Below are 53,509 nucleotides of genomic sequence, written 5' to 3' on the forward strand. Positions count from 1 at the left end.
ATGCCCTCAAGGCTGCCTAAGTAAATAAAGTGTCTAACTTTTTGGGTTCACTTCAACAGGGCTGTCCTTTCTGATTTACTATTGGAAATAAAGCAAAGCAGGGTATAGAAATAGTTACCTCTCGTGATTCTTCCACGTTTTCAATTGTAATTCTTAGATATTATTATCATAGCTGGTGCTGCAATCGTACCTATTACATAATCGCTAAAAGTTAAAACAAAGTTGATTGGTACGGAAGGTACGAGACTCCTGCGGGAAAAGCGCGTCCAGGGGAGCCCGTGGAAAGCGAGTGCCTGGAACGGAAATCAACGTTCCATTTTACAAACACTCAAAAAAACAGTAGACGATATTTTTCCTCTAGTTTGTCTACAGTGTGAGACCGCCACTGGCAGCACCCCTTTTACAACTTCAGACATATCTCTTGCGCTTTCTTTTCCCCATCAGCAATACAGTCCGGTATTCCGACACCATTGTATGAACAGCCCGCAAGTAAAACATTGGGGTAATTCTCGGAGATTTTCGCCTCCAGCGATTGAACGATTTGTGGATGTTTAATATGGTAGTTCGGCATATTTTCATGCCATTTCGTCACTTCATTCGTTACTGGATCCGCGGAAATGCTTAGACTGTTTTTAATGTCGCGTAAAGCCACCTGGATCAATTCCTGGTTTGTAAGGGACCGTAAGCGTTCATAGTCCGGACTAGAGCTTTTATAAAAAAGCCTTACCAAAAGCTGACTGTTTTCAGAAGTATGCTCCCATTTTCGGCTAGTCCATGTACATGCATTGCAAATCAAATCACTATTATCACCTGCAATGAAACCTGTCCCGTCTTTAGGAAGCTTGCTGTCCGGGATATCGAATCCAAGATAAACGCTAATCATCGAACTATTGATCAAGCCGTCGAAGTCCTCATCCAACTCCCGATCACCCAATAATTTCTGGGCAACTGTATGCGGTGTACTCAATACGATGAAGTCCGTTTCCAGCGTTTCACCGTTTGCCAATGAAATGATATATCCTTCATCTCCTCTTCCGACTTTTTCCACGCTGACCCCTTTTGAAATTTCCACCAGATCGAGGCTTTCCTCAATTCGGTCAACCAATGTTGATAAGCCATTTTTAAACGAAAGGAACTTCTTATTTCCCTTGCTTTGGTATTTCTGCTTATTTTCCGATAGACCGCGTATTATACTGCCATATTCATTTTTATAATCCAGCATCTCTGGCAGTGTTTTGGCAATGGTCAATTCATTTAATTTTCCTGAGTAAACACCCGATAGGACAGGCGATATCTGCTTTTGCACCAATTCCTTACCTAAGAAGCTTTCAAGAAATGAACCAATTGAGTCATTCTTCGTAAACGTCTCATTTTTTGTATAGAAATCCTTTAAGGCGTCAACCTTCCCTTGGGCAGAAACCAGATCGCTTTTCGCCAGCGACTCCAGGCTCATTGGTATTCCGAATAGGGCATCCTCTGGAATTCCCTTCAGCATCCCATCTGTATGGATGAAGGACTTTCCCGTCGCATTATAAACAACTTGATCCTCTAGGTTCAATTCCTTAATAAATGGTTTTACATTTTGTTTCCTGGCGACAATCGAATCGGCACCCGCTTCGATTTTAAATGGACCATTGTGCACAGTCCTTATTTTACCGCCTAGTTCCTCATTTCCTTCTATTAATATCAATCGTACAGAGAGACTCCTCGCTTTAACTGTTCTTTGTAAATAATACATCGTTGATAAACCGGTAATGCCTCCACCTACGACTACGACTGTTTTCATTAGGACTACACCTCGATTAACGAATTTTGCATTAAGTAAAGTGTACCATAAGGCAGCGGCATTATTAAAAGCGGCCCTTCTAATTCATTGGTTTTGTAATGACACCTGTAACAAATTCGACAAAAAAAGACCTCTCCTCTTGGAAAAGTCGAGATCAAACAATATTAGCTATTCGCTTCTTCCTTGTTCATTGTATCTAATCGATACTCCATTATCTCCATCAACCCGCTTCTGCCTACTTTTTGAATCCCTGTATCCTGATACCCCGACTTCGCATATAGCGATTTTGCAATCACGTTCATGACATTCACTGTCAGAATGATCGAATCCTTGTTAGGAAAAATCATTTTTGCGAATTCCGGAAGGATTTGCAAGGCTTTCTTCGCAACCCCTTTACCTTGATGCTTTTGATCAACAAGAAATCCACGGAGTAATATCGCTTTTTCATCATTGGTGAACGGGGTGATGTTCTCGCCAATGTGTAAAACGAAAAAACCAACTGGGATACCTTCAGCCAATATTACGATAGGATGCCTGTCGCAATCTTCCCGGCAATATTTCAGTGACTCTTCGGGCAGGGCTGAAAAAGGGGTTTGTGTATCCGGTAAATAAAACTGGGAAAGCTGGTGAAGATGTTCCGGTAAATAAGGCGTTAAGATGATGGTCTCGTTTTCCTTGTCCTGTTTCATTGAACACACCCTCTATCATCAATTTTTGGATACATTAATGATTCGATGACCCGCCCGATATTCCCTTCGCAAACCAGAAGGAGCACTGCCGAATATACCGGCAGTGCTCTCCTTAAGTTAATCAATGTGCATTTTCATTGATTGTCAGTGCTTCCCGTAAATTGATTTGCTGGCGTAGTATGTTGGCAACATCACGGGAAATTACTCGTTTTTCAAACATATCCTGCACGTCGTCACGTTCTGCCTGGATCCCTTTATAGAACAGCTCTCTTTCATAATCGGCCATTTTACTCGGGGTCCGGCCTCTATTTTCACGTTTGCATTTTAAAATCAGCACTTTATACTCTTCTATGATCATCGAGGATGTCTTATGATTATCGGCTGTAATTCCGGCCTGTATCTCTTGGATCGCAGCTTTATACATCCTGATTTTAAGATCCCTGACCTTTTCCAATCTCTTAAGATTGATTTTTCTTATTTCACTTTTATTAGGGAAAAATAATTTTAAAACCCTCAGCATACTTCTTCTGAAAAGCGTTACCGACCTGAAAAAACGGAACTTCAGTCGATTTGTTACGGCACTTTCCATTCGCTGGATGTATTCCTTGCATATATACGCCGTCTCCCGGTCCACTTTTTCATCCTTGATGAGCTTATCCAGGAATCTTTGCTCTGCTTCAAGGGCCTTGAAGCGAAGTTCTTTCTCTTCTTCCCTTAATGCAGCCGGTTCTTTCTCCTGTTCTACATAGGATAACTCATTGATCTTGGTAAAGTACCTCGAAATGATCGATAAAGCCGCTTCCCGGTTTTCATCTGTCATTTGTGACTCAATCACCCGAATTGCCGCTTGATGTGAGTGAATGGCAGCAGTTTTCGTTTTGTCAGCCTGCTTGTCCACCACTTCCTCTTCTTCGGACCTTGCCACGATTGGCAGAAATACACTCGCAACAATCAAGGTCAGCAAAATGACTCCTGCTGCTATGAAAATGATTAACGAACGCTCAGGAAAAGGACTTCCATCCGCCAACACATACGGAATCGAAAACGAACCCGCTAACGTTACGGCTCCGCGAACACCGGAAATGGTAATGATTCCGGCCGCTTTGAAGTCCGGTTTTTGGGCGCCTGTTTTTTTCATCATCCAGCCAATCGACCAGGCAGCCGTAAGCCAAATGAATCGTAAAGCGAAGAGGAAAAGTGTAATGACCACGATATAAAGGATCACTTGTCCATTATTGAAGGCCGGATCTTGAAAGATAATTTTCGCAACGCTTGGGATTTGCAAGCCAAGCAAGACGAATACAAGGCCATTTAATATATATAAAATGACGGACCATGTACTTCTTGAAACGACCTGAAGTTCCACGGTTGGTGATATTTCCCGATCTCGTTCAACGGCATGGACAATTCCCCCCGCCACGACTGCCAAAATCCCTGAAAGGTGGAAATGTTCCACAGCGAGGAAAATAATAAAAGGAGTTAGGATTTGGATCAGCATATGCATCGTGACGTCTTCCATCCCTAAACGGCGAAGAACTACACGAAGCCTGATAATGATGAAAGCAATTATTGCCCCACCTACAAACCCACCAATTGAAATCCATATGAAACTGAAGGTTGCATCGACTAAGGAGAAAACACCAGTGACTGTAGCCGCAACGGCAAACTTAAAGGCAACTAGACCTGAGGCATCATTCATTAGTCCTTCTCCTTCGAGAAGGTGCATGATGCTCTTCGGTAACTTGACCCGACTCGCCAAAGCGCTCACTGCCACAACATCTGTAGGTGACAAAATGGCCGCCAAAGCGAAAGCTGCCGGCAATGGAATCGAAGGGATCATCCAATTAATCAAATACCCGCCTGCCCAAACCGTTATGAATACAAGGCCCAGTGCAAGCATAAGAATGGGCGCTCTCAACTTCCATAGTGCTGTTCGGGGTACATTTTTGCCATCATTGAACAATAGGGGCGCAATGAATAACAGTAAAAACAATTCCGTCTCCATCTCAACATGCATTCCCAAGGGTAAAAGTGCCAATATGACACCCAGTGTTATCTGTATTAATGGTACAGGTATAAAGGGTATAAAATGGTTAATTACATTAGACATTCCAATCAATATAAGAAGGGCTAATATAACAAGAAAAAACTCCATACAAACATCAAACTTCCTCTCTCATCTATTCTCATAACTATAAGCGTAACATATTTATACCCATTCATTCATGCATTAACTATTCTAACCTAGAATCCTCCTGAATAATGATACCTGTTAGAATATCATGAAGATCGAGGTGATTGGATGTTTCAAAATCAACTCTATCAACAAACTTGGGTACGCATAAAACAGAAAAAAGCTGATTGGCTAACCATAATCAGCTTTTCCCGCATGATGGATGAAAATGGTCTTTGTGAAAGGCTCTTTTCGTAAAGATTGTTGTTTTTAAAACAAAACGCTTTAAGGTTGATTGGAGCGGAAGTGCGAGACTCCTGCGGGAGCAGCGGGACAGGTGAGCATCTGGAGGGGAAATCAACCACACCGCTTTACTTGGTAAATAGCAACAAAGTATGCGAAAACAGCCTTGTGAAAAGACATTACATAAGCTTTGACTAAAAAACTTATTTAGTTCCCGGGACAAAGAGGCGAAGATGTTTGTGCAGTACGTTTGCCTGGAAGGGAAGAAGGATGCCTTCATCGCCATCGATATTGACTGCCAGTTCCTCTGACGTGGCTAAATGGAGCTTGGATGTTTTAATATATTCAACTTCGTCATGCCCCTTGATCTCCCCCTTAATTAAACTGGGAATGATCTTGACGATGAGAGGAAGAGATAAATCCTTAATGATGAATGTGTGCAGCTTTCCATCATTCACTTCCGCCTCTGGTGCAAGTTGTTCGAAACCGCCGACAGAGTTAGTCATTGTTGCAATTAGTAAATGGGCCTCGCCTATCCATTTTCCCTGATCATGTTCAACCGTTAAAGGAAACGGAGTCTTTTTAATGATCGCTTTTGCTCCTTCAATGAAATATGCAAAAGACCCTAGACGGGTTTTTTGTTCAACGGTAACATTATAGGTGGCCTCGGCGATCGCCCCTACTGCCAACACATTCATGAAGTAACGGTCATTGATCTTCCCTATGTCCGATTCCTTAATATGCCTATCCTTTAATATCTCAATGGCTGCATTCGGACTCAAAGGTATTCCCAAAGATCTCGCGAAATCATTAATGGTTCCTAGTGGAATGATTCCGAAAATAGGCCGATGATGCTGCTCGCCCAAGCCATTCACTATCTCATTCACCGTTCCATCCCCACCCATTGAAATGACCGCATCGAACCTTTCTGCACAAGCCTCCTTAGCAAAATCGGTAGCATCCCCCTCTCCTTCCGTTTTACAAACGCTTATCTCATCATAAATTTCACCAAGGGCCTTTTCCGCTTTCGGCAAAATCTTCCCTGCCTTTTCCTTACCTGAAGATGGATTGATGATAATCATCGCTTTCGACATATGCTACCTCCCATGATTGTACTTCTATTAGCAAGTTACCTCTTTACTGATGTACTAAAACCACACGAACATTTTTTCTGATTGTTAAATAAGCATTCCCCCCAGTAATTTACAAATAATCGCTGCCACTTGAATTTTGCATCATTTTAAAACAAGCTCTGATTTGTTACATAGCTGTGAAACAGGCATTCACTGATCACTGAACTTTCCTGTTCCACATCTGTTACATTATATCTATCACAACCAATTGAAAATTGTCTGTCCCTTTCGCTTCTCTCTTTGTTTTTTCCTTTCATAAAAAGCATTATTTCTTCCATTCCCTACTTGCCATAAAGAAAAATACAAAAATAAATGGATGTTAAATCGCTTTCCTATAAGGTTTCCACACTAATCGCGAAAAAAATTTCAAATTTTCTGTAAAATACCTATACAATTTCCAAATTCGGGTATATACTGTATTATAACAACAAACAAACAACGAAAACTGTACTATAAAGAGGAGGAGCGAGACATGCAAGCAAATCAATCAGATTTATTCATAATCGATTCATTTAAACATTGCCCGGAGTGTGGTGAAACACATGTGGACCACTCAGATTCCTATCTGATGGAATGCGATCGCTGCCTTTCCAAACGTGAAGAATAAAGCAATCGGAAAATATATCTACCATTAAAAAGGAGGAAATATCATGCAAATGAAAAAATCCATTGAGTTTTTTAACAATATCCCTGCTAAACATTGCCCCGAGTGCGGTGACCATATTATTGAGCACGCTGAGTCCTACTTAATGGAATGTGACCGCTGCCTTTCCAAACGTGAAGACTAATTAAACCAAATCAAAAAGGAGGAGCCATCATGCAAACTATAAATCCACTGGAATTCTTCAGGACGCTGCCGCCTAAACAATGTTCGGAGTGCGGGACCCATATCACTGAACAAGCTGAATCCTACTTAATGGAATGTGACCACTGCCTTTCCAAACGCGAAGACTGATTAAACCAAATCAAAAAGGAGGAATCATCATGCAAACTAAAAACCCATTGGAATTCTTCAGGACGCTGCCGCCTAAACAATGTTCGGAGTGCGGGACACATATCACTGAACAAGCCGAATCCTACTTAATGGAATGTGACCGCTGCCTTTCGAAACACGAAGAATAAATTAAACCAAATCATAAGGAGGAATCATCATGCAAACTAAAAACCCATTGGAATTCTTCAGGACTCTGCCACCTAAACAATGTTCGGAATGCGGGACCCATATCACTGAACAAGCTGAATCCTACCTCTTGGAATGTGACCGCTGCCTTTCCAAAAAAGATGAATATTAATAAAAGATGCTGACATCAAGAAGCTATTTAGGCCATTTTGATGTCAGCATTAATCCTTTATTGGCTTTCCTTTCCTTGCATTAAAAAAGGATGTCCCCGGGACACCCTTCGGCCGTTCTTATTTTTTTATCTCCCAATATATTTGTCTACATATTTCCCACTTACCTGCCTGCTGCTGTATTGTAAGAAGTCCAATGCAAAAATCATGAATTCAAGGCCTAGACGCTTATCTGAACGCATAAAATCTGAACCTAGCAGTTTCTCCAATTTTTCAAGCCTATGATATAGTGTTTGCCGGACAATGAATAGTTGTTTCGATGTTTCCTGTTTGGAACCGTTACAAGCAAGATAGGTCTTCAAGGTAGGCATTAACTCACCATTGTTTTGCTTGTCATACTCAATGACCGGACCTAAATATTCGTACACCGTTTCCTCCAGATTACCATGTTTATTTATGAGCGAAATCATGCGATGCATATGTAAGTCCTGATAAAAGAAGCTCCTGCTATCCTCTGGTAGTGTATCCTGAAGCAGCAAAGTCTCACGGGCCGTTTCATAACTTTTATAAATCTCACTTAACCTTTGAACATGCTTTCCAAACCCAATGGAAAGCAGACCCATGCGATTACGCCCGCTTACATCCATTTTCATGATTCGATCCACCGCGCTTGTAACCCTTGATTTCCAATCTTCAGATGAACGATTATCACCTAAAATAAAAACAAGATGCTGATGTATTTCCATGGAAAATATCTGGAATCCGTACTGTTCAAAAACTGTTCTAAACATTATCTTAAAATAGGTTCCATCTAATTTTGTGGAACTTTTATTATATTTTGGGTGTGGTTTGCAAATGCAAACAATTCCGCCATCCAACTGCATTTTCGGATCAAGATAGGAAAGCCTCTCCCGGATTGCTTCGTCACTATATTCACCTTCAATCCAATTTGTAAGCCATTTACTTTCTTCCGACATTTTCTTTTCTTCTATATATAACTCCCTTAATAGATGCTGTGCCAATGCGGTAGCCGTTCGATCCAAGATCAGAGAATCAAAATCAGTCAACTCTCTGTCATTGCTGCAAATGAGCAGTTCCGCATAATTTTCACCGAGCACTTGAATCGGCTGTCCAAGAACGGTTTTATTTAATTTCCGCTTCTCTTCGTATATGTCCGCTACCATTTGAAAAGTTATTTTTTTCTTGGTTTTTGGAATGACTGCTATTTCATTTTCATTAAAGATAAGAATAACCTGTACATTTAAATAGCTGTGGAGAAATTTTAGAATTGGTTCATAATGGTCAATTTCGAGGAGATTTTTATTTAACTGCTGGGAGTAGTTTTCTAAGTTGGAGATCATCTCATATTGTTTATTGATGATAAGGGAATGAATATCCTGTGTGATTTCTACGAAAGGGACTTCTTCATGAAATAGGATGATAGGGAATTGCCGTTCATTTGCGAGATCAATGGCACATTGCGGCACGGCCATGGTGTCGGCGCCAACCTCTATACAGAGTCCGGCTGCATCGCATTCAATCAACTGTCTTAAGTAGGATAGAAATGTGTCATCGCAATCCTTCCACCCTAAACCTGTGGTCAAAATCAGTTCATTTCCATTTAACAAATGGCTGATTTGGGTGACTTCCATACAGTGTACCCACTTCACTTGACGCTTTATCCCACCGCTACCTGCAATTATATCCGTCAGATTAAAATGCTTGCGTGTTAGAATTTCCTCGACTGTAATCGATGTATTCATCCGTCCACATCCTTTTATAAAACTGCTTTAAAATCTATTATAAACGGACAACCCTTAAACCTCCAGACACTTGTTAGAAAAACTAACGTCAAAATTCTACAAAAAGCTCGGGCAGGTACAAGAAAAAGGACCCATTCGTGAGGAATAGGCCCGGTCCATAACCATTTCAATGCAATTTTTTGACAAGCAATGTAGAGAAGTATTTCCTTCCTTCCGGGGTCTTGATGTTCAATTGCTTCCATTCCTGTTTCGTTCCTTCAATCAGTTCAAAATCGAGAAAAGCTCCACTTAAACTTTCGGAAACCCGGGTAATTCGATATCCTCTTTCAAGTAAAAAATCGATTTGTTCCCTTTCTAAGAGATACTCTTGATATTCGGACATTTCCATTCCCCCCTTTTCATACGTTCTCCTTGCCCGTTGTAGCCGGAAAAACCATCTCTTCCTCAAGTTCTGTACCTCTTTCAATTTTCCAATCCCTGCCAACGGAAATCCCTAAATATTTCTCATCGCTGGGATCCATGATTTCAGCTTGTTCATATCGCTTGAACCACCAATACTTAGCTAATATATAATAACTTGCACCGCCGAGAAGTAAGCCAATAATAAACGAATAATTTGAAAAAATCGTCGCACCTATTCCTCCAATCACCCAAGAAATGATTCCTGCCCAATTCACTCCATTCAAGTATTTATACTGGCCTTCACTCTCATAAAGTTCTTGTACATTCACTCTCCGTTTACGGAGGAAATAGTAATCCGCTACAAGGATGCCGACAATGGATGCCAGGATTCCACCTATTATTAATAAAACTTCTATTATGATGCCGAAAAGGCTCCATGGCTGAACTACTATCCCAATAACTCCCGCCACAACGACTCCCGCCCAGAATGGCATTTTAGGACCCATGACATTGGAGAAAATGGTAGCCGCGGGAATGACATTGGCCGTAGTATTCGTCGACCATTGAGCGAATACGATCATGATTAAAAGGACGCCGAGAGCAATTCCACTTGCTGATCCCTGTACGGCAACTACAGGATCATAATTGGAAACAGCCATATAAGAAACCGCTCCGATAATCACCATGAATGTCTGCGTGAGGGGATAGGTGATAATATTCCCAATTATTTGCCCCTTATTGCGCTTGAACCAATTTTTTTCATTTTTTGGTGCCTTAATATAGCGGGAAAGCGTGGGCATATCTGCAGTCAATGTGCCCCAAAACCCCATATTTGCCATGATGACGACCACGAAGGCCGTGGCGGCAGCCCCGCCAGTGACCGGACTTTCAATCCAGGACCATACATCTCTCCCTTTGGCCACAGCCTGATCGGATAGGGTGAAATACATCCAGCCAGAAATTAAAATGATAACGGGCGCCGCCAAGTCGGCGAATCGTTCTATCGACTTTATTCCCATTGCCGTGTTGACCAATTGTAAAACGGCAAAAATGAGAAAGCATATAAACCAATTATCAAAGTCAAAAAGGGTTGTGAAGATAGCGTTCATTGCAGTGGCTCCAAAGTAAGTATTGAGGCCGAACCAGCATGACGCTACAAAACCCCGTACAACCGAAGGGATGTGGGTGCCAATCGTACCGAACGGCGCCCTCATATAGACCGGGAATGATATTCCATGTTCAACACCAATATCCCCTGTCATTGTCATCAAAAAGCCAAGAACCACACAGGCAATGACCGTTGCAAGAACGACCCAGCCTAAGGATAAACTTTGAACACCATTCCCACCGATTGCGAAGGCGGCCAATACTACGGCCATGCCCACCCAAATGAAACCAAATCCGGCTGCACTTATATTTTTCTCACTATGAGGTATAGGCAGCAAATCGGGAGACTTTAAATAATCCTTCTTCTCACTCATAGAAAATCCCCCTAGATTAATTTGCAAGTTTCCTTACCGAAGTTAGACTGGAAGCTTTTTCCCGGTATCCGGCTTCAGCGCCGCATTATATTTTGCCCGTTTCAGGAATTGCCCTTTTCCAGCTTCACCTACAAATTGTTTGTCTTTAATGACGAATTGACCTCTCGATAAAACGGAAACCGGTTCACCTGTAATTTCCATACCTTCGAACGCATTATAATCCACAGCCATATGATGGGTATCAGCAGAAATGGCCCTTTCAACTTTAGGGTCAAAAATGACAATATCAGCATCCGAACCTACTGCAATCGTCCCTTTCTGAGGGAATAATCCAAATAGTTTGGCAGCACGCGTGGAGGTCATGTCGACGAATTGATTCAAGGTAATACGCTCTTTCATGACCCCTTCAGAGAAGAGGATGCTCATGCGGTCCTCAATCGTTGGGCCACCGTTCGGTATTTTCGTGAAATCTTCACGCCCAAGTTCCTTCTGTCCCTTAAAATCAAAAGAGCATTGATCGGAGCCAATGGTTTGCAGCTGTCCCGTTTTCAAAGCATTCCATAGCACTTCCTGGTTTTTCTTCTCCCTTAACGGCGGGGACCATACATACTTAGATCCTTCGAAATGGGGCTTTTCAAGATAAGACTTGTCAAGAACCAAATATTGCGGACAAGTCTCCCCCCAAATATCCACCCCTTTATTTCTTGCCTCAGTGATCTTTTCAACCGCATCTTCACAGGTGACATGAACCACATAGAGCTGACCATTTGCCATTTCCGTCAGCTTAGCTGCACGTCCAGTTGCTTCCCCTTCAAGTTCCGGCGGCCTTGTCAATGCATGGTAAATTGGATCGGTGTTACCTTCAGCAAGCGCCTGCTTTGTAAGATAATCGATGACATCACCATTTTCAGCGTGAACCATGACAAGTGCGCCAAGTTCCTTTGCTTGCAACAAAGTGCGGTATAGCGTGGCATCATCAGCTTGAAAAACATTCTTGTAAGCCATGAACACTTTAAAGGAAGAAATCCCTTCATTATCTATGATACTTGGCAGCTCAGCCAATACATCATCATTAATCTCACTGATCATTAAATGAAATCCATAATCTATGGCCGCTTTTTCATTGGCCTTTTCATGCCATGTTTCAATTGCTTTCTTTAACGGCACCCCTTTTTCGGTCAGACAAAAGTCGATGATCGTTGTCGTGCCTCCATATGCAGCAGCTATCGTCCCCGTTTCATAATCATCCTTCGTCGTTGTCCCTCCGAACGGCATATCGAGATGGGTATGCGGATCAATGCCCCCCGGAAAAATATATGCCCCTCTTGCATCAATGATTTCAGCCCCTTCAGCAGGCAGGTCCTTGCCAATCATTGAAATCTTCTCATTTTCAATCAATATATCCGCCTGATACGTATCTGCAGCGGTTGCAATCGTTCCATTTTTAATGATTTTCTTCATCTTCAATCCCTCCATCATTTTACGAAATCAACACTTTCACTGCTTATGCCCCCAAGGAAAGACTGGCGTTCATTCCATGTCATTGGCGGTAATTCATTTGTCAATTCGATCATATCGATCGCCCCATCGACCGGACAGACGATCGAGCAAAGGTTACAGCCTACACAATCCTCTTCGCGCACTCTCAAGAAGGAGCCGCCTGACGTGTCCTTTAACATATCTATACATTGATGAGATGTATCTTCACACGCAATATGGCATTTATTGCAGTTGATGCACACATCATTATTAATGCGCGCAACAACCTTGTAATTGAGATCTAAATTCCCCCAGTCGGAATAACGCGGTACGGACTTACCGACAATATCCATCACGGAAGAAATCCCTTTTTCATCAAGGTAATTGGACAGGCCATCAATCAAGTCTTCTACTATTCTAAAACCGTGATGCATGGCAGCCGTACAAATTTGAACTCCAGTCGAACCCATCAATAAAAATTCCACCGTATCCTGCCAATTTGAAATGCCGCCTATTCCGGAAATGGGAACATTGATCATTTTATTCCTTGCACACTCAGCCACCATATTCAAGGCAATCGGCTTCACGGCCGGACCGCAATACCCTCCGTGAGCTCCCTTGCCGCCTACATGAGGAATCGTATTCCATGAATGGATGTCCACTCCCGCCAAGCTGTTGATCGTATTGATCATGCTTATTGCATCCGCACCGCCGCGCACCGCCGCTTCAGCCGTAACCGTAATGTCAGTTATATTGGGTGTAAGCTTGACGATGACGGGTTTGGATGCAGCTTCCTTCGCCCAGTAAGTTTGCTTTTCCACAAGTTCGGGAACCTGTCCCGAAGCAGCTCCCATCCCACGCTCTGCCATACCGTGCGGGCAACCAAAGTTCAACTCGTAACCATCGACCCCTACATCTTCTATACGTTTGATGATTTCATGCCACTTTTCCTGTTGTGGCTCCACCATCACCGATGCAATGATTGCATGATCAGGGAATCTCTTCTTCGTTTCATATATTTCTTTCAGATTCACTTCAAGAGGTCGATCCGTAATCAATTCTATATTGTTGAACCCGGCAACTCTCTGTCCATTAAAGCTGACCGCTGCAAAACGCGATGAAACATTCAGGATGGGATCACCCAACGTCTTCCAAACAGCTCCGCCCCAGCCAGCTTCAAATGCTCGCTGGACTTGATAACCCGAATTAGTAGGTGGTGCTGAAGCAAGCCAAAAAGGATTGGGAGATTTAATACCTGCAAGATCAATTGATAAATCAGCCATGATAAGCCTCCTAATTTTTATAGTTATAAAGCAATGTCCACCGCTTCGCCCATCAAAATCGAATCAATTTCATAGGCTGTCTTCTTCCCTTGCTGGGCAGCTGAAACAACCATTGCCTCACCTTGTCCTTTTCCGAAGATCACGTCACCGCACGCAAAGATCTTTTCATTGGATGTCCTGTAGGAATCACCCTCCAATGTTACGACCCCATCATCATGTTGAATGCCAAACTGTTCAATCAATCCTACATACCTGGATTGGCCTATGGCACGAATGACCCCATCGACCGGTATGACGAACTCTGATCCGGTAATTTGGACTGGACGGCGCCGGCCATCTTCCCCCGCCTCGCTAAGCACCATCTTCACGCACTCGATGCCCGTAACCTGACCGCTTTCATCCGAGAGTATCCTGGAGGGGGCAGTCAGCCAGTGGAATCCGATACCTTCTTGTTTGGCAAACTCATATTCAAAATCATAGGCTGTCATTTCCTTTTGGGTACGACGATAAATAATGCTCACCTGTTCGGCGCCCAGGCGTACAGAACAGGTTGCGGCATCGATCGCCGTGTTTCCAGCCCCTATTACCGCCATCTTCTTCCCAATGAATTTATCAGTGATTGCCCCTGTTTTCGTTGCTTTTACGAAATCGATTGCATCATAAACGTCAGCCAAGTCCTCCCCTTCAATTCCAAGCTTAGGAACATCGGACATGCCGATCGCTAAAATGACCGCATCAAAGTCGGCAGTCAGTTGATTTGCGGAAACATCCACCCCGACCCGAGTATTCGTTTTAATATCAACATCCAAACTCTTTACTTGTTCAACTTCCCAATAAGAAATGCTCTGAGGTAAACGGAACGATACAATTCCGTAAGTATTTAATCCGCCTGAATTCTTTTCAGCTTCGAAAATGGTTACGCTGTAGCCAAGCAAGGCTAGCTCCCTTGCTGCAGACAAACCCGCCGGACCGCTTCCAACAATGGCAACTTTTTTGCCATTCTTCTTTCCGGCCTTGAATAAGGCTTGTTTATTTTGGATGGCCCAATCTGTGGAATAACGCTGGAGATTGCCAATCATGATTGGCTTTGTAGAATGGTTCAGGACACATGCCCCCTCACATAGCTCCTCAGTCGGACATACCCGCGCACAGCTGGCACCAACAGGATTGGCTGTCATGATGGTCTTAGCCGCTCCTTTAAAATTACCTGAAGCTATCTTCTTAATAAAACCTGGAATATCTATTCCAGTCGGACAGGCTTGGATGCATGGGGCATCATAGCAGTATAAACATCGATTCGATTCTTCCAAAGCTTCCCTTGGGGATAACCCCCTCTCCGCTTCCTGAAAGTTAATCTCCAGATCACCTTTTAACGGGCTCGTCATACTCATTCACTATTTCTCCTTCCAAACATTTATTTTGAAAAATAAAAAGGGAGGAATTGCATGCGTTTCTCTCTACTGTCCTAATATTCAAACGATTGAAAGCATGCCAACATGGTTTTCATCATTATTCAACTAACAGTCATGGCGATTTCCCAGCCAAATTCTCTCGTTTTGTTTAATATTTTCTATCATTCTTTCACTGGTCACGCCTCGGTCCCTGCTTCCTTCTAACACAAAAGGCCCCCCTACTAATCTTAAAAACTCAAATCCTGATGATAACTCAGAGAATTGAGTATTCTTTATTTTATAATGTTAAAAAGTAAGTTACATTATACAAAGTGTAAAGCATTTCCATGTGCTAGCTATGCAATATGTAATAATCATGTTATATTTCCTAACAATAAACGATAAACATCGTCATTTTTCTACATTCAAACATACTTTTCATCATACTTATTGATATTCTTCGGAAGGTTTGTACTGAAGACCTAATTATCAACACTTTGTCCACATAAAAAAAAGCCCGGAAACTAAAATCTTGGTTTCCGGGGTCTTTTCACCTTTATCCACAACTTATTCACATATTATGTGGTGTTATTCTCTTTGTTTGTGCAGAACGGAGGCATTCCACCAAAAGTTATCCACATTAAAGAATCGACTTTTCCACTTATCAACAAACCGTTAACAATTTATCAACAGGCAGGTTCATTCCGGATGAATAACGTACCGTTTATATTTCTCATAATCCGTTTTCTTGCACTCAAGCTTTATTCGATATCCGGTTGCCTCATATTCTGTTTCGGTTATGTGACCATTTTCATTGAAATAAGAAACCAGCTGTCCTTGATCAAATGGAATCAGCATTTCACAGTGAGTATAGTCGACAAAAATATGCTTGCGAATTTGATCTATCAATTCCTCGATGCCAACTTTGTTTTTTGCTGACATATACACAGAGCCACGATTCACCTGAGGGATATCCAAATCGGTAAGGTCGGCTTTATTATAAGCAAAAATCGTTGGAATCCCTTTAATGCCTATCTCATTTAAAGTCTTATCCGTTATCTCAATTTGATGCTCATGATCAGGATTAGAAAAATCGACAACATGGATCAACAGGTCCGCTTCTACCACTTCTTCCAATGTGGAGCGGAATGCTTTCACGAGATGATGGGGCAATTTGGACACAAACCCCACCGTATCCGTCAATAAAAATTCCTTTTTATCCGGAAGCGGGATGTTTCGGACGGATGTCTCAAGCGTTGCGAACAGCATATCCTTCTCAAACACCTGCTTCTCGGCTGTTGGATGGAACATCTCAATCAGGGCATTCATGATCGAAGATTTACCTGCATTGGTATAACCGACTAAGGATACGACAGGGATGGCATTCTTTTTCCGCTGTTTCCTCTGTGTTTGCCGGTGTGCAACAAGGGCTTCCAGTTCTTTATTCAATACACTTATATTTTCCTCGATTCTCCTGCGGTCAAGCTCTAACTGCTTTTCACCTGCACCTTTGTTTGTACCGACCCCGCCACTCTGACGCCCTAATGACTCCCTCAGACCAACGAGACGCGGGAGCATATACTGAAGCTTCGCCACTTCTACCTGAAGCTGTGCTTCCTTCGTTTTCGCCCGATGCGCGAAGATGTCCAGAATCAAGATTGTTCGGTCAATCACCTTGCAATCCATATCCCTCTCCAGATTACGAAGTTGCGAAGGGGAGAGCTGATCATTAAAAATGACGACATTCGCTTCTTTATGCTCAACGAGATTTTTCACTTCCTCGATCTTCCCGGTACCGATAAAATGTGACGAGTTCACCCGATGCAAATTTTGTGTGATGGTCGCTGCAACCTCTACCTCACATGCTTCCGTTAAATTGGCCAATTCCTCCATTGAATACTCAAAATCCTTTTGACCGTTGAGATTAACTCCAACCAAGATTGCCCTCTGCTGTAATTCCATCATTTCAAATCCCTTCCGTACATACCTTACTCCCTATATTGCTTAAACAAACCTATCCTACTGCCTAAAAGCCAGCCACATTGTAGCACACCAGACATTACTTGCATAACGTTCGCTGCACAAGTTTATCGGACTTCCTTTTACTATAAAAGAAAATTCACCAAAAAAATAACCGGACCGATCACTTTTTTCAAGTTTCACATGAAACAATTGGAAAGCCCCTAAATAAAAGCTCCCTGGTTCACCTTAAGATGCACCAGGGAGCCCATATTACTCTATTCCTTTATTCTCAATAACCTAAGACTATTCAATGTAACTAATAACGTCGCACCCATGTCGGCAAAAACCGCCATCCAAAGTGTTAACCAGCCCGGCGCTATCAATAATAAGGCCAGGATTTTAATCACCAATGAAAACGTGATGTTCTGCTTAATGATTTTTAATGTTTTACGGCTTAAGCTGATTGTATAAGGCAGCTTCGATAAGTCATCACCCATTAAGGCAATATCGGCCGTTTCAAGGGCCGTATCTGTACCCGCCCCGCCCATTGCGATTCCTACCGTGGAAGCTGCCAAGGCCGGAGCATCATTAACGCCATCGCCTACCATGGCCACTCGATCATATTTTTGTTTCCATCGTTTGATGATGGTCAATTTATCTTGTGGCAATAGCTCCGCCTCAATCTCATGAACGCCAGCTGCCGCCCCGATAGCTTTAGCTGTTCCGATATTATCCCCGGTCAGCATGATCGTTTTTTCAATGCCCAATGCATGCAGTTTCCGAATTGCTTCCTTACTGCTTTCCCTTATTTCATCAGACACCGCGATGAGCGCCAAGATCTTCACTTGATCGCCGAGCACCATCACCGTTTTCCCTGTATTTTGAAAGCCGCTGATTAATTTAAGCACATCATCAGAGAAGCCTAAACCTGCCTCTTCTTCAAAAAGGTGGGGTTTACCAATGTAATAGATTCCTTGATTGATTTTCCCCTTTATACCTTTACCGGTAATTGCAGTAAAATCCTCTACCAATAAAGAATGATAGTCCACATCGTGGTCTTCCGCCTTTTGGAGAATGGCCGTGGCAAGCGGGTGCTGTGATCTGCTTTCTAAAGCAGCAGCGATAGCCAGCACATCCTGTTCATTCAACTCAGCAGATAACACTGTGAAATCAGTCACTTCAGGTATGCCCTTTGTTAAAGTACCCGTTTTGTCAAACGCAATCGCCTTTAAGGCTCCCGCTTCCTCCAAATGGACCCCGCCTTTAATCAGCACACCATGTTTCGCAGCATTTCCGATAGCTGTCACAATGGCGATGGGCGTAGAAATGACCAAAGCACACGGACAACCGACAACAAGTACAGCTAGCCCCCGGTAAATCCATTCACTCCAATCCCCGCTCATCACAATCGGGGGCAACACGGCAATGGCCAAGGCAATGAGCATTATGGCCGGCGTATAGAATTTTGCGAATTTATCCACGAAGGCTTGGGAAGGTGCCTTTTCAGCCTGTGCTTCTTCAACCAGGTGGATGATTTTTGCAATCGTCGTATCCTCGACTCGCTTCGTGACCTCCACTTCGAGCAACCCTTCACCATTTAAGGTTCCGGCAAACACTTCACCCTCAACCGTTTTAAAAACCGGCTCAGATTCCCCAGTAATGGCTGCTTGATTAAGTGTCGAGGCACCTTTCATGATCCTGCCATCCATGGCAAGCTTTTGACCCGGCTTAACGATCATGATGTCGCCCACTTCAATCTCATCAACAGCAACCATCATTTCGTGATGCCCCCTACGGATCAAGGCTTCTTTAGGTGCGATGTTCATTAATGATTCTATCGAATTACGGGCTTTATCCATCGAATATTTTTCCAGTGCTTCACTTATCGCAAAGAGGATGACGACAGTCGCCCCTTCGCCCCATTCACCAAGCACGGCCGCCCCGATGATGGCAACCGTCATAAGGGTGTGCATATCAAAGCGAAGCCTGACAAGATTCTTCAATCCATTGATAAATAATGAATATCCCCCAACTATGATTGCAGCCGCATAACCGATTACCGGCACGATGCTTCCATCAGCATATCGATTATCCAAAATCCAGCTGATCAGCAAAAGGATAACCGAGAACACCACTTTTATATTTTCTTTTTGCTTCCAAAATGGTTCCTTTTGTTTCACCTGTTCCTGTTCACCGCGGATTCTCAGGTTATCAAAAGAACCCGCCTTTTCAATCTCTTCGAGAGTCGCACTGCCCTGTACAGAAATCTTCGAGGCACCAAAGTTGATTTTGGCATCCTCCACACCTTCTAGTTCACGGACATTGTTCTCAAATTTAGCTGCACAATTCGTGCAAGATAGACCTTGGATACGATATGTTTTTAATGTGGACTCAGCCATCGACCCTTACCTCCTGCTGATGTTCTAATGCAATGAGAATTAACTGCCTTATATGATGATCATCCAAAGAATAAAAAGCCAACTTTCCTTCTTTTCGGTATTTTACGATTGCGTGTTTATAAAGCGTACGAAGATGATGGGACGTAGTCGCCATCGAAGCACCAATGATATTGGCCAGATCGCACACACACAATTCCTCGTCCTTACAGAGCGCATAAGCTATCTTTGCCCTATTCTCATCGCCTATAACCTTAAACAGCTTCGACATGCTGGATAAATCCACCTGGTTCATTTCCTCTTGAATGCGATTAACCTTCACTTCATCATGCAGGTGGACATCACATATATCTTTCAGTTCCGTCATCTTCTCACACCTCTCATTCAAATCTGCGTTTGATTATAATATAACATAATTACCTGAACATTCAAATCTATATTTGATTGTTCAAGAGCCTTTTCTCCTTCCTCAAAAGCGGCTTAGTGAAAGCACCTATATGTCTTTATATGTGAGCCATCGTTTTTTGTTTCACTTCTCAACCGCTCCCCTGGAATTTTGCTGAACACAAAGTGCAGGCTGTCCTCTTTTCAGGGTCTCCATGAATCTCCTGAACCGAAACCTCTATTCTTCAGGCGAAAAAAAAGAAGGGACATAAATCCCTTCGCGTCCCTTCAATCCAATGATTTTAATAATTTCCTATTGATGCCTTGATAAGTATAATATATTTAATTTAGTATTTTTTAGAAAAACTATGATATACTTAGTCAAACCTTTTTAAGCGTTTTACTTTACTTGTACCATTTACCCTGCTCATCGTTGAGCAGGGTTTTTTGTCATGTATTTTCACAAAACAAAAAAAGACAGACCCTATAACAAGGATCTGTCTTTTTTTGTTATTGAAATTATGCTTTTTGAACGTTAGAAGCTTGAGGTCCGCGTTGACCTTGTTCTACTTCAAAAGTAACTTCTTGACCTTCGTCTAAAGATTTGAAACCTTCGCTTTGGATAGCTGAGAAATGTACGAATACGTCGTCTCCGTTTTCGCGTTCGATGAATCCAAAACCTTTTTCTGCGTTAAACCATTTTACTTTACCTTGTTCCATTGTTGTTGCCTCCTAGTGCATCTAAGCACAATGTATTACTATCCTTGCTCTAAGTCATCATCGAAAACGAAAAGTAGTACTTTTAGTATCCTTAGTACCGAACAAAAATAATTAAGACTAAGCATAACATTAAATGGTAGCGATTGCAAATAGTTTGGGGAAACTTTTTTCCAGAATTTTTAATACTCTTTAAATTCATTTATAATCAAGCATTAACCAATGGGCTCTATCTATTCAGGTAATGGCTTCATGACCTGCCACACGCATTCGTCCAAACAAAAACCTCTCGTTTACAAAGTTAAAGAGGTTTCAAACTGTAGACAAACTTGATGTTATTTATCATTGCCTACATTTTTTTGAGGAGGTGTAAAGCGGAACGTTGATTTACCTTCCAGGTACTAGCTTTCCGCGGGCGGTCCGGAAGCCTCCTCGGGTCTCTTAGCGCCTGTGGGTTCTTCCTTGGACCTGCTTTTCCCGAAGGAGTCTCGTACACCCGCTCCAATCAATTATGTTTAAAAGTTAAGAGAGGTTTTTGTAAATGTTCACATCGAATATTATTTTTCGGTAATGAACTTTTCTACCATTTCTTCTAAAATGGCCGATTCTTTTGCTAAATCTTCATTTTGTTCCTTCAATCCAGTCATTATGGTGTTTTGTTGAATGGCAGCTGCCGAGATTTGCTCCGTCGTTGCGACTCCTTCTTCAGAAATCGCTGCAATTTCCTGAATGGATGCCAGGCTTTCATCCGAAGACTCATTGATTTTTTTCGAATGGACAGCTAATCGTTCCGTGCCTTTCAGCAATTTCTCTACGGATTCAAATATCTTATTGAAAATCTCGCCATTGTTTTCCACTAAGGAAACACCATTTACTATATCCTGAAAACTTTCATCATTATTTTGGATGACTTTGGCTGTTTGTTCATTAATCCGAATGATGGATTCTGAAATGATATCGATGGATTCATCTGTTTGCACAGCCAATTTTTGCACCTCTTGAGCCACTACGGCAAAACCTCTGCCGGCATCACCCGCCCGTGCCGCTTCAATGGAAGCATTCAGGGATAGCAGGTTCGTTTGAGAAGCAATCACCCTTATTAAGCCAATCACCTCATTTATCTTCACTACATCCTCTTCCAGGCTCACCAAATTGGCTTTAGTCGCTTGGCCGTTTTCCATGATCTTATCCATCTGGCTCGTTACATCTTGAACTTGTTTACTTCCTTGTTCAGCAAGTTTATTCGTATGCAAGGTAAATTCATTCATTTCATTCGTTTGTTCATTCATTAAACGGATTGTATCCGTTAAGTCACTGATCATATTGGAAATTCGGTCAATATGATGGGCACGTTCTTCTGAAGCTTTTGCTTCTTCCGTTGTCCCCGTCACTATCTGGCCATAGGATTCCACCATCTCTTCAAATGATTGCTGAATGGACACTGTCGTTTGATTCATCGTTTGAGCGTGTTCACGGACATTCTTGATAATATAGGCCAAACTTAATCTCATATCTTCGAATCCATTTGAAAGATCGCCAATCTCATCCTGTCTACCAACGGGAATCGATTTACTTAAGTCCCCTTTTGCCATTTCATTCGTGTAACCAACAAGTTCATTGACGGGTCCCGAGATCTTTTTCCCGATGATAACTGCGCATAACACACCTAATATAATGGCACTTGCAAGAAATAAGATATTATAGAATATCATTGTGCTTTTCAATTCATCGATGAATTTTGCATCCATATCGATTCCGACAATCGCGTCCGTCCCTTTGATTGGCGTAAAGTACGATTTGTGTGTACCCCACTTATCTTTATATATTTCACTTAATACGTCTTCGTCCCCATTTATCGACTTTGCCTGTTCCGGAGTGAAAGGGGACTCCACCATGTAGTCCTCGCTGCCGTTCAGGGCTGCAATCATGTCGGCATCATTCTCCCGTTTCAGCACATAAACATATTCAATTCCCTTTTTATCTTCAACAAAGGCATCTAGTTTCCGCCTAATCTCTTCGCCCCGTTCGGAAGCTTTGTTTATCAAAGTGGGATTGAGGCTCGCTGCTAAACTGTGGGCATTTTCAGAAAGGCGTTCATCGAATTGAGGAAGGACATTCTCATTGATCATTTTATTAGTAATATAGGAAAAGCAAAGGCCCATGGCCCCTGCGAAAAGTACGAAAGGAATAATATAAAACAAGAATAGTTTTGCCAGCAAAGATTTATTAGGATTAAGCTTTGAAAATCTCATTTCGATGCCCCCTTAGATGAAAACCAGGTGTTTTATAGTCAAATATGGTATTAAGTCCAAATGGAGCAATTGGAGATTTTCATTCAGATCCTCACTTCTATAAAAGATGATTGCCATGCTCCGGTCATTTTGAAAAGGAAGCTGCCTATATTCCATAACATGTTCGAATTCATGACGGAGTCCATCATGATCCATACATGAAACATCTTCCGGATTTATTTCCAGTGGTACCTCTGCAAAGAAAAAGCTATATATATGATCGTCCATCTCTTCCAATATCCGATTCCAATCGGGTTTCGTTCCTGAAAAATAGTGTTCATACATATTCATTCCATAGGCATGGTAACCTAGATCCGTTGTACCCGCCCCAGCAAAACGCAGGGGATTGATTTCAATGGGTATCACCCGGTTTTCCTTTTTGCGAATTTCAAAGTGTACAGGGTAATTCCTAAGTGGAAGGACCGTTTGAATATTCTTCATGAACTTTAGTGCATCATGATAGATTTCGTTAATGGCCAACTTCGAAGTATAATAAATTCGATCGGAAGTATCGTAATCATCCTTGAATAATCGTTTGAAGACATTCAAAATGACCGGTTCACCATCTTGATTGTAATAGCCATCAATGGCATACTCTTCACCCTGAATCCACTCTTCTATTAAAACGGTCTGGGAACCGACCACTTCTGAATCATATAATCCATCCGAATGAAGTAAATCCGCTTTAAGCTGATTCACGGCTATATCCCAATCCTGCTCATTCTTGACTTTGTGGACCCCTACACTCGAATAGCCAATATTGGGTTTAATAACTACCGGAAACGGTATTTGATTTTTATCCAGGTCACTTATTATGGATGAATCAATATCTTGGAAATAGAAATCAGGATATAAAGATTTCGTCAAATTTCGCACCTGACTCTTATCCTTCAATAACTTTGACCAAATGTACTCATTGCTATTCGGTTGAAAATGACCTAATAATGTTATGCCATTTTCAGAATTTGTAAGAATTCTTTTGTCCTTTTCCATGGACATGAAAAATTCTGTATCCTTTTGAATGTTTAGCTTTTCTGATGTTAATGTGTCTCCCCATTGCCCCTGTTCCAGCACTGGAATTTGCTGTTCCTCCAACACCTTTAGAAGAATTGGCGACACAATGGACTCATTCAGAATAATCATTTTTTCCACCTAACTTATACTGTTTTTTGTATCTCCATATTTAATCGGTTAAAAGCGGTAAGTATTTAGCTTATATAGGTATTTATTATTAAGAAATGCATTAAAAAGCAAGATATCAATATATCTTTTCACCCATTCTACCTAAGCTGAAAATTCTTTAAGACATGGAAAAAGCCCAGATCTAGCCCCGGGCTCTCCCTTTTCCTATGTTCATGTTGAAAAAACTCCTTTCATTCTTGAACATCTACAATAATACTTGATGGTTTTTCGATTTGATGCCGAAGAACTTGAATAGGGCATAACCTAGCATTCCGCCAAACGTATTTAATAGAAGATCATCCACATCAAAGATGCCGATATTAAAGACTGCCTGAGAGATTTCGAAACAAAGACTTACTATAAAGGAAATACAGCATACCCTCTTTAGATTTATATATCCCTTTCCAATAAAGAGAGGTAGAAATATACCAATAGGAATGAATAATGCGATGTTTCCAAGCAAATTGAATATATTGTGATTTGTCCTATTTTGGACAGTATTCACTATTTCATTAAACGGTATGAAATTACCGAACAATAATAATCTATTCTTCATATTTGTTGGGTTTTGTAGATTACTTTGAAGTTGTTCTAGAAGAAAAGTTATATCAATATGGCCAAACTTAAATAAAATGACCTTGCTTAGCAAAAAGATATAGCTAGCAAACAATGCTGGAATAATGATATCCTGTATTATTATTTTCTTCATTTTTCTTGCCCAATATGTGCATGTATAGAAGAAAAAGCAGTCACGATGACTCCCCCCATATTATCTCCAGATATTTCATACGCGTTGGCTTGCATCTCAACTTTCTTTTTAGAAGATACAGGATAATAAGAGACTTCATATTCCACTCCCGCTATTGTTTCCCCAACCTTCTTTTTCTCTTTTATATAAGTAAGGTATTCTTCCAAAGTAAAATTCTTTTTCTGCATGATTCTACTATGGGGAATACCAACATAGCGGAAATGCCATGGCTCATATTCAATACCTGTGATATCTTTTTTATCTTCTGGATAACGTAGAATAAATCCATATTTCCAGGCATTCTTTTGTAACCACTTTCCTTCCGGGGCTTCATTCATCCCTGATAAGGTGGAGCCTATATCAAGTGATAACCCTAAGTTGTGCTCACTATGGCCAGCTGGTAAAGCATATGCAGACCCCTTTTCTTGATAGAGTTGACTTTGCTCCTCTTCATCGCGATATCCACTGCTAATAATGAAATGACGGACATTATCTTTTTCAGCCGCACGAACCATTTCCAAGAATTTCTCTGCCACACCCTGTGACAGGCGAATCCTTTCGTCCAACAGACCATATCCCTCTATTAGTTCTTTGTGTTGAAATAGATTAACCACATCAGATTTGATCCCTCCCCGATGTACAGGATGCTCCTTATTGACCAATAACAAATTCCCTTGGTAAACCTGATCCTTAGCTATTTCTAACGTTACATTCTCCTTCGGGACCCTTAGACCATGTCTTTCATCAATATTTTGAAAATCACCGTCCGATTTATATTGGCTTACTTCACGTGCCAGCAGCAAAAATAAAACAAACAAAACAACCCACTTCTTCATGAACAGTCCTCCTTACCTTCTTTCTATAGGTTAGGAAAAATAGTTTAAAAAAATAGTGGGGAAATTATAAAATTTTTCTTAAATCACTGCGGTAATCGCACTTCAAATAGAGTCTGTATAGAATCGCTTTTAACGGATATCGTTCCATTATGCTGTTCGACAATATTTTTTACGATGAATAAACCGAGACCCGTGCTTCCATCTTTATGGGACCGCGCCTTATCATTTGTGTAGAACATATCAAAAACATAAGGTAGTTCTTCCTCAGGTATACAAGTTCCATAGTTGATAACTTGTACAACAACCTCCCCTTTATCAGTGAAACCAAGGATATCCACGAACTGTCCATCGTTTCCATAACGTACGGCATTGGTCAATAAGTTTTCGAATACACGAGCCAATAGGTCGCCATCACCTGAAATATCTAAATGCGATGGAAGAGTCAATCTTGCACTCAAGTGGTTTTTTTCGAAGAGTGGATATAGTTCTTCACTTAATTGAATGAGCAATTCACTTAAGTTGAGGGATTTTTTCTCTAATGGAAGCATGCCATAGTTCATTCTGGTTATTTCAAAAAGTTCATCAATAAGTTTCTCTAAACGCTGGGATTTCGTGTAAGCAATCTTCGTAAAATGCCTGATTCGTTCTTCAGGTAAATCTTCTTCTCGAAGGATAAAGTCCAAATATCCCAAAACGGATGTTAGAGGGGTACGTAAATCATGGGCCAAGTTCAGAACCAATTGATCCTTACTGCTTTCTGCAAAATCGCCTCTTTCTACGGCTTCTTGTAATTTCTCACTTGCCCGGTTAATATCTTCCGCTATATCCTGGAATTCATCTTTTGATAGGATGTCGACTCTGCTTTTAAAGTCACCATTTGCGAGATCATTGATTCCATTGGAAATCTTATTAAAGTATGTCGCATAAGGTTTTGTAAGGAAAAAGAAGAATAGTATCGAAAGTGGGATAAAAATGATTAAAAAGAAGTTTAGATCTCCATAGTAATTCATGATGACACGCAAACGGACCAACGGATCTTCAAGCTTTACATTCGTATGATAATAAAATTGAAGGCCTTTATATATAAGGTAGGTAATGGTTCCCGCTATCAACATGCTCAATGCAAGTAATATTATCATTTTAGCCCTGAAGCTTCGTAACTTGTCAGCCATTGAATTTATATCCCACTCCCCACACAGTCGTAATGAACTTGTTTTTGTTTTTATTTTTATCCTCGCCTAGCTTTTTCCTTAGCGTACGAATATGTACCATGACAGTATTGTTGCCAATTTCATAATACGCTTCGCCCCATACATTGTGAAAAATACTTTCCGCACTAAATACTTTTTGGGAATGACCGGCTAAGAGAACCAAAATATCGAATTCCTTCGGTGTTAGCTCGATGGCTTCATCATATAGTATCACTTTGCGCTGATCAGGATAAATGGTCAAACCGCCGGCTTCCAAGCTAGATTCATATTCGTTTACGGCTTGATTCAACTGCATAGCCCGTCGCAATTGTGCATTCACACGTGCGACCAATTCCATTGGGTTGAATGGCTTGGTCATATAATCGTCCGCCCCCATCACCAATCCAGAGATTTTATCCAGGTCGGAACTTTTTGCACTCAGAAAAATGATAGGCATTTGATAATGCTCTCTGATCTGTCGGGTAACTTCATAGCCATTCAGCTCCGGCATCATGATATCCAAGATGGCCAAATCTATCTTTTGATTTTGAATAACACGAATGGCCTCTTTCCCATCCGATACCTTTATATAGTTATATCCCTCTTTCTCCAAATGCAAAGCGACCAGGTCGGCAATTTCCACCTCATCATCAGCTATCAATACGGTAATCCGCTTCATCTGTATCTTACTCCCTTTTACATATTCCCATTACTATAATTGTACTCCATTCCATTCCGATTTTCCAAACACCTCAATATTCCAGGCCAATTTTTTTATTGATCTTAATAAGAAAAAGCCACACACTATTGATCAGCTTTAACATTTTCATATTTTTAAAACTTTTCATTCAGCAACAGTGACGGTAGTATTGAAAGAAAAAGGTTCGCCGGATTTTTCGTGGAATAACTAGACTAGTTCATATTCAATTCATACCTTCTTTATATACTTGCCCTATGAAGATCAAGAAAGGATGTATTTCATATGTCAGAAGAAAAAAACCAAAAAGGATGGCGCCAGTTCATTCGGTTAGTTCAACAAACGAAGCCTTCCAAACTAATGATAGGGATTGCATTGGCGTTAAGCCTAGGTACAACGGGTGTAGGTTTATTAGTCCCTTTATTCACAAAAAATCTAATTAATGATTTTTCGATCAGCTCACTAAACACTGAACGGATCACCCTTCTCCTTCTTGCCATCATTGTTCAAGCATTGGCCAGTGGATTTTCCATCTATTTATTAAATCGGATCGGTCAATCTGTAGTGGCGGGTATCCGCGATCAACTATGGAAAAAATTACTCGTATTACCCGTGAGTTATTTTGATGAACATCAGTCAGGCGAAACGGTCAGCCGAATGACAAACGATACAACTGTAGTGAAGGGATTAATCTCTGAACACCTCTCTAATTTCGTTACAGGAATCATTTCCATCGTTGGCTCCATGATCGTGTTATTTGTACTGGATTGGAAAATGACATTGTTGATGTTCATTGCCATCCCACTCTCTGTTTTGATATTAATGCCCCTAGGGAAAAAAATGCATAAAATTTCAAAAGGGATGCAGGACGAAACAGCAAGCTTCACCGCAGTCCTTCAGCAGGTGCTAACGGAAGTCCGTCTTGTTAAAGCATCGAATGCAGAAACATTTGAATATCAAAATGGAAAAAAAGGAATCAACAAATTATTTCAATTTGGATTAAAAGAAGCAAAGATCCAAGCGTTGATTGCGCCGCTAATGAGTTTTGTCATGATGGCTTTACTCGTACTGATTTTAGGTTATGGGGGAATGCGTGTTTCTTCAGGAGCCCTGACAGCTGGAGCTTTAGTGGCATTCATTATGTATCTTTTCCAAATAATCATGCCAATGGCTCAATTAGCCAGTTTCTTTACACAATTCCAAAAAGCAACGGGTGCAACAGAGCGCATCATTTCCATTCTGGATGCCGTGGAGGAAGAAGATGCGTTGCAGCCAGTTCAAAATATAAGTCAATCAATCAGCGTGGAGAACCTGAACTATAGTTATAATAATGGAGAACAGGTACTAAAAGATATAAGCTTTAACGTTGAAGCCGGAAAGGTCACGGCAATTGTCGGGCCAAGCGGCAGCGGAAAAACCACGCTTTTCTCATTATTCGAGCGTTTCTATAAACCACAGCAAGGCTCCATTTCCATAGGCGGGAAATCCATAAATGATTTCACACTCCTTTCATGGAGAAGCCAGATTGGGTATGTTTCACAAGAAAGTCCAATTGTTTCAGGAACCATTCGAGATAATATTTGTTATGGAATGTATCGGGATATAACAGATGAGGAATTAAATCAAGTAGCTAAAATGGCGTATGCAGATCAGTTTATTTCTGAGCTTCCCAACGGATTTGATACAGAGGTTGGTGAAAGAGGCATGAAATTATCAGGCGGTCAAAGGCAAAGAATTGCAATAGCGCGAGCATTTTTAAGAAACCCCAAAATTTTAATGCTTGATGAAGCCACCTCCAGCCTTGACAGCAAATCGGAAAATGTTGTACAACAGGCGTTAAATGATTTAATGAAAGGCAGAACAACAATAGTTATTGCTCACCGACTATCGACCGTTATCGGTTCAGATCAAATAATCTTCCTGGAAAAAGGGAAAATAACAGGCAGCGGTACACATAAAGAACTATATAATACGCATTCCTTATATCGTGAATTTGCTGAGCAGCAGTTAAACAAACTTGAACTGGCCTAATTCACCGAAAGGAACGAAGAAGGATGACAAGAATATTAATAGTCGATGATGATGCACATATTCGGGAACTAATAAACCTGTTGTTAAGAAAAGAAGGATTTGATCTCTATGAAGCCGCAGATGGCCTGCAAGCATTGGCATTAATGGAGAAGGTAAAAATCGATTTGGCAGTCATCGATATTATGATGCCTAACATGGATGGATGGCAATTATGCAAAGAGTTAAGGGAATTTAGTGATATCCCCATTTTAATGCTGACTGCAAAAGGGGAAACAACACAAAAAGTAAAAGGATTCGGTCTTGGGGCAGATGATTATCTTGTAAAACCATTTGAACCGATCGAATTGGTGCTTAGAATAAGGGCATTATTAAAGCGGTATAAAATCACTATTTCACAAACATTAAATATCGGCGAATTAAAGATGAATCGCAACACACATGAACTGTCATTCAAAGACCAGGAATATACGATTCCATTAAAAGAATTCGAATTGTTGTTTAAATTAGCAAGCTATCCTGGAAAAACATTCTCCAGGGAAAACCTTATTGAAGACATTTGGGGTTATGATTATGAAGGTGATGAACGAACTGTCGATGTCCATATTAAAAGAGTGAGAGAACGGTTTCCAGAATCAGATTTCCCCTTCCGCATTAAAACGATTTGGGGATTGGGTTACCGTTTGGAGATAACGAGATGAGAAGCGATCGATTTTTCAAACGAACACTTGGCATACTGTTTTTTCTTACGTTTATTTCAATTTGCTTTTCGACTGGTTACTATATCATTCAACTATTGCCATTAAGGTTAACCGATTATGTTCGGTATCTGGCCACAATCATGACAAGCATCGCAATCATGATATTCATTGGTTTTCTTATCCAGGTCATCCATCACAAAAAACGGGTAAATATTTACCTCGAGATCATAGATGCCTTAAGGAAAATAGCAAATGGCGATTATAATGTACAATTGGATTTTAAAATGGACAAGAAAAATGAAATGACCGATATCATTAACCACTTCAATCACATGGCCAAGCAATTGAAGCAAATGGAAGAGATGCGACAGGAATTCATCTCTAACGTCTCACACGAAATACAGTCGCCCCTAACCTCCATTGTAGGATTTGCCCAAGCTCTTCAATATAATAAGCTGACAATCGAAGAACGAAATCATTATCTTCATATAATTGAGACAGAGAGCAGGAGATTATCTAAATTAAGTGATAACCTTCTAAAGCTTACATCCCTGGAATCCGCGCACCATCCTTTTGAAAGGACAGATTTCCGGCTGGATCAGCAAATACGTACGATTATTTTGGCTTGTGAACCGTCTTGGATGGAAAAAGAACTCGAATTGGATATATCTTTAGAAAAGATTCGAATTTTTGCAGACCAGGATTTAATGAGCCAGGTATGGACAAATTTAATACACAATAGCATCAAATTCACCCGCCATCGTGGAAAAATCACGATCCGATTACAACAGATTGATGACCTGGCATCCATAACGATATCCGACAATGGCATTGGCATTTCCGAAGCGGACCAGTTTCATATATTTGAGCGATTCTATAAAGCCGACCTGGCAAGGGAACGCTCAAAAAGCGGGAGCGGTTTAGGACTATCCATCGTGAAAAAGATTATTGAGATGCATGAGGGGACCATATCCGTGAAAAGTGGACTCGAAAAGGGAACGACTTTTACGATACTGCTTCCTATGTATAGATATAATAAAATTGTTTGATTTTTATCTGAAATAGTTAGAGCCTTGCTGCAATTGGCACGCAGTAAGGCTCTTTAAAATTGTTTAATTTTGATTAATAACTGACAAAACTGTGATGCATTGCAGATGCGGCTGGTAAATATCTGTTACGTGTATTTTTTTGCCTTCAAATTGTACCCTTACCCCAATAGTATAGAACCACTTTTAAGGTTTTTCAGTTGAATTACTACCATATGGTTTTATATGTATTGGTTGCAAAATGATTGCATATTTCATTCCATTTCTTCTATAAGTTCCGTTACCTGACTATTAATGGCTTCTTCTATTTGTATCTCTTCTTCAATATTACTTATTTCCTCTTTTGTTCCTGCTTCTTCCACCAATTCTTCGAAATCTTCAGACGGTCTTTCATAATTTTCAGTATCTTTATTATATATGAACTTAGACTTATACGTTCCAATAAAATAATAGTAATCAAAACCTGTTTGAATTTCTTCTCCAATATTATTTGACAAGAACGCTACTATTTCATCACCAGGAATTGATGGCTTATGTCCATCTGGAATAAGAAAACATACTTCATCAAGCTGCTCTTCTGTCGCATCCGGAAATTTGTCTGCCATTCCTTGTTCCCTAGCGGTAATTAACCCTCCATCTTCTAATAACAATATCTCCTTCCCTACTAAGCTTTCATCGCCTTTTATGACTTTATTTACTTTTAAGGTAACTTTTGTAAATGGAGTTCCGTATCCTACTTCCTCCATATAATATACATAGTTCTCAGTTGCGGTGACAACGCCTTCAACAGCTATATCACTGACAGTAAGCAACTGTTCAGTATCCTCATATGAAACTGCAAATGCTAAAGATTCTTCGACAATAGTCGCCCCTTCATATGAAACACCACTATAGCTCTCTAGCTCATCATTAGTTTGATTTCTTTCAGCGTTATTCTCTACAGAAGAATTCAGAGCACTGGTATCTTCTGTACTCTTTTTTTCAGCTTCTCTAGTTGAATTACTGCAACCTACCAATAAGCTTAAAATAAATACACTAGAAATCATTAACTTTATTACTTTCATTTAAAAACTCACCCCTCATCTTCACAAATATAAAAAAATATTTTATCACTACTTTATTTGTAGATCGAATTGATTTCTTAATTGATGACCTTTCCGATTAATATAAGTAGTTTATACCGTTATATTCATCTTTTCTTGGATATTGAATACCTAAATCATAAGCTTTATTGACACCTGCATCCATCAATTGCTTACTTGTATGATTCAATCCAAAAGCATGACCTATTTCATGACTTATGGTTGTTTGTAAATATTGCGGATAATTATTTATCATTTGTTTAGATATTTCAATCTTTGACCAATACCAGTTTTGTTTCTGTGGATTTATATTTGTTGAGTTGACATACGAATAATTTTTTCCATAAACACCAGCTTCTTTAAAAGATGTAACCTGATATATATCTATGGTACTTGAAGACTTAACCGTTGTTTTTCTGTATGAAGTTGGCGTCAATATACCAGCATATTTAGAAGAATATATCCATCTATCAAATGCATTATTAATTTTGGTGGTTAGCCCACTAGCACTAGAGTCAACGTAATAAAATTTAGTGCTCTTACCGTAATTTCCAATACCTGATGACATCTTATGACCACTGAATGTCGTATAAGCATTAGCGCTAGCTGGAATTAAAAAAACTAGAATAATACTGAATAATAAAGTGTTCTTTACAACGTTTTTCACACTATCCTCTCCTCTTTTAAAAATGATTGAATATTTTTTCGTTTTACTTATACAAATATAAAGTTAGATATCACCATGCCTATGCGGGCAAGATTAGATAATTTCCTTCATTATTTCTAAGACACACTTATTTTTAGTAGACTGTTATTTTTCGTCTCTTTGTCAATAGTTGGGGTGGGGCACAATAAAGGGTGTAATGCCAAGACTAAGTAGCTAATAAGTTTACATCAGCTCATCAATTTCAAATTGTTTTTCCTGAACCATATTGCTTTCTGCTTAGTTTTTGGATTTTTCTGATAATTTTTCCCGTTTGGGAAATAAGTGATCTCATATCGATACATACGAGATTTTACACGCCAATTTAATTTACAGTAATATCGATAATCAATGTCTGTATGGCAACCATTGTAAGTATACTCAAATTGATAACTTTTTTTAGACACCGTTGATTATTGCAATAGATAGAACCGATATAATAAAATTGTTTGATTTTTATCTAAAATAGTTAGAGCCTTGCTACAATTGGCACGCAGTAAGGCTCTTTAAAATTGTTTAATTTTGATTAATAACTGACAAAACTGTGATGCATTGCAGATGCGGCTGGTAAACGTAACTGCCACAAAAAAGTGGCTGCCTCCATCTTTTCATCTCTTTATGATGAATATGATGAACATCAGGACACACGGTAAGCCTACCACTAATAAAACCCAAAGGAAATAAGTAACATTTGAATGCAAAGTTTGCTCTGTACCCATTCCGTATCCATACTTTCCCTTGAATTCAGCCTGATTGGAATTATCATTCGTATCTACTAATTCCGCTTTAACGATGACACGTTTGTCCGTATCGATCCCCGTAACATCACAAGTGATCAGAGTAAGTTCAGGACTTCGTGTATCTGCAAGAACACTAACGTCCGTCTCATGGACAATCTTCTTTTCTTTCACTTTATAGGTGAATATTTTCCGTTTATCCGATATATGGATATATGCGCCTTTTTCAATCTTTAATAAAGGCCCAAACAACAGGCGGTCATCTCTCATATGATGCCCAGCCAGCACATAATTTCCTTTACCCATTACTTGACCGTTTGTAACTGTCGTGGCACCTACAAGTAAATTTTGTGTATTCGTACCATGTAAGATCGGTAAAGATACTGTATCACCCTCAATTACTATTGCACCTATCACGTCTTCTCGTTTCACTGAAGAAATATTCGCTAATACCTTTAGAAAATCGGGAGCTTCTATACTCGCATTCTCAGGAAAAGGCTTTTTATTATCAACATTATCTTGGATTTCCTCTTCAGAAAAACTAGCTATATTGTATTTTGTGATTTCCTTTTTGATCATCGCTTCTTGTACCCAAGGGGATAGAACCAACAAAAATCCTATTAATAAAAGAAAAAAGAATGAAATGGTTGTTAAAACATCACATATTATAACTTTCTTTTTTTTTAGCATCTCAAATATGGAATCATATAACATCATTCGATTTATTGGCTATTTGTTCTTCATTCTCATCATTCTCTTTTTTCTTTCTTCGCATAAAAATAACACATAATATTAAGGCTAATAATATGACGATGCCCCCTATTATTACATAAAGCCACGTATAATCCTTTTGAATGGACACATCACTATCATTAAGCTTCTTTGCTAGACCCCCATCAATCTTAAAATTACGCTTCCAATGCCATTCTTCTCCCATGGAGGCAGCGGTCATTTCCAATGTATATTCACCTGCCTCAAGCCTTTCACCATGCAGTGAGATCGGATAATCAAAATTAGAGTTTGGGGCCATCTGCATGCCCTCTTTATTAGACTCGTACATGACTTGGCTATCTCCCTTTTTGGTCACTTTCGCTTTCACGGTCATTTGATTCATATACATGGGCATGATATTTTGGATATTAGCATTGATTACGTTTCTTGCATTTATTTGATCTGGAAACACGTCATTCAATTGAATTTCCGGTTTGACTTCATTTTCATTTTCCCTTAATAAAATGGCGACGACATAGGCAAACTCGTTTTCAATGGACAAACCTTTATTATTCTCATTCTCTTTTTGTTTATCACCAGTACCTTCAGTTTTCTCCTGAAGGATTATGCCACCAGCTAATACACCATCTAAATCTTCTTTTGGCATCACTACATCCATTTTTACTTTGTAGTTTCCTTTAGCTGGAATGATAATTTCCTCTTCCGTCTTCACTATGTCTTCCATCTTGTACAGCAAAGTCGAATCCGATTCTATATCATTCTCTCCATATTCAACTACACCATTAAGGTTTGTCGTTGCACTATGGATAAGCGGGTTTATGTTAACATCATTCTCTGTATCATTACGCAAGTTGATTTCCAGTACTTGTTTTTGTCCTGGCTTCATCATCAAATCAAAATATGTCTTTTTTTTATCCACTTGATTTTTTGGAATGACTGTCTCCACGGCAAAATTGAATTCCGCAGCCGAAGCCTTAAGGATAGAAAAAGTGAAAATGATGGATAGGCAACTTACTAGTAATAAAATGAAAATGGAATTCTTTTTCATATGACAGCACCTCCAAGTTGATGCGCGGCTTACTTTACAATGTATCTCTTCATTTATTATACAAACACCAACTTGTAACACCATTTGCAGGGGCATCTGTTAGCAGTATTATTAAAATATCAAGTAGGTTAATTTGATAAGGTTCTTTGACTATCTTCATCCATTTTCATTCATTTGCTGGAGTATCTTCCAATGACCATTTGATCTTTGCCTCATATTCCCCGACTCTAGCTTCTCCAGCCTTCGCCTCGACAAACAAGCCATTTTTTGTGTCTCCGTACCATAAGTCATTTATATATAGTGGTTCATCGTCGGTACTAAGATGTTCATAAATTAGCGATCCTGTATTTGAAAGAACTGTGTCACTACCATTATTTGAATAAACCAGAGTTAACGTACTATCATAAGCAGAGTTGTAAAGTTCATCCACTAAGGCTGCTTTCAGCTTCCAAGTGGATTTATGTTTCCGATCATCCTGTACACCAAGTTTCTGATTCATCGATTCAATTTGATAGCGTTTAGATTGTGGAGATATTTGAACATCACTACCAAATGATAAAGAGTCAGGGGCAAGCAATGTTAAACTTCCTGAGTATTCCGCCACTGTAAATAAAGGACCTGCTTTAAAAATGGCATCATGGTATTCAATAGATACAGTCGGGTTTACATTCCCCATACTATTGTTCGTTATTGGAATATCGGATAACCCTGTAATTTCACCGGTATTATCATTCAGTAATATTTGTACGGTTTGGCCTACAGCCAATGGTGTTGGTAAATCAATGGTCCATGTTCCATTTTCCGCGACTGTCGTTTTAATTAGATTCCCTTCAGCATCCTTTAACGAATCCCCATCCACTTCAACAAGGACAGTTGCTCCCACCTCATCAGCAGTTCCAGTTATCTGATATGTTCCTTCTTCAATCTCTTGAAGTGATACCTCTGCCGGTGTTGGGGGGGTTACATCAAATACTGTCGTTTCGGATTGTCCATTTTGTAACCAAGGCCCTCTTGTTGCTACTCCAGACATCTTTTGGCCGCCCACATTAAAAATCGAATCCATATACTGCACATAGCCATTTGCATCCGTTTTTAAATCCCGATGAACTATACCATGTGTATCAGTGATATCAACACTGGCCTGATTCTCGGAAGCATATACATCCATATAACGAACGACACCGTACTCATCCAGGCCATCAGTATCAGGTGTTTCCCCGATTTTCACCCTCGCCTTAATGGTTAAATCAGCATCTGTCACTGGTTCAAACTCTAATATAGGTTTTGTATTCACTCCCGCAATTCGCCTATAGTACGTTGTATTGAACCCAGATTGTAATGCCGGTTCAGAGGAGACTACCGTTTGACGGCCGGCTGTACTAGAATGACGGCCGGTAGCAGTAAAGTTTTCGACTGCCGCATATGAAAAGTCGGATGGCCCCAAAACGTTACTGCCGGTTTTCCATAAATCGATATCGGATCCATTGATTTCAAAAGTATTCGCATATCCTGTTGCAGAGGTATTTGCCCCCAAACCAACCGCGGTATTATTTCCTCTATTCCGCAAATCATATTGTTTCGGATTATCCAATGTGAAGCTATTTCCCCTATGGCTGGTAAGAGGCCCTAAATTAATTAATGGCATTGAACTATTCCCAATAACATACAATTCCGCATCTGGAGCAACATGGAAAGAATTATTGCTTGAATAATATTCAACAACAGATCCAGAAGTTTGCTTGCTTGTTAAATTAACGTAAGCACCGCCTTTTACAGTAAATGAACCATCTCCATAATTGAATCTAACAGCATTTCCGGGCATGTTGATATCTAGCTTAGCGTTTTCCCCTACCGTTATATCTTTGTAATACAGATAGACTGCGGGATAGGTTGTCCCTGTTGTTTGAGATTGAGTTAGCTGAACAATACTTTCATCACCGATTGTAAATTCCCTGGATTCCCCAGTATCGCCTGATCTTGCAGCGGACTCGTAATAAAATGTCGAAAAATTATAATAATTCACATTCCCGATGTACTTCGTGCCATTTTCCATTTTGAAGCTACCCAGATAGAAATTTTCGGCGCGTGTATCAATATTCATTTCTCCATAAACCGTTACTTCGGCATATGTAGCCCTAGCTAGTCTTTGTACGGAGGGCTCTGTAGTAATATTTCCAAATCGGTATTTCCATTTTCCTGTGTAAGAGGCATTAAGCCTTGAGCCGACTATATCTTCTGAATATCCACTTGCATAGTATTGTGCCAATACGATATCGTGCATATGGAAGTTACCCATACCATTGGTTGGATCCCCTAAATAAATGGATGTGTTTCCAAAGGAAAGCCTATGTCCATTTCCGTTAATCTCCAAATCTCTGGTTACCTGGTAAGTCCGTAATCCTAGAGTATCTCCAGAAGCACTTGGATTTTCAATATCTTTAGTTAAAATTATTTTAGATATGGAAGTGTTTTTCACCGCAGCTACAAAAGTATCCCAACTATCAACGTCTATTTCGTCAGCGGATAAAGCAGCAGCCATAATATTGCCTTCAACACTATTGGAAGGATCCACTTCTGGAAGATCTTCTTCCTCTTTGGCTATAGCTTCATTATCCTGTTCCTTCTCTTGATCACTCTGATCAATTGATGCATCCCCTTGATCAGCATCTACATTTTCACCATCTGTTTTTTCATTTTCTCCCACAACTTGGCCGGATTCTTCAGGCTCTTCCTTTATTTCTTGATCATCAGCCTTTTCCTCATCTTCTTTTATCGTTCCCCCCTCTATATCTGGTACATCCTTTTCTATGGCCTCTATATTTATGATGATCTCATTTGATTGGTTCCCATCAGATGTCGAAACTACCACAAAATTCCCGGCATTTTGGGCCTGAAAGAATAAATGAACTTCATTTTCACCTATTTGTTGTTCACTATACGCTATATTGACTTCTTTTTTAGCAGATTCATAATCCACCATGGGTGGACTACTATTAGTTTGTAATGATTGCTTTGTAGCATCTTGGTCATATGCCAACCCTTCAGGAACTTTTACTGAAATAATTCCAGCTTCTTCTATGGTCGAGTTCACTTCTAGCCTTATTTGGTCACCTAGACTTACATTACTTTGTTCCGATGATAGCCTTACAGTAGCTGCGGCGGCTGCGGACTTAAGATTGAAAAAACCATTTATATTCATTTGCTGCAGAATAATAACCAATATGATGCCCCATACCCCTATATATGAATAATCCTTTAAAGCCCTTCTGGATCTCCGTTTATATGTTAGACGTCCTTTTCTCATACCTATGTTTCCACCTCTATTCCCATTGAAAAAGTGTTGTTCATGATCTTCCGCTCAATAATATTCCAGTTTAATCTAGTGTAATATTCTACAAGTCATAAAATAGTGATACACCGTATTTAATTCCTACGATGTATCATCTTCTCTATGAATGCACCACGGTCACTTTAATTTGCCGGTGTGTCAGTCAGAATCCAGGTAAGTGTCGTATTATACTCCTTTGCATATTTTGTCGTACTGCCTGGAACTGATAATTGAACACTTTTATCCATGTTGCCATCATCTGCTTTACCAAAACGAGAAACGTAAGTACCGGCACCTTCAGCATCTTTTGCTGCCACCACTATTGATGGTGTCCCTGGTACTAAGTCGATTTCAGCAGGGACTGTACTTGGTACTGGAGAAGTCGAAGATGTGTTTACATCATTATTCAAGATTTTTATGGCTGCACCATCCAATACATCATTATCAGTGGTTTCGAACTGTGCATCTTGTCGTACTTGCAGTGTCCAGCCTGTTACAGTACCTCTATTATCACTGACTTGTACATAATTAGGCCGTAACTCCTGCGTGGTCCCTCCTTGATCATCCGTAATATTGACTTTTTGTGCAGCAGAATTATAAACCATGTCTTGTGTTGTGATTTCCTGAGTGCCAAAATCAAATGATGAAGCGAAATCAATGCTTAATGGACCACTTGTCCCTGGATTTGGAGCAGGTTCCGGGTTAGCCTCTTCACCTGGGTTTTCTGGGTCAACTGGAGGTGTAATACCTGTATATGGCGAAAATGTAATGGTACCGCCAGATTCATATTCTCCGCCTTCTGCTGAGGCTCCTTGTCCTGCTATTCCGAAACCTGTGACCAATAACGTTGAAGCAACAAGATATTTTGCAATTCTCATAGTGAACTCCCCTTTTATTAGTTTAGTTATTTGTCGGTGAATCCGTTAAAACCCATGTTAGTTTTGTACTGTATTCGACTGCATCCTTAGGAGTGCTTCCAGGTACGGATAATGTAATCGCAGTATTTTTAGCCTCACCGTCCACATTTTCCACTGTCCCAAAAACATCAAGCCATTTTCCTGCACCAGTATTCTCAGCCGCTGTCATCACTAATGATTCGGCTCCTGAGGAATCTAAGGTGATATCGGAAGCGGTAGGCGCAGTTACATTTTCCATATTTGTTACTGGCTCACCATCAGTGAATTTTATTTCAGCTCCTGTCAGAACAGGGTTCAGTGTAGCATCGTTTTCAAATTGGCCTTCCTGTTTCACTTTTAAAGTCCAGCCTGCATTGCTCCCGCGATTATCCGAAATCTGAACATAATTGGCTCTATTTCCCTGAGTGACTCCACCTAGTTCATCTGTGACGTTAACTTTCTGGGGCGCTGCATAATATACTTGATCCACGTTTGAAATTTCATTTTCGCCAAAGTCTAAACTTGAAGCGAAGTCGATACTTAATGGACCATTCGTTCCTGGGTTTGGATCCGTACCATCCGGATTTTCAGGTTTCACCTCTTTATCTGGATCATTCGGGTCAACCGGCTTCGTGATTCCTGTATACGGTTTGAACTTCACTGTACTAGAGGAATTATACTCCCCTCCATCTGCCGCAAATGCCGAAATTGAACCGCCTAAAATTAATGATGTTGCTAAAGCCGAGCCTGTAAGTACTTTCAACCGTTTTTTCAATGTATTTCCCTCCATGACTTTTATTTATCTATAACTCTTAATGACTTTCTTTGTAAAAGAAAGAAAGCTAACAAAATTACTAGAGCCCCCAAAAACATATTTTGAGTGCCCGATTGATCACCCGTTTGGGGTAATTTTTCAAGCCCTGCATCATTTGATGCCCCATTTTCATTTGATCCATTTCCAGATACACCTGATTCGGGGGATTTATTACTGTCAGAATCTTTTTTATGAATATATTCTCCATAAAACCCTACATTTGAGTCAGAACCATATGAACCGCTTGATTCGGCATGTACATTTGAAAAATTTGTTCCGAGTAAAACTATTAATATACTTATATATATAATTGATTTTTTCACATTCCACCCTCCTTCAATCATTTAGTGGACTTTCTTCCATTGCCATAAAAATGATGCCATTTAGATTGAAAATAAGATGATCCTAAAAGACTATCGCGGAAAAACCTGAGATTTTCCGGTTCTTAAAATCCACTACCGACCCTTGTCAAGAATAAGACCTTGTCTACATTCTTTCCGTTTGTTTGGCTTCCCGTTATTTTTCACCTCTAATCCTATAGAAATTCTTCATGATGCCGCAGGGTTTCTACAACCCATAATAATTACAGTTCATCGCGATATACAAGAGAATGAAGTGTTCATATTTAGTACCTTAATTAAGCATTTTTCGAAAAATGCCAACTATTCCATCGTTGATATTCGAATGAATAATCGGATTTTTTCAAATTCGGTTATTGTTAAGTACAATATATGAACTCTGTATCAAGCAAGTAAAAAAGATACCGCTTACCATGGGCGGATTACCTTTCAAGTTCATACTCCGTTCTTCCTACAGCACAATATTCACTTTTTAAGCCACGATACTCACCATTTTTATCCCGATACCAATCAGGTACGGCACTTTATTTCTCTATTAGCCATTGGAACCGATTAAAAGCATGATTGTGCAGTACATGATGATCTGGAGGAACCGTTTCCTAAATATGTAAGTTTGAGTTTTACACCATGTACCATAATCTCATTCCATATTTTCCGAAAACATTAAAAAAAACGATAAATTAGATGACGGTTCATTGCTATTCATACGGTTTTAATGTCATTAAAAAGTGGGGTATTTCCATTTCTGTGGCAATAAATGAAAAGAATGAAAAGAATGAAAGGTAGTTTCATTGATAAAATTTTATTATTTTGCCATTCTAGAAGATGATGTTTCTAGTATAAAAGGAATAGGTAATAAGAATCACGAAGGCGATTGGAGTTTTTATAACGTTTTAGAGTGAGGGGAAGTGATTGGATGTATAACTTTTTAGATCGTTCAGTTTATCTAAAAGTACGGATTTTAATCTACTTGCATTCAATAAATCAATTTTGTTCCATTTCTGATATCGCAAAAAACTTAAAGGCATCAGATAGGACCATCCTAAAATTTATTGACGAACTAAAACATGACTTGAAAGAAATTGGACCAGAAGCAGAAATCATTGAACGTGAGCATAAAAACTTTTATTTAAAGACAGAGGATAATTTCTCAATCAAATCGGTCGAGAGGCGGTATTTAGAACATTCTTTAACATATAAGGCGTGTGATCAGATATTCTATAACAAGTTTGGTGACATACATGCCTTCTCAAAAAAGAATTATACAAGCTATGCATCCATGTACAGACGAATCAATAAAATTAAACCGCTTTTAGATCAGTTCAAATTACAGTATACAACACAGCATATGGCGACTTTCAATGGTACGGAAAAGCAATTTCGATATTTCTTCTACTTGTTTTATTGGAATTCATGCTGGGGCGAGGTTTGGCCATTCTCATCTGTCAACAGGGAGCAAATCCTTGGGATGCTAAAAGGAGACAGGGAAAACATCCCTGAGCATGTGTTGTATTGGCTGGCCATATCCATCACTAGAGCTAAGTTGGGGTTTATCATTGAAGAAGATCCCACCTATGAATCATTCACGAAACATCATCATTTATTTAAATCATTTTCAAGATTGGCAGAACCTCTATTTAAAGAGTTAACAACATTAACGGAAGAGCAAATCACTTTAGAAATGGTGTTTTCCTTTACTGCAATTAGTTGTTTTGAATTTTATGATAAAAAAAATCCCCAAATCAGTTTAATCATGAATTTTGCCCAGCATCATAACCAAGATCTTTTTGTACAAACGACCATACACTGGTTGGAAACTTTCATGGAATTCTTTTCGATGGAAATTCACGCGGAAGAGTATGGTGCCTTGTTTGCCAATCTATTATACCTTCATTACTATACTCAGATTTTTGATGGGCCTACCTTTCTATTTAAAGAGGATCCATATAAGATAGCTTTTGAACAGGATTCCCCTAATCAAGTGGAATTAATGAACCGTTTCTATGATCAACTTGCCAAGAAAAAGACGCTTTCGAGAATATTGAAACATCGGGAGAGATTATTGGGTAGGTATCATGGATTACTGAAGCGCACAATTAATTTTAAAGTGGACAACAAGCCAATCAAGATTAAAATCTTTTCAATCCTGGAAGAAAATCCAAGCGAATATATCATTAATCAAATAAAAAGGATATCCAGTCATATTCAACTCTGTAACGAAGGTGAACATCCTGATTTAATAATCACTGATCGCTTATATATGTCTATTGAAAAATATGATGCAGAAGTATTTGTGTGGAGTTCCGTTCCAAAAAGAATTGATTTTGAGAGACTTAGAGACTGTATCGAGAGATTGCGCTTGATTAAATCACCGTAACTATCGGTTTTTTTAAGCTTTTGTACTTAAAGAGAGGAAATCCGCACAATCATGCACCGGAATAATCAGGAGTACAGAGAAAGAAACTCGTAATCTACACTGAAACACTGTCTTGCCTTGGAAGACTATGCCCTTCAATTGCCATTAACTCCATTAATATCAGTATGGACAACTTTTAATACACATTAGTATTACATTCACCCGCCAACAGAGAAAAATCACGATTCGGTTACATCAGATTGATGATACAGCATCCTTAAAAATTTCAAATAATGGAATTGGCATTTCAGAGAAAGACCAATTTCACATATTCGAGCGATTTTATAAAGCTGACCTGGAATGGGCGTGCTTAATTAGTCTATCCATCGTGAAAGGATCATTGATATGCATGATGGGAATATATCCGTGAACTCGCAAAGGGTTAGCATCCTGCTTCCTATTTCATGAAGAGATTCGTGATTCGATAAAAACAGCTGCAATGGCAGCTGTTTTTAAAATCTATTTGTTGGTTTAGAGTTTGATTAAGATTAATTTCACTCTAAATAATCCGATTTTTTTATTTCCGCCAAAAAGTTGAACAGTCTGCCTTATCCAAAATATTAAACTCGATCATTCTCTCAAGTAATGAGTAATCAACCGGACGATCCCACTTGATACGCACCAACTGCTTGGTGTGATCATAGCCAGCCTGCATGATTTCATCAGAGAAATGATTAATCCCTGCTATTTCAGGGGCCACAGCCAAATGATGTTTGGCTACACTAAAGCCAATGATATATGTGCCATGATCGGTAAACATAGGTTGATTCCACGCGATTTTCGGAATTAAATTTGGATATTCGTTAATTACCCAAGCCAAAACTTCTTCCGTTCGGTCCCGATGTTGCGGGTCATCAATCTTCGCTAAAAATTCTGCAAAAACTTCCATGTCATTCTCTCCTAAAATTGAAATTTTTTTTGAATAATGTCATTTTCCCTTCATCCGTATCATAATCAATATGTATTAAACGACTTCATTTACACTGCACACCGATTCCTCGGTCTTCTTTAATCCACTTGTCAACTTGAGAGGTTCTAGTTCTTTTAGACATAAAAAAACACCCCTTTGGCTAATCATAGCCAAAGGGGTGAAGCTTCGCAACTCTTTATAGACAGTTAATCTTTATTCAGATCTACATAACATACATTGCATTCATTCCTACTTACTCAACCGTTACACTTTTCGCAAGATTACGTGGTTTATCCACGTCACATTCGCGATGCAAGGCTGCGTAGTAAGCAATGAGCTGCAGCGGGATAACAGAGATAAGGGGTGTTAATAGTTCATTCACTTCCGGGATGACGAAACGGTCATCCTCTTCTTCAAGCCCCTTCATGGAAATGATGCAAGGGTTTGCGCCACGGGCAACCACTTCCTTTACATTACCACGGATGCTTAGGTTGACGCCTGCTTGCGTAGCAAGGGCTATGACAGGTGTACCTTCTTCAATCAAGGCGATCGTTCCATGTTTAAGCTCTCCGCCAGCAAAGCCTTCCGCCTGGATGTATGAAATCTCCTTCAGCTTAAGAGCCCCTTCAAGCACAACATAGTAGTCAAGGGAACGGCCAATGAAGAAGCAATTTCTCGTAACGGACAAGTATTCACGGGCAATGTCTTCCATCTCTTCTTTCGAATCACATAGGGCTTCCATTGCTGTCGCAACGATTCCAAGCTCTTTTACAAGGTCGAAATCATACTCCATGTTACGGAATTGGCCAGTTACATTTGCTAAGATGGATAAGACTGCAACTTGAGCTGTGTACGCCTTTGTGGAGGCTACGGCAATTTCAGGGCCAGCATGCAGCAAGAGCGTATAATCCGCTTCACGTGACAATGTAGAGCCAGGTACGTTCGTGATGGTCAGGGCTTTATGACCAAGGGCTTTGATGGACACTAACACGGCACGGCTATCTGCAGTTTCACCACTTTGTGAAATGAAGATGAATAGCGGTTTTTTCGATAATAACGGCATATTGTAAGTGAATTCCGATGCCACATGGACCTCAACCGGAATTTCAGTCATTTTTTCGATGAATTGCTTACCAATCAACCCTGCATGATAGCTAGTTCCGCAAGCGATGATATAAATACGGTCAGCCTCACTTACAGCTTCAGTAATGCTATAATCGATTGCAAGTTTACCTTCTTCATTTTGGTATGCTTGAATGATTTTACGTATGACAGCTGGCTGCTCGTCGACTTCTTTAAGCATATAGTGCGGATACGTACCTTTTTCAATATCACTTGCATCCAGTTCAGCAGTGTACGGAGCACGCATGACTTCTTCGTTGGAAAGGTTCTTGATCGTTACCTTTTCTTTTGTCACGATTACCATTTCCTTATCCATCAGTTCAAGGAATTGATCTGTGACTTGCAACATGGCCATTGCATCAGAAGCGACAACGTTAAAGTCTTTTCCGACACCGATTAGCAGCGGGCTTTTATTTTTTGCGACTAAGATGGTTTCATCATTTTCAGCATCCAATAGGGCAATGGCATATGAGCCCTCCAAAAGAGTGAGTGTTTGACGGAACGCCTCTTCCACTTCCATGCCCTCGTTCACGAACTTCTCTATGAGTTGAACGATGACTTCCGTATCCGTTTCGCTTTTAAAGGCAACATCCTTCAAATATTCACGTTTTAGAATCGCATAGTTTTCTATGACCCCATTATGAACTAAAGTCAATCGACCTGAATTACTTTGGTGAGGATGGGCATTTTCACGGCTTGGCACACCATGGGTGGCCCAACGCGTATGTCCTATTCCGGTATGTGCCATAGTAGTTTCATCAACGGCTCCGCGTAAGTCCGCGATTCTTCCCTTTTCCTTAAAGATTGTAACGCCTGCTTCATTTCTCACAGCAATCCCTGAAGAGTCATAACCGCGGTATTCAAGTTTTTCAAGACCTTTTAATAAAATTTCCTTTGCATCGTTAAGTCCAATATATCCAACAATTCCACACATAATTTCTGTTCCTCCAACCGATTCGAGGGAACAGGAATGCACGGGGGCATCCCTGCCCCCTCATCTCTGATATATATTTTTTATAAAGGAAAATGCTTTAAAGCACTTTTTCCCTTTGTGCATTTCCAGCCCTTTGTGCAATAAGTTGCCCTACTGTTTTAAGATTGGAATTACTGCGGCTGTGCACTTCAGCCGGGAGGTATCCGCCGATCATTCGATAAACCTCCTCCTCGTCAACTAAGCCATTTCTCGTCCAGACTTAGTTCAGGCGCTTTTATGAATCCGTTCCTTGTCTACCCTCCTTTTCATGACAACGATTGTTGTAAATCAGGATAATCATACCTTAAACAAGGGACATAGGTCAATTCTTTATTACCAAGACCTATAAAAAGAACTTCTTTATAAAAAATATGCATAAAAGGAAATTTCGTTCCTTTTATGCATAGGATTAGTTATTCATTCATACCCATTTCCGCTCTTACCACTGCGACAATGCGCTCTACATAATTAGTGCATTCCTCAGCTGTCGGTGCTTCAGCCATTACACGGACTAGCGGTTCAGTACCGGATGGTCTCACCAAAATACGACCGTTCCCGTTCATTTCCGCTTCGACTGCCTTGATGACTTCCTGTACCTTTTCATTATCGGTTACAGCGTGTTTATCGGTAACTCTGACATTGATCAGCGTTTGTGGATATTTCTTCATCTCGCCAGCGAGCTCCGATAAGGTTTTTTTGGTGTCACTCATGATGTTCACAAGCTGCAGGCCCGTCAATAAGCCATCGCCTGTCGTGTTATAATCCAGGAAGATGATATGTCCGGATTGTTCGCCGCCAAGGTTATAGCCGCCCTTTCGCATCTCCTCGACCACATAGCGATCCCCCACTGCCGTCTGGGCGCTTTGTATACCATACTCTTCAAGACCTTTATAAAAACCAAGGTTGCTCATGATCGTAGAAACCACTGTTCCCTGTTTCAGACGGTTATTTTCTTTTAAGTATTTCGCACAGATATACATGATTTGGTCGCCGTCCACTATATTCCCTTTTTCATCTATCGCAATGACTCGGTCTCCGTCACCATCGAATGCAAGTCCGACATCCGCACCTTTTTCTTTTAAGAATTCAGCAAGTGCCTCAGGGTGGGTGGAACCTACCTTATCATTAATATTCAAGCCATTGGGCGATGCTCCCATCGTAGAGATGTCTGCATCAAGATCTGCAAACAAATGCATGGCCAAGGCAGATGTCGCCCCATGTGCACAATCAAGAGCAACATGAATGCCTGTAAAATCTTCATCCACTGATTGTTTCAAGTACTGGAGATACTTTTGCCCTCCTTCGAAATAATCGTTCAAATGGCCTAAATCCCCGCCTACAGGGCGTGGCAGTTCATCCTTTTCCATATCTAATAGTGTTTCAATTTCCGCTTCTTGATCATCGGATAACTTAAATCCATCCGGTCCAAAGAATTTAATCCCATTATCCGCTACCGGATTATGAGAAGCGGAAATCATGACACCGGCTTCAGCACTTAAGGCCTTTGTTAAATAGGCAACTCCCGGTGTCGAAATGACACCCAGGCGCATCACTTCAGCTCCAATGGATAAAAGACCGGCAACAAGCGCACCTTCCAGCATTTCACCTGAAATTCGAGTATCGCGTCCTATCAGCACTTTGGGTTTTTCTGTATTTCTAGTAAGCACATAGCCACCAAAACGGCCTAGTTTAAATGCCAACTCCGGTGTTAATTCGCTATTCGCTATACCCCTGACTCCGTCTGTTCCAAAATATTTACCCATCTTTATCGCTCCTTCTTCGAATCGTTACTGAATTTAATGATGATGTTAAAGGAAGGTCATGTCTCTTCGTCTTTCTGTGTGATGGTGACCGAAATCGTTTTAGAATCCAGTTCCCATTCCACTCCCTCAGGCACTGTTACCGCCAAATCCACATCATGCGTACCTTCATCTAAATTACTCACATCTACTGTAAGATTAATGTCGTCTTTAGTTATTTTCTTCAAATCATCCGCCTCACCAAGCAAAGTGATGCTAGTCACATCGGATTCTAATTCGGCATTTTGGTCATCCTGTATGCCCACAGGCACTATTTGTATATTGTTGAAGGTTTTAGACTCTATGGCAGCCGGTTCATCTTCTTTCTCTTCTTCTTTGACTACTTGTTCTTCTTGTTTTTGTTCGGTTTCTGGTTTTTTCTCTTCCACGACTGGCTCTGCATTCTCTTCATCCACATCAACTTTCTCTGTACGAATCCTGACCTTTGCCTTACCCAAGGACATTTTTTGTACACTTTCCGGTTTATCAAGATCGAGTTCCAGTTCTGTATCCCCATCAATTTTCGAGATATTTACAGGAAGATTTACTACATCTATTTTCTCAAGGTCCGTTTCCGAACCAAATAAGGTGACCTCTTTCGGGTCGACACTCATACTCGTGATCCTGATGCCATCCTTTGCCTTGCCAGTTTGCTTCGGTGCTATCGACACCGTCTTGGAAGGAATGCTCACTTTTAAGGAAACTGAAACAGTAGATGGCTCGATCGTCACATCCAGCTTATTCAAGTCCCTGTCCAGGGCTTTTACGGTTGCCTTGCCGTTCACCGTTTCGTTAAGCCCCTTACTTATTTCAAGGTTTGCCTTTACATAGGAAATTTGTTCAATCGCATCTTTAGCACCCGTTATTTTGACAGTTTTCGGGCTGACTGTTGGCTGGCCAGCAGTATACCCCTCTTCAAGTAAAGAGCTATTATACTCGGCTTCAACGGAGAATTCCTTCGTCACCCGTTCCTGAACGTTGACTTCTGCATATTCCGGATCGATCGTTGCCACTAACTTTTCATTCAAATCACTTATTTTAAATGTGACAGTTCTGTCCCCCATTGAGATTGCAGGATCGGAAAGGTCTACATACACTTTAAAGTCCCTTTGGTTTTTCGCATTGATCAATAAGCTTTTTGCTCCCTTTAGAGTAACATCAACCGTCTCCGGCACTCCGCTCACCACTAGATTCTCACGGTCATAGTACACTTCGACCGGTACATTTTCAATGGTCTCTGTGCTGATTTCAGGGGCAGTCGATAAACCAAGGGATTTCTTATCCGACTCCATCTCAAAGTTAATGGAAATGAACAAAAGTGCCGCCAAGGCAAAAGCTACGATTCTCATAAACCAAGCACTATTGGTGAATTTATCCATTCTTTTTCCCCCTCCAGTTAAAGATGCTTGAGGAAGTTGATTTGATGTTTTCCACTACCAGTTCACTTGTAAGCATGGCCTTAAATGATTCTTGATTCAAATCGCGGTAAAGTTCCCCGTTTTTAGTGACGGATATCCCTCCCGTTTCCTCTGAAACGACAATCGTAAGACTATCCGTAACTTCACTCATGCCTATGGCTGCCCTATGCCGCGTTCCAAGTTCCTTTGATATGAATGGACTCTCTGATAATGGCAAATAGCAAGCTGCAGCTGCCACCTGGTTATTTTGTAAAATAACTGCGCCATCATGGAGCGGCGTATTAGGGATGAAGATATTAATGAGCAGTTCTGAAGAAATATAGGATTTTAGAGGTATCCCCGTTTCAACATAATCCCCTAGCTCCGTACCTTTTTCTATCGTAATCAAGGCTCCGATCCGCCTTTTTGCCATATAGGTGGACGCCTTTAGGATTTCTTCGACTAAACGCTCTTGCTGATTCTCTTCCGGAACGGTGCCCCTTGCAAAGAGCTTCCCGCGTCCTAATTGTTCAAGTGCCCTTCTCAGTTCAGGTTGAAAAATGACGAGAATCGCCAATACTCCCCAATTCATGACTTGTGCCATTAACCATCCGAGTGTATTGAAACCAAACAAGTTGCTTAAGCTTTTTACAATGACAATTACAAAAATTCCTTTTAGCAGCTGAATAGCCTTCGTACCCCGAATAATAGTTAACAATTTATATATCACAAACCATACAAGGAGAATATCAATGAAATTTACTACATAGTCCCAAACAGTCAAGTTGGTTAAAGACATGTTGTTTCCTCCAGTCAGTATTACTCCAAATGCAAATTACAATCTTTATACGATAACCTTAATAGTATACCATTTTTTAAATGATACATCTAAAAACTAGTGTGAGAAATTTACATAGGAAAAACGAATCATGTAAAAGGGTCCCCTTCCCTTAAAAAATAAAGCTGAGCGAAGTCACCGTAAATGAAAAAACGGTGCCCTCTCCCAGCTTCTATTCCTTATTCCTTTTTCTCCTCTTTAGCAGGAACTAACGAGGTTGCAGTATCCTTTACTTTATACCACATCCACTCAAAAGCCTGGTCAATAACATGGATGCTTCCAGTCACGTTCCCTGCTTTAGACATATATTTATGCCCATTTATGACTGTCACATCACCCTCTACTTCTCCATCTATTTGAATGTTACCATTTTGAACTACCACATTCCCTTTGATTGTCTCACCCTCAGGCACAATCACCGTTTCACCTTCGACCACTAAGTTAGGCTGCTTTGATACTGAAAAATGTTCGTCCTGATTATAAGTGGAAAAAACAGATCCTGTCATCAATATGATGAACATCGCTGCCGCTGTCATGAAGGGATGGCTTTTGAACCAACGTTTGGCACCTGTTGTTTTCGTTTCCTTCGGCAATTGAGCCATAACCTTTGCTGTAAAGTTATCCGGGGCCTTTATATGGGAAGTGCTTTGTACAAGAGCGACCGCCTTTTTCATTTCATGAAAGTACTCCCGGCATTCAGCACAGTTATGCAAGTGCTCCCGTAAAACTTCTTTATGCTCCGGTTTGATGTCCTCATCTAAATAATCATGCATATATTCAATGATTTCCTCATGGCAGTTCATTTTTCTCACCTTCTTTTTATAAATGGCGTAGTTGTTTACGCAAGGCTTCCCGACCACGATGTATCCTCGTCTTAACCGTACCGACCGGCAAATCGAGTATTTCACTGATTTCCTTTAGGGATAACTCTTCAATATACTTCAATACAATTACCGATCGGTATTTCTCGGGCAATTTCATTATTTCCACTTGAATGGTTTCCTGTAGTTCTAAAGATTCAACCTCTTCCTCGGGTTTCGCCATATCCGATGCAATTTGGGAATACATATTCAATCCCTCTGTTCCTGCCACCTCTGCATCTAAATAGTAATCCGGTTTTTTCTTGCGAAGCCGGTCAATGCAAAGATTGGTCGCAATCCGGTATAACCATGTAGAAAATTTCATTTGTATATTGAAACTTCGAATATTCACGTAGGCCCTTACAAAGGCCTCTTGTGCCAAATCTTCTGCTTCTTGCCTGTTTCCGAGCATCCTGAAACATATTTGGAACACTTTGTCCTTGTATATTTCGACAATTTCCCCAAATGCATTATGGTCTCCCTTTAATACTTGATTAATTCTCTCTTTAATGAGTGCATCCATTTTCCGGTATTACCCCCGCTCATGCGGCTATACGATTACTACGAATCGTAAGCTAAAAGGTTTCAAAAATTTAATACATTAATTTTAACAAAGTTTTACATTTTATGTTTAAGAAAAAAAAAACAGGGCTATATAGTAAGAAATTGTAAAATCTAAGGGAGTGTTTCTCTATATGACTGCAGAACAAATTTTAGTCCATATTGAACAATACAGACAGAAAATGATGTTTTTGGCTTCCCGTTCTTCGATGGTGGATAATGAAGTTGTTGAAGTTAGCAGTAAACTGGATTCTTTAATCATCCAATACATCCATTTAACTAAAAATGGAGATCTCAATAACAGAAGTGCCCTCAAGTGAATATGGATTTACGATTGCAACCAATTATCTATAGATATGTTCCTGTTACATACGCCCTAGTAAATAAACCTACGTCTTCTAGCATATAAAAAACAGTAACCCATTACAAGCCGGTTACTGTTTCTTTTATTTTTTCAGTTATAATAATTTTTCTCCAAATAGCGAACCCATTAGGGCCACGGCAACGATCGCCGTCTTATTCCGCTCATCTAAAATTGGATTCACTTCAACGAATTCTGCTGATGTAATCAAGTTGGATTCCGCAAGCAATTCCATGGCCAAATGACTTTCCCGATAACTTATACCACCAATTACCGGTGTCCCCACTCCTGGTGCATCTGCTGGGTCAACTCCATCCAAATCCAATGATAGGTGGACGCCATCCGTTCTTTCCCTTAAGTAATCAATGCATTCTTCCATGACCCTTGTCATTCCCATGCGGTCGATCTCATGCATCGTGAATACTTTAATCCCTTTCTCACGGATAAGTTCTTTTTCGCCTTCATCCAATGACCTTGCTCCAATTATTACGATGTTTTCCGGTTTCACTTTTGGAGCAAAACCATGGATATTGATTAGGTCCGGATGTCCAAGCCCAATACTGACAGCTAGGGGCATGCCGTGTATATTCCCTGATGGTGAAGTATCCTCCGTATTTAAATCCCCATGTGCGTCGTACCAAATCACACCCACATTTTCATAGTGCTTTGCGACTCCTGCCAGTGTACCTATAGCTATGGAATGGTCTCCCCCCAATACAAGCGGAAAGGACCCCCCCTCTATTATTTCATCAACTTTTGTTGCTAACAGGGAGTTACCCTTCGCTACAAGCTGTAGGTTTTTTAGATTTGTCCCAGGCTCATCTGCGTTTTCAGGACGCCCTACAATGATATCTCCTAAATCCTCTACTTCAATATTCAACTTTTCAAGACGCTCGATAATCTCTGCGCAGCGAATGGCACTAGGTCCCATATCCACCCCGCGCCTTGCTTGACCAAGGTCCATAGGCAGTCCGATGACGGAAATTTTCTGAATAGGCATGCAATTCCCCCTTTTCATCATTTTATATCGTATATGCCGGTTGGTTCAACTCGACATTCCCATGTATAAAGATGCATGTTCCTATCACATATGTTATTTGTGACATAAGAACTTTCTAGGGATTAGCTTACCCAAACATGTCTTAAACAAAAAAAAGTCTTAAACCACTTTTGGCTTAAGACGTAAGTTTTGGTGTATGTAGTTGATGGTGGAGCCTAGCGGGATCGAACCGCTGACCTCCTGCGTGCAAGGCAGGCGCTCTCCCAGCTGAGCTAAGGCCCC

The 53,509-nt window shown here is 40.3% G+C and carries 47 protein-coding genes and 1 tRNA gene; 11 read left to right on the forward strand and 37 right to left on the reverse strand.

Features of this window, described 5'->3' with window-relative positions; translation table 11 throughout:
• Positions 1-400: 400 nt before the first annotated feature.
• From ACFVSH_RS04915 to ACFVSH_RS04930, 4 genes are all read right to left on the reverse strand, one after another.
• Positions 401-1,786: a protoporphyrinogen oxidase gene (locus ACFVSH_RS04915; RefSeq protein ID WP_387604706.1), complete on the reverse strand. Its 1,386-nt coding sequence runs from the start codon at positions 1,784-1,786 to the stop codon at positions 401-403.
• A 164-nt stretch (positions 1,787-1,950) separates the two neighbouring features.
• Positions 1,951-2,475, reverse strand: a complete 525-nt coding sequence (locus ACFVSH_RS04920; protein WP_387705111.1) for a GNAT family N-acetyltransferase — start codon at positions 2,473-2,475, stop codon at positions 1,951-1,953.
• Between the two features lie 121 nt (positions 2,476-2,596).
• Positions 2,597-4,630, reverse strand: a complete 2,034-nt coding sequence (locus tag ACFVSH_RS04925) for a Na+/H+ antiporter (protein ID WP_260287627.1) — start codon at positions 4,628-4,630, stop codon at positions 2,597-2,599.
• A 464-nt stretch (positions 4,631-5,094) separates the two neighbouring features.
• On the reverse strand, positions 5,095-5,985 hold the full coding sequence (locus tag ACFVSH_RS04930; RefSeq protein WP_387705113.1) for a diacylglycerol/lipid kinase family protein: 891 nt from the start codon (positions 5,983-5,985) through the stop codon (positions 5,095-5,097).
• A 511-nt stretch (positions 5,986-6,496) separates the two neighbouring features.
• On the opposite strand from ACFVSH_RS04930, the gene yhfH (ACFVSH_RS04935) reads away from it, so the two are divergent.
• Genes yhfH (ACFVSH_RS04935) through yhfH (ACFVSH_RS04955) form a run of 5 tightly spaced genes read left to right on the forward strand, consistent with a single transcriptional unit; the run spans position 6,497 to position 7,316 of the window.
• Positions 6,497-6,631 carry a protein YhfH gene (gene yhfH / locus ACFVSH_RS04935; protein WP_098372155.1) on the forward strand — a complete coding sequence of 45 codons (135 nt, stop codon included), beginning with the start codon at positions 6,497-6,499 and terminating at the stop codon, positions 6,629-6,631.
• A 43-nt stretch (positions 6,632-6,674) separates the two neighbouring features.
• Entirely contained in the window at positions 6,675-6,812 is a 138-nt protein-coding gene (gene yhfH, locus ACFVSH_RS04940; protein ID WP_098372156.1) for a protein YhfH, read from the forward strand.
• 29 nt (positions 6,813-6,841) lie between these two features.
• Positions 6,842-6,979, forward strand: coding sequence for a protein YhfH (gene yhfH, locus ACFVSH_RS04945; protein WP_076372630.1), 138 nt, complete (start codon positions 6,842-6,844; stop codon positions 6,977-6,979).
• A 29-nt stretch (positions 6,980-7,008) separates the two neighbouring features.
• Complete coding sequence (yhfH, locus tag ACFVSH_RS04950; RefSeq protein WP_192207483.1) at positions 7,009-7,146, forward strand: protein YhfH; 138 nt, start codon at positions 7,009-7,011, stop codon at positions 7,144-7,146.
• 29 nt (positions 7,147-7,175) lie between these two features.
• Positions 7,176-7,316, forward strand: coding sequence for a protein YhfH (gene yhfH / locus ACFVSH_RS04955; RefSeq protein WP_098371755.1), 141 nt, complete (start codon positions 7,176-7,178; stop codon positions 7,314-7,316).
• A gap of 126 nt (positions 7,317-7,442) precedes the next feature.
• Here the strand turns inward: yhfH (ACFVSH_RS04955) and ACFVSH_RS04960 are convergent, their stop codons facing one another.
• From ACFVSH_RS04960 to ACFVSH_RS05035, 16 genes are all read right to left on the reverse strand, one after another.
• A complete protein-coding gene (locus ACFVSH_RS04960; RefSeq protein WP_387604697.1) occupies positions 7,443-9,077 on the reverse strand; it encodes a PucR family transcriptional regulator in 1,635 nt (544 codons plus the stop codon).
• A 166-nt stretch (positions 9,078-9,243) separates the two neighbouring features.
• The gene (locus ACFVSH_RS04965) at positions 9,244-9,459 is read right to left on the reverse strand and encodes a hypothetical protein (protein WP_192207481.1); all 216 of its coding nucleotides are present in this window, start codon (positions 9,457-9,459) and stop codon (positions 9,244-9,246) included.
• 16 nt (positions 9,460-9,475) lie between these two features.
• Positions 9,476-10,960: an NCS1 family transporter gene (locus ACFVSH_RS04970; protein WP_387604695.1), complete on the reverse strand. Its 1,485-nt coding sequence runs from the start codon at positions 10,958-10,960 to the stop codon at positions 9,476-9,478.
• A gap of 42 nt (positions 10,961-11,002) precedes the next feature.
• Positions 11,003-12,421, reverse strand: coding sequence for a dihydropyrimidinase (gene hydA / locus ACFVSH_RS04975; protein WP_387705116.1), 1,419 nt, complete (start codon positions 12,419-12,421; stop codon positions 11,003-11,005).
• A gap of 14 nt (positions 12,422-12,435) precedes the next feature.
• Positions 12,436-13,722: an NAD-dependent dihydropyrimidine dehydrogenase subunit PreA gene (gene preA / locus ACFVSH_RS04980; protein ID WP_387604691.1), complete on the reverse strand. Its 1,287-nt coding sequence runs from the start codon at positions 13,720-13,722 to the stop codon at positions 12,436-12,438.
• A gap of 23 nt (positions 13,723-13,745) precedes the next feature.
• Positions 13,746-15,107: an NAD(P)-dependent oxidoreductase gene (locus tag ACFVSH_RS04985; RefSeq protein WP_387705136.1), complete on the reverse strand. Its 1,362-nt coding sequence runs from the start codon at positions 15,105-15,107 to the stop codon at positions 13,746-13,748.
• A gap of 705 nt (positions 15,108-15,812) precedes the next feature.
• Positions 15,813-17,078 carry a GTPase HflX gene (gene hflX / locus ACFVSH_RS04990; protein WP_387705118.1) on the reverse strand — a complete coding sequence of 422 codons (1,266 nt, stop codon included), beginning with the start codon at positions 17,076-17,078 and terminating at the stop codon, positions 15,813-15,815.
• Between the two features lie 272 nt (positions 17,079-17,350).
• Positions 17,351-19,474 (reverse strand): heavy metal translocating P-type ATPase, encoded by a 2,124-nt coding sequence (locus ACFVSH_RS04995; protein WP_387604687.1) that lies wholly within the window; start codon positions 19,472-19,474, stop codon positions 17,351-17,353.
• A complete protein-coding gene (locus ACFVSH_RS05000; protein WP_387604685.1) occupies positions 19,467-19,838 on the reverse strand; it encodes an ArsR/SmtB family transcription factor in 372 nt (123 codons plus the stop codon). The genes ACFVSH_RS04995 and ACFVSH_RS05000 overlap by 8 nt, the downstream gene beginning before the upstream one ends.
• Positions 19,839-20,374: 536 nt before the next feature.
• A complete protein-coding gene (locus ACFVSH_RS05005) occupies positions 20,375-20,575 on the reverse strand; it encodes a cold-shock protein (RefSeq protein WP_034304915.1) in 201 nt (66 codons plus the stop codon).
• Positions 20,576-21,129: 554 nt separating this feature from the next.
• Positions 21,130-22,824 carry a methyl-accepting chemotaxis protein gene (locus ACFVSH_RS05010; RefSeq protein ID WP_387604683.1) on the reverse strand — a complete coding sequence of 565 codons (1,695 nt, stop codon included), beginning with the start codon at positions 22,822-22,824 and terminating at the stop codon, positions 21,130-21,132.
• Between the two features lie 12 nt (positions 22,825-22,836).
• Complete coding sequence (locus ACFVSH_RS05015; RefSeq protein ID WP_387705120.1) at positions 22,837-24,006, reverse strand: ATP-grasp domain-containing protein; 1,170 nt, start codon at positions 24,004-24,006, stop codon at positions 22,837-22,839.
• Positions 24,007-24,250: 244 nt separating this feature from the next.
• On the reverse strand, positions 24,251-24,754 hold the full coding sequence (locus tag ACFVSH_RS05020; protein ID WP_387604679.1) for a VanZ family protein: 504 nt from the start codon (positions 24,752-24,754) through the stop codon (positions 24,251-24,253).
• Positions 24,751-25,629 (reverse strand): M15 family metallopeptidase, encoded by an 879-nt coding sequence (locus tag ACFVSH_RS05025; protein WP_377400649.1) that lies wholly within the window; start codon positions 25,627-25,629, stop codon positions 24,751-24,753. The genes ACFVSH_RS05020 and ACFVSH_RS05025 overlap by 4 nt, the downstream gene beginning before the upstream one ends.
• Before the next feature lie 83 nt (positions 25,630-25,712).
• The gene (locus ACFVSH_RS05030) at positions 25,713-26,801 is read right to left on the reverse strand and encodes a HAMP domain-containing sensor histidine kinase (RefSeq protein ID WP_387604677.1); all 1,089 of its coding nucleotides are present in this window, start codon (positions 26,799-26,801) and stop codon (positions 25,713-25,715) included.
• On the reverse strand, positions 26,794-27,498 hold the full coding sequence (locus ACFVSH_RS05035) for a response regulator transcription factor (RefSeq protein WP_387604675.1): 705 nt from the start codon (positions 27,496-27,498) through the stop codon (positions 26,794-26,796). Before ACFVSH_RS05035 ends, ACFVSH_RS05030 begins: the two co-directional genes overlap by 8 nt.
• A 303-nt stretch (positions 27,499-27,801) precedes the next feature.
• Between ACFVSH_RS05035 and ACFVSH_RS05040 the strand changes: the two genes are divergently transcribed.
• The 3 genes from ACFVSH_RS05040 to ACFVSH_RS05050 are packed head-to-tail and all read left to right on the forward strand — an operon-like array spanning position 27,802 to position 31,294.
• The gene (locus tag ACFVSH_RS05040) at positions 27,802-29,547 is read left to right on the forward strand and encodes an ABC transporter ATP-binding protein (protein WP_387604673.1); all 1,746 of its coding nucleotides are present in this window, start codon (positions 27,802-27,804) and stop codon (positions 29,545-29,547) included.
• A gap of 23 nt (positions 29,548-29,570) precedes the next feature.
• Positions 29,571-30,245, forward strand: a complete 675-nt coding sequence (locus tag ACFVSH_RS05045) for a response regulator (protein WP_377400661.1) — start codon at positions 29,571-29,573, stop codon at positions 30,243-30,245.
• Entirely contained in the window at positions 30,242-31,294 is a 1,053-nt protein-coding gene (locus ACFVSH_RS05050) for a sensor histidine kinase (RefSeq protein ID WP_387604671.1), read from the forward strand. The genes ACFVSH_RS05045 and ACFVSH_RS05050 overlap by 4 nt, the downstream gene beginning before the upstream one ends.
• A 251-nt stretch (positions 31,295-31,545) precedes the next feature.
• Here the strand turns inward: ACFVSH_RS05050 and ACFVSH_RS05055 are convergent, their stop codons facing one another.
• The 8 genes from ACFVSH_RS05055 to ACFVSH_RS05090 all read right to left on the reverse strand — a co-directional run bounded on the left by ACFVSH_RS05055 (position 31,546) and on the right by ACFVSH_RS05090 (position 40,954).
• A complete protein-coding gene (locus ACFVSH_RS05055; RefSeq protein ID WP_387604669.1) occupies positions 31,546-32,355 on the reverse strand; it encodes a hypothetical protein in 810 nt (269 codons plus the stop codon).
• Between the two features lie 97 nt (positions 32,356-32,452).
• Positions 32,453-33,040 (reverse strand): zinc-dependent metalloprotease family protein, encoded by a 588-nt coding sequence (locus ACFVSH_RS05060; protein ID WP_377400670.1) that lies wholly within the window; start codon positions 33,038-33,040, stop codon positions 32,453-32,455.
• A 644-nt stretch (positions 33,041-33,684) separates the two neighbouring features.
• Positions 33,685-34,392, reverse strand: a complete 708-nt coding sequence (locus ACFVSH_RS05065; RefSeq protein WP_387705122.1) for a class A sortase — start codon at positions 34,390-34,392, stop codon at positions 33,685-33,687.
• Between the two features lie 124 nt (positions 34,393-34,516).
• On the reverse strand, positions 34,517-35,593 hold the full coding sequence (locus tag ACFVSH_RS05070; RefSeq protein ID WP_387604665.1) for a WxLIP family cell surface protein: 1,077 nt from the start codon (positions 35,591-35,593) through the stop codon (positions 34,517-34,519).
• 166 nt (positions 35,594-35,759) lie between these two features.
• Entirely contained in the window at positions 35,760-38,897 is a 3,138-nt protein-coding gene (locus ACFVSH_RS05075) for a pectate lyase-like adhesive domain-containing protein (RefSeq protein WP_387705124.1), read from the reverse strand.
• Between the two features lie 167 nt (positions 38,898-39,064).
• The gene (locus ACFVSH_RS05080; RefSeq protein ID WP_387705126.1) at positions 39,065-39,799 is read right to left on the reverse strand and encodes a WxL domain-containing protein; all 735 of its coding nucleotides are present in this window, start codon (positions 39,797-39,799) and stop codon (positions 39,065-39,067) included.
• 22 nt (positions 39,800-39,821) lie between these two features.
• Positions 39,822-40,592: a WxL domain-containing protein gene (locus ACFVSH_RS05085; protein WP_387604659.1), complete on the reverse strand. Its 771-nt coding sequence runs from the start codon at positions 40,590-40,592 to the stop codon at positions 39,822-39,824.
• A gap of 20 nt (positions 40,593-40,612) precedes the next feature.
• Positions 40,613-40,954 (reverse strand): LPXTG cell wall anchor domain-containing protein, encoded by a 342-nt coding sequence (locus ACFVSH_RS05090; RefSeq protein WP_387705128.1) that lies wholly within the window; start codon positions 40,952-40,954, stop codon positions 40,613-40,615.
• A 952-nt stretch (positions 40,955-41,906) separates the two neighbouring features.
• Here ACFVSH_RS05090 and ACFVSH_RS05095 point away from each other — a divergent pair.
• A complete protein-coding gene (locus tag ACFVSH_RS05095) occupies positions 41,907-43,367 on the forward strand; it encodes an AcpB/EbpR/MafR family transcriptional regulator (RefSeq protein WP_387604656.1) in 1,461 nt (486 codons plus the stop codon).
• 190 nt (positions 43,368-43,557) lie between these two features.
• The gene (locus tag ACFVSH_RS05100; protein WP_387705138.1) at positions 43,558-43,776 is read left to right on the forward strand and encodes an ATP-binding protein; all 219 of its coding nucleotides are present in this window, start codon (positions 43,558-43,560) and stop codon (positions 43,774-43,776) included.
• 147 nt (positions 43,777-43,923) lie between these two features.
• Here the strand turns inward: ACFVSH_RS05100 and ACFVSH_RS05105 are convergent, their stop codons facing one another.
• From ACFVSH_RS05105 to sigW, 7 genes are all read right to left on the reverse strand, one after another.
• Positions 43,924-44,295 (reverse strand): iron chaperone, encoded by a 372-nt coding sequence (locus ACFVSH_RS05105; protein ID WP_387604654.1) that lies wholly within the window; start codon positions 44,293-44,295, stop codon positions 43,924-43,926.
• 274 nt (positions 44,296-44,569) lie between these two features.
• Positions 44,570-46,372, reverse strand: a complete 1,803-nt coding sequence (glmS, locus tag ACFVSH_RS05110; RefSeq protein ID WP_387705130.1) for a glutamine--fructose-6-phosphate transaminase (isomerizing) — start codon at positions 46,370-46,372, stop codon at positions 44,570-44,572.
• Positions 46,373-46,824: 452 nt separating this feature from the next.
• Positions 46,825-48,174, reverse strand: a complete 1,350-nt coding sequence (gene glmM, locus ACFVSH_RS05115) for a phosphoglucosamine mutase (protein WP_387604650.1) — start codon at positions 48,172-48,174, stop codon at positions 46,825-46,827.
• A 56-nt stretch (positions 48,175-48,230) separates the two neighbouring features.
• Complete coding sequence (locus ACFVSH_RS05120; RefSeq protein WP_387705132.1) at positions 48,231-49,589, reverse strand: CdaR family protein; 1,359 nt, start codon at positions 49,587-49,589, stop codon at positions 48,231-48,233.
• The gene (gene cdaA / locus ACFVSH_RS05125) at positions 49,582-50,406 is read right to left on the reverse strand and encodes a diadenylate cyclase CdaA (protein ID WP_137020543.1); all 825 of its coding nucleotides are present in this window, start codon (positions 50,404-50,406) and stop codon (positions 49,582-49,584) included. Before cdaA ends, ACFVSH_RS05120 begins: the two co-directional genes overlap by 8 nt.
• 218 nt (positions 50,407-50,624) lie before the next feature.
• The gene (locus ACFVSH_RS05130; protein WP_387705134.1) at positions 50,625-51,248 is read right to left on the reverse strand and encodes a zf-HC2 domain-containing protein; all 624 of its coding nucleotides are present in this window, start codon (positions 51,246-51,248) and stop codon (positions 50,625-50,627) included.
• Positions 51,249-51,264: 16 nt separating this feature from the next.
• Positions 51,265-51,828: an RNA polymerase sigma factor SigW gene (gene sigW, locus ACFVSH_RS05135; RefSeq protein WP_063236211.1), complete on the reverse strand. Its 564-nt coding sequence runs from the start codon at positions 51,826-51,828 to the stop codon at positions 51,265-51,267.
• Positions 51,829-52,000: 172 nt separating this feature from the next.
• Here sigW and ACFVSH_RS05140 point away from each other — a divergent pair, with 172 nt between their 5' ends.
• The gene (locus ACFVSH_RS05140; protein WP_192207461.1) at positions 52,001-52,186 is read left to right on the forward strand and encodes an aspartyl-phosphate phosphatase Spo0E family protein; all 186 of its coding nucleotides are present in this window, start codon (positions 52,001-52,003) and stop codon (positions 52,184-52,186) included.
• A gap of 138 nt (positions 52,187-52,324) precedes the next feature.
• Here ACFVSH_RS05140 and rocF read toward each other — a convergent pair whose 3' ends face one another.
• Positions 52,325-53,227: an arginase gene (rocF, locus tag ACFVSH_RS05145; protein WP_387604645.1), complete on the reverse strand. Its 903-nt coding sequence runs from the start codon at positions 53,225-53,227 to the stop codon at positions 52,325-52,327.
• Positions 53,228-53,433: 206 nt separating this feature from the next.
• Positions 53,434-53,509 (reverse strand) — tRNA-Ala (locus ACFVSH_RS05150).

This window comes from Peribacillus sp. NPDC058002 (genome assembly GCF_042886655.1).
GTDB classification, from domain to species: domain Bacteria; phylum Bacillota; class Bacilli; order Bacillales; family DSM-1321; genus Peribacillus; species Peribacillus aracenensis.

Bases quoted from the DNA above. Each gene is read 5' to 3' on its own strand.
- ACFVSH_RS04915 (WP_387604706.1), bottom strand. From the start codon at position 1,786: ATGAAAACAGTCGTAGTCGTAGGTGGAGGCATTACCGGTTTATCAACG.
- ACFVSH_RS04920 (WP_387705111.1), bottom strand. From the start codon at position 2,475: ATGAAACAGGACAAGGAAAACGAGACCATCATCTTAACGCCTTATTTA.
- ACFVSH_RS04925 (WP_260287627.1), bottom strand. From the start codon at position 4,630: ATGGAGTTTTTTCTTGTTATATTAGCCCTTCTTATATTGATTGGAATG.
- ACFVSH_RS04930 (WP_387705113.1), bottom strand. From the start codon at position 5,985: ATGTCGAAAGCGATGATTATCATCAATCCATCTTCAGGTAAGGAAAAG.
- yhfH (WP_098372155.1), top strand. From the start codon at position 6,497: ATGCAAGCAAATCAATCAGATTTATTCATAATCGATTCATTTAAACAT.
- yhfH (WP_098372156.1), top strand. From the start codon at position 6,675: ATGCAAATGAAAAAATCCATTGAGTTTTTTAACAATATCCCTGCTAAA.
- yhfH (WP_076372630.1), top strand. From the start codon at position 6,842: ATGCAAACTATAAATCCACTGGAATTCTTCAGGACGCTGCCGCCTAAA.
- yhfH (WP_192207483.1), top strand. From the start codon at position 7,009: ATGCAAACTAAAAACCCATTGGAATTCTTCAGGACGCTGCCGCCTAAA.
- yhfH (WP_098371755.1), top strand. From the start codon at position 7,176: ATGCAAACTAAAAACCCATTGGAATTCTTCAGGACTCTGCCACCTAAA.
- ACFVSH_RS04960 (WP_387604697.1), bottom strand. From the start codon at position 9,077: ATGAATACATCGATTACAGTCGAGGAAATTCTAACACGCAAGCATTTT.
- ACFVSH_RS04965 (WP_192207481.1), bottom strand. From the start codon at position 9,459: ATGTCCGAATATCAAGAGTATCTCTTAGAAAGGGAACAAATCGATTTT.
- ACFVSH_RS04970 (WP_387604695.1), bottom strand. From the start codon at position 10,960: ATGAGTGAGAAGAAGGATTATTTAAAGTCTCCCGATTTGCTGCCTATA.
- hydA (WP_387705116.1), bottom strand. From the start codon at position 12,421: ATGAAGAAAATCATTAAAAATGGAACGATTGCAACCGCTGCAGATACG.
- preA (WP_387604691.1), bottom strand. From the start codon at position 13,722: ATGGCTGATTTATCAATTGATCTTGCAGGTATTAAATCTCCCAATCCT.
- ACFVSH_RS04985 (WP_387705136.1), bottom strand. From the start codon at position 15,107: ATGACGAGCCCGTTAAAAGGTGATCTGGAGATTAACTTTCAGGAAGCG.
- hflX (WP_387705118.1), bottom strand. From the start codon at position 17,078: ATGATGGAATTACAGCAGAGGGCAATCTTGGTTGGAGTTAATCTCAAC.
- ACFVSH_RS04995 (WP_387604687.1), bottom strand. From the start codon at position 19,474: ATGGCTGAGTCCACATTAAAAACATATCGTATCCAAGGTCTATCTTGC.
- ACFVSH_RS05000 (WP_387604685.1), bottom strand. From the start codon at position 19,838: ATGACGGAACTGAAAGATATATGTGATGTCCACCTGCATGATGAAGTG.
- ACFVSH_RS05005 (WP_034304915.1), bottom strand. From the start codon at position 20,575: ATGGAACAAGGTAAAGTAAAATGGTTTAACGCAGAAAAAGGTTTTGGA.
- ACFVSH_RS05010 (WP_387604683.1), bottom strand. From the start codon at position 22,824: ATGAGATTTTCAAAGCTTAATCCTAATAAATCTTTGCTGGCAAAACTA.
- ACFVSH_RS05015 (WP_387705120.1), bottom strand. From the start codon at position 24,006: ATGATTATTCTGAATGAGTCCATTGTGTCGCCAATTCTTCTAAAGGTG.
- ACFVSH_RS05020 (WP_387604679.1), bottom strand. From the start codon at position 24,754: ATGAAGAAAATAATAATACAGGATATCATTATTCCAGCATTGTTTGCT.
- ACFVSH_RS05025 (WP_377400649.1), bottom strand. From the start codon at position 25,629: ATGAAGAAGTGGGTTGTTTTGTTTGTTTTATTTTTGCTGCTGGCACGT.
- ACFVSH_RS05030 (WP_387604677.1), bottom strand. From the start codon at position 26,801: ATGGCTGACAAGTTACGAAGCTTCAGGGCTAAAATGATAATATTACTT.
- ACFVSH_RS05035 (WP_387604675.1), bottom strand. From the start codon at position 27,498: ATGAAGCGGATTACCGTATTGATAGCTGATGATGAGGTGGAAATTGCC.
- ACFVSH_RS05040 (WP_387604673.1), top strand. From the start codon at position 27,802: ATGTCAGAAGAAAAAAACCAAAAAGGATGGCGCCAGTTCATTCGGTTA.
- ACFVSH_RS05045 (WP_377400661.1), top strand. From the start codon at position 29,571: ATGACAAGAATATTAATAGTCGATGATGATGCACATATTCGGGAACTA.
- ACFVSH_RS05050 (WP_387604671.1), top strand. From the start codon at position 30,242: ATGAGAAGCGATCGATTTTTCAAACGAACACTTGGCATACTGTTTTTT.
- ACFVSH_RS05055 (WP_387604669.1), bottom strand. From the start codon at position 32,355: ATGAAAGTAATAAAGTTAATGATTTCTAGTGTATTTATTTTAAGCTTA.
- ACFVSH_RS05065 (WP_387705122.1), bottom strand. From the start codon at position 34,392: ATGATCAAAAAGGAAATCACAAAATACAATATAGCTAGTTTTTCTGAA.
- ACFVSH_RS05070 (WP_387604665.1), bottom strand. From the start codon at position 35,593: ATGAAAAAGAATTCCATTTTCATTTTATTACTAGTAAGTTGCCTATCC.
- ACFVSH_RS05075 (WP_387705124.1), bottom strand. From the start codon at position 38,897: ATGAGAAAAGGACGTCTAACATATAAACGGAGATCCAGAAGGGCTTTA.
- ACFVSH_RS05080 (WP_387705126.1), bottom strand. From the start codon at position 39,799: ATGAGAATTGCAAAATATCTTGTTGCTTCAACGTTATTGGTCACAGGT.
- ACFVSH_RS05095 (WP_387604656.1), top strand. From the start codon at position 41,907: ATGTATAACTTTTTAGATCGTTCAGTTTATCTAAAAGTACGGATTTTA.
- ACFVSH_RS05105 (WP_387604654.1), bottom strand. From the start codon at position 44,295: ATGGAAGTTTTTGCAGAATTTTTAGCGAAGATTGATGACCCGCAACAT.
- glmS (WP_387705130.1), bottom strand. From the start codon at position 46,372: ATGTGTGGAATTGTTGGATATATTGGACTTAACGATGCAAAGGAAATT.
- glmM (WP_387604650.1), bottom strand. From the start codon at position 48,174: ATGGGTAAATATTTTGGAACAGACGGAGTCAGGGGTATAGCGAATAGC.
- ACFVSH_RS05120 (WP_387705132.1), bottom strand. From the start codon at position 49,589: ATGGATAAATTCACCAATAGTGCTTGGTTTATGAGAATCGTAGCTTTT.
- cdaA (WP_137020543.1), bottom strand. From the start codon at position 50,406: ATGTCTTTAACCAACTTGACTGTTTGGGACTATGTAGTAAATTTCATT.
- ACFVSH_RS05130 (WP_387705134.1), bottom strand. From the start codon at position 51,248: ATGAACTGCCATGAGGAAATCATTGAATATATGCATGATTATTTAGAT.
- sigW (WP_063236211.1), bottom strand. From the start codon at position 51,828: ATGGATGCACTCATTAAAGAGAGAATTAATCAAGTATTAAAGGGAGAC.
- ACFVSH_RS05140 (WP_192207461.1), top strand. From the start codon at position 52,001: ATGACTGCAGAACAAATTTTAGTCCATATTGAACAATACAGACAGAAA.
- rocF (WP_387604645.1), bottom strand. From the start codon at position 53,227: ATGCCTATTCAGAAAATTTCCGTCATCGGACTGCCTATGGACCTTGGT.